Source organism: Wenzhouxiangella sp. XN201, assembly GCF_011008905.1.
Taxonomy (GTDB): Bacteria; Pseudomonadota; Gammaproteobacteria; order Xanthomonadales; family Wenzhouxiangellaceae; genus Wenzhouxiangella.
On sequence record NZ_JAAIVI010000015.1, the window covers coordinates 1 to 53,576 of the forward strand.

Annotated in this window: 64 protein-coding genes (1 of these 64 running past the window's edge); 43 read left to right on the forward strand and 21 right to left on the reverse strand. The window is 61.8% G+C overall.

Features of this window, described 5'->3' with window-relative positions:
- Nucleotides 1-197: 197 nt before the first annotated feature.
- The 9 genes from G4Y73_RS00060 to G4Y73_RS00100 all read left to right on the forward strand — a co-directional run bounded on the left by G4Y73_RS00060 (nt 198) and on the right by G4Y73_RS00100 (nt 6,739).
- The gene (locus tag G4Y73_RS00060; protein WP_164228183.1) at nt 198-629 is read left to right on the forward strand and encodes a hypothetical protein; all 432 of its coding nucleotides are present in this window, start codon (nt 198-200) and stop codon (nt 627-629) included.
- Between the two features lie 27 nt (nt 630-656).
- The gene (locus G4Y73_RS00065) at nt 657-1,289 is read left to right on the forward strand and encodes a hypothetical protein (RefSeq protein ID WP_164228184.1); all 633 of its coding nucleotides are present in this window, start codon (nt 657-659) and stop codon (nt 1,287-1,289) included.
- Nucleotides 1,290-1,889: 600 nt separating this feature from the next.
- A complete protein-coding gene (locus G4Y73_RS00070) occupies nt 1,890-2,282 on the forward strand; it encodes a hypothetical protein (protein WP_164228186.1) in 393 nt (130 codons plus the stop codon).
- A gap of 130 nt (nt 2,283-2,412) precedes the next feature.
- Nucleotides 2,413-2,712, forward strand: coding sequence for a hypothetical protein (locus tag G4Y73_RS00075; protein ID WP_164228189.1), 300 nt, complete (start codon nt 2,413-2,415; stop codon nt 2,710-2,712).
- 190 nt (nt 2,713-2,902) lie between these two features.
- Nucleotides 2,903-3,562 carry a glutathione S-transferase family protein gene (locus tag G4Y73_RS00080; protein ID WP_164228192.1) on the forward strand — a complete coding sequence of 220 codons (660 nt, stop codon included), beginning with the start codon at nt 2,903-2,905 and terminating at the stop codon, nt 3,560-3,562.
- 131 nt (nt 3,563-3,693) lie between these two features.
- A complete protein-coding gene (locus tag G4Y73_RS00085; protein ID WP_164228193.1) occupies nt 3,694-3,882 on the forward strand; it encodes a type II toxin-antitoxin system HicA family toxin in 189 nt (62 codons plus the stop codon).
- Nucleotides 3,883-3,890: 8 nt separating this feature from the next.
- On the forward strand, nt 3,891-4,106 hold the full coding sequence (locus tag G4Y73_RS00090) for a type II toxin-antitoxin system HicB family antitoxin (RefSeq protein WP_164228194.1): 216 nt from the start codon (nt 3,891-3,893) through the stop codon (nt 4,104-4,106).
- 1,634 nt (nt 4,107-5,740) lie between these two features.
- Nucleotides 5,741-5,905: a hypothetical protein gene (locus tag G4Y73_RS00095; protein WP_164228195.1), complete on the forward strand. Its 165-nt coding sequence runs from the start codon at nt 5,741-5,743 to the stop codon at nt 5,903-5,905.
- A 198-nt stretch (nt 5,906-6,103) separates the two neighbouring features.
- Nucleotides 6,104-6,739 (forward strand): hypothetical protein, encoded by a 636-nt coding sequence (locus G4Y73_RS00100; protein ID WP_164228196.1) that lies wholly within the window; start codon nt 6,104-6,106, stop codon nt 6,737-6,739.
- Nucleotides 6,740-6,796: 57 nt separating this feature from the next.
- Here the strand turns inward: G4Y73_RS00100 and G4Y73_RS00105 are convergent, their stop codons facing one another.
- The gene (locus G4Y73_RS00105; protein ID WP_164228197.1) at nt 6,797-7,624 is read right to left on the reverse strand and encodes a MipA/OmpV family protein; all 828 of its coding nucleotides are present in this window, start codon (nt 7,622-7,624) and stop codon (nt 6,797-6,799) included.
- Nucleotides 7,625-7,834: 210 nt separating this feature from the next.
- Here G4Y73_RS00105 and G4Y73_RS00110 point away from each other — a divergent pair, with 210 nt between their 5' ends.
- From G4Y73_RS00110 to G4Y73_RS00190, 17 genes are all read left to right on the forward strand, one after another.
- A complete protein-coding gene (locus G4Y73_RS00110; RefSeq protein ID WP_164228198.1) occupies nt 7,835-8,518 on the forward strand; it encodes a DUF998 domain-containing protein in 684 nt (227 codons plus the stop codon).
- A gap of 57 nt (nt 8,519-8,575) precedes the next feature.
- Entirely contained in the window at nt 8,576-8,947 is a 372-nt protein-coding gene (locus G4Y73_RS00115; protein ID WP_164228200.1) for a VOC family protein, read from the forward strand.
- A gap of 123 nt (nt 8,948-9,070) precedes the next feature.
- Nucleotides 9,071-9,454 (forward strand): DUF4440 domain-containing protein, encoded by a 384-nt coding sequence (locus tag G4Y73_RS00120; protein ID WP_164228201.1) that lies wholly within the window; start codon nt 9,071-9,073, stop codon nt 9,452-9,454.
- 121 nt (nt 9,455-9,575) lie between these two features.
- Nucleotides 9,576-10,214: a cold shock and DUF1294 domain-containing protein gene (locus G4Y73_RS00125; protein WP_164228203.1), complete on the forward strand. Its 639-nt coding sequence runs from the start codon at nt 9,576-9,578 to the stop codon at nt 10,212-10,214.
- 300 nt (nt 10,215-10,514) lie between these two features.
- On the forward strand, nt 10,515-10,916 hold the full coding sequence (locus G4Y73_RS00130) for a hypothetical protein (RefSeq protein ID WP_164228205.1): 402 nt from the start codon (nt 10,515-10,517) through the stop codon (nt 10,914-10,916).
- 92 nt (nt 10,917-11,008) lie between these two features.
- A complete protein-coding gene (locus G4Y73_RS00135) occupies nt 11,009-11,449 on the forward strand; it encodes a hypothetical protein (RefSeq protein WP_164228207.1) in 441 nt (146 codons plus the stop codon).
- 81 nt (nt 11,450-11,530) lie between these two features.
- Nucleotides 11,531-12,052 (forward strand): hypothetical protein, encoded by a 522-nt coding sequence (locus G4Y73_RS00140; protein ID WP_164228209.1) that lies wholly within the window; start codon nt 11,531-11,533, stop codon nt 12,050-12,052.
- 160 nt (nt 12,053-12,212) lie between these two features.
- Nucleotides 12,213-12,686, forward strand: a complete 474-nt coding sequence (locus tag G4Y73_RS00145) for a nuclear transport factor 2 family protein (RefSeq protein WP_164228211.1) — start codon at nt 12,213-12,215, stop codon at nt 12,684-12,686.
- A 57-nt stretch (nt 12,687-12,743) separates the two neighbouring features.
- Nucleotides 12,744-13,124: a fluoride efflux transporter CrcB gene (gene crcB / locus G4Y73_RS00150; protein WP_164228213.1), complete on the forward strand. Its 381-nt coding sequence runs from the start codon at nt 12,744-12,746 to the stop codon at nt 13,122-13,124.
- A gap of 311 nt (nt 13,125-13,435) precedes the next feature.
- Entirely contained in the window at nt 13,436-14,383 is a 948-nt protein-coding gene (locus tag G4Y73_RS00155; protein ID WP_205596423.1) for an amidohydrolase family protein, read from the forward strand.
- A 72-nt stretch (nt 14,384-14,455) separates the two neighbouring features.
- The gene (locus tag G4Y73_RS13965) at nt 14,456-14,677 is read left to right on the forward strand and encodes a GDCCVxC domain-containing (seleno)protein (protein WP_164228217.1); all 222 of its coding nucleotides are present in this window, start codon (nt 14,456-14,458) and stop codon (nt 14,675-14,677) included.
- Between the two features lie 44 nt (nt 14,678-14,721).
- Nucleotides 14,722-14,952: a hypothetical protein gene (locus G4Y73_RS00165; protein WP_164228219.1), complete on the forward strand. Its 231-nt coding sequence runs from the start codon at nt 14,722-14,724 to the stop codon at nt 14,950-14,952.
- Between the two features lie 3 nt (nt 14,953-14,955).
- The gene (locus G4Y73_RS00170) at nt 14,956-15,852 is read left to right on the forward strand and encodes a serine hydrolase domain-containing protein (RefSeq protein WP_276207513.1); all 897 of its coding nucleotides are present in this window, start codon (nt 14,956-14,958) and stop codon (nt 15,850-15,852) included.
- A gap of 43 nt (nt 15,853-15,895) precedes the next feature.
- Nucleotides 15,896-16,579: a hypothetical protein gene (locus G4Y73_RS00175; RefSeq protein WP_164228222.1), complete on the forward strand. Its 684-nt coding sequence runs from the start codon at nt 15,896-15,898 to the stop codon at nt 16,577-16,579.
- A gap of 30 nt (nt 16,580-16,609) precedes the next feature.
- Entirely contained in the window at nt 16,610-16,900 is a 291-nt protein-coding gene (locus G4Y73_RS00180; RefSeq protein ID WP_164228224.1) for a hypothetical protein, read from the forward strand.
- Between the two features lie 118 nt (nt 16,901-17,018).
- Nucleotides 17,019-17,852 (forward strand): ion transporter, encoded by an 834-nt coding sequence (locus G4Y73_RS00185; RefSeq protein ID WP_164228226.1) that lies wholly within the window; start codon nt 17,019-17,021, stop codon nt 17,850-17,852.
- Between the two features lie 157 nt (nt 17,853-18,009).
- Complete coding sequence (locus G4Y73_RS00190) at nt 18,010-18,606, forward strand: GNAT family N-acetyltransferase (RefSeq protein WP_164228228.1); 597 nt, start codon at nt 18,010-18,012, stop codon at nt 18,604-18,606.
- Between the two features lie 84 nt (nt 18,607-18,690).
- Here G4Y73_RS00190 and G4Y73_RS00195 read toward each other — a convergent pair whose 3' ends face one another.
- The 3 genes from G4Y73_RS00195 to G4Y73_RS00205 all read right to left on the reverse strand — a co-directional run bounded on the left by G4Y73_RS00195 (nt 18,691) and on the right by G4Y73_RS00205 (nt 20,949).
- Nucleotides 18,691-19,068 (reverse strand): hypothetical protein, encoded by a 378-nt coding sequence (locus G4Y73_RS00195; protein WP_164228230.1) that lies wholly within the window; start codon nt 19,066-19,068, stop codon nt 18,691-18,693.
- 150 nt (nt 19,069-19,218) lie between these two features.
- Nucleotides 19,219-20,586 carry a permease prefix domain 1-containing protein gene (locus tag G4Y73_RS00200; RefSeq protein ID WP_164228232.1) on the reverse strand — a complete coding sequence of 456 codons (1,368 nt, stop codon included), beginning with the start codon at nt 20,584-20,586 and terminating at the stop codon, nt 19,219-19,221.
- 3 nt (nt 20,587-20,589) lie between these two features.
- Complete coding sequence (locus G4Y73_RS00205) at nt 20,590-20,949, reverse strand: PadR family transcriptional regulator (protein WP_164228234.1); 360 nt, start codon at nt 20,947-20,949, stop codon at nt 20,590-20,592.
- 185 nt (nt 20,950-21,134) lie between these two features.
- Between G4Y73_RS00205 and G4Y73_RS00210 the strand changes: the two genes are divergently transcribed.
- From G4Y73_RS00210 to G4Y73_RS00220, 3 genes are all read left to right on the forward strand, one after another.
- Nucleotides 21,135-21,554: a hypothetical protein gene (locus G4Y73_RS00210; RefSeq protein ID WP_164228235.1), complete on the forward strand. Its 420-nt coding sequence runs from the start codon at nt 21,135-21,137 to the stop codon at nt 21,552-21,554.
- A gap of 133 nt (nt 21,555-21,687) precedes the next feature.
- Nucleotides 21,688-22,545: a cyclase family protein gene (locus G4Y73_RS00215; protein ID WP_205596424.1), complete on the forward strand. Its 858-nt coding sequence runs from the start codon at nt 21,688-21,690 to the stop codon at nt 22,543-22,545.
- Nucleotides 22,546-22,605: 60 nt separating this feature from the next.
- Nucleotides 22,606-23,271 carry a VIT family protein gene (locus tag G4Y73_RS00220; protein ID WP_164228345.1) on the forward strand — a complete coding sequence of 222 codons (666 nt, stop codon included), beginning with the start codon at nt 22,606-22,608 and terminating at the stop codon, nt 23,269-23,271.
- Between the two features lie 5 nt (nt 23,272-23,276).
- Here the strand turns inward: G4Y73_RS00220 and G4Y73_RS00225 are convergent, their stop codons facing one another.
- Nucleotides 23,277-24,422: a putative manganese transporter gene (locus G4Y73_RS00225; protein WP_205596425.1), complete on the reverse strand. Its 1,146-nt coding sequence runs from the start codon at nt 24,420-24,422 to the stop codon at nt 23,277-23,279.
- Between the two features lie 228 nt (nt 24,423-24,650).
- Between G4Y73_RS00225 and G4Y73_RS00230 the strand changes: the two genes are divergently transcribed.
- Together G4Y73_RS00230 and G4Y73_RS00235 are read left to right on the forward strand one after the other, a co-directional pair.
- Nucleotides 24,651-26,075: an amidohydrolase family protein gene (locus tag G4Y73_RS00230; protein ID WP_164228239.1), complete on the forward strand. Its 1,425-nt coding sequence runs from the start codon at nt 24,651-24,653 to the stop codon at nt 26,073-26,075.
- An 80-nt stretch (nt 26,076-26,155) separates the two neighbouring features.
- On the forward strand, nt 26,156-27,319 hold the full coding sequence (locus tag G4Y73_RS00235; RefSeq protein ID WP_164228241.1) for an MFS transporter: 1,164 nt from the start codon (nt 26,156-26,158) through the stop codon (nt 27,317-27,319).
- A gap of 10 nt (nt 27,320-27,329) precedes the next feature.
- Here G4Y73_RS00235 and G4Y73_RS00240 read toward each other — a convergent pair whose 3' ends face one another.
- Both G4Y73_RS00240 and G4Y73_RS00245 read right to left on the reverse strand, forming a co-directional pair.
- On the reverse strand, nt 27,330-28,073 hold the full coding sequence (locus tag G4Y73_RS00240; protein WP_205596426.1) for a hypothetical protein: 744 nt from the start codon (nt 28,071-28,073) through the stop codon (nt 27,330-27,332).
- On the reverse strand, nt 28,060-28,932 hold the full coding sequence (locus tag G4Y73_RS00245) for an aminotransferase class IV (protein ID WP_164228242.1): 873 nt from the start codon (nt 28,930-28,932) through the stop codon (nt 28,060-28,062). The genes G4Y73_RS00240 and G4Y73_RS00245 overlap by 14 nt, the downstream gene beginning before the upstream one ends.
- A gap of 111 nt (nt 28,933-29,043) precedes the next feature.
- On the opposite strand from G4Y73_RS00245, the gene G4Y73_RS00250 reads away from it, so the two are divergent.
- The 8 genes from G4Y73_RS00250 to G4Y73_RS00285 all read left to right on the forward strand — a co-directional run bounded on the left by G4Y73_RS00250 (nt 29,044) and on the right by G4Y73_RS00285 (nt 35,189).
- Nucleotides 29,044-30,294, forward strand: a complete 1,251-nt coding sequence (locus G4Y73_RS00250) for a penicillin-binding transpeptidase domain-containing protein (RefSeq protein ID WP_164228244.1) — start codon at nt 29,044-29,046, stop codon at nt 30,292-30,294.
- Nucleotides 30,291-30,539 (forward strand): hypothetical protein, encoded by a 249-nt coding sequence (locus tag G4Y73_RS00255; RefSeq protein WP_164228246.1) that lies wholly within the window; start codon nt 30,291-30,293, stop codon nt 30,537-30,539. Before G4Y73_RS00250 ends, G4Y73_RS00255 begins: the two co-directional genes overlap by 4 nt.
- A 13-nt stretch (nt 30,540-30,552) precedes the next feature.
- Nucleotides 30,553-31,476 carry an alpha/beta hydrolase gene (locus tag G4Y73_RS00260; RefSeq protein ID WP_164228247.1) on the forward strand — a complete coding sequence of 308 codons (924 nt, stop codon included), beginning with the start codon at nt 30,553-30,555 and terminating at the stop codon, nt 31,474-31,476.
- A 4-nt stretch (nt 31,477-31,480) separates the two neighbouring features.
- Nucleotides 31,481-31,888, forward strand: a complete 408-nt coding sequence (locus G4Y73_RS00265) for a nuclear transport factor 2 family protein (RefSeq protein ID WP_164228249.1) — start codon at nt 31,481-31,483, stop codon at nt 31,886-31,888.
- A gap of 87 nt (nt 31,889-31,975) precedes the next feature.
- A complete protein-coding gene (locus G4Y73_RS00270; RefSeq protein WP_164228251.1) occupies nt 31,976-32,689 on the forward strand; it encodes an aspartate/glutamate racemase family protein in 714 nt (237 codons plus the stop codon).
- On the forward strand, nt 32,686-32,970 hold the full coding sequence (locus tag G4Y73_RS00275) for a hypothetical protein (protein WP_164228252.1): 285 nt from the start codon (nt 32,686-32,688) through the stop codon (nt 32,968-32,970). The genes G4Y73_RS00270 and G4Y73_RS00275 overlap by 4 nt, the downstream gene beginning before the upstream one ends.
- Before the next feature lie 44 nt (nt 32,971-33,014).
- Nucleotides 33,015-33,548, forward strand: coding sequence for a hypothetical protein (locus G4Y73_RS00280; protein ID WP_164228253.1), 534 nt, complete (start codon nt 33,015-33,017; stop codon nt 33,546-33,548).
- 3 nt (nt 33,549-33,551) lie between these two features.
- The gene (locus tag G4Y73_RS00285; protein WP_240451103.1) at nt 33,552-35,189 is read left to right on the forward strand and encodes a BCCT family transporter; all 1,638 of its coding nucleotides are present in this window, start codon (nt 33,552-33,554) and stop codon (nt 35,187-35,189) included.
- A 118-nt stretch (nt 35,190-35,307) separates the two neighbouring features.
- On the opposite strand, the gene G4Y73_RS00290 is transcribed toward G4Y73_RS00285, so the two are convergent.
- A complete protein-coding gene (locus tag G4Y73_RS00290; protein WP_164228254.1) occupies nt 35,308-36,831 on the reverse strand; it encodes an ectonucleotide pyrophosphatase/phosphodiesterase in 1,524 nt (507 codons plus the stop codon).
- A gap of 138 nt (nt 36,832-36,969) precedes the next feature.
- Here G4Y73_RS00290 and G4Y73_RS00295 point away from each other — a divergent pair, with 138 nt between their 5' ends.
- Nucleotides 36,970-37,587, forward strand: coding sequence for a hypothetical protein (locus tag G4Y73_RS00295; RefSeq protein ID WP_164228255.1), 618 nt, complete (start codon nt 36,970-36,972; stop codon nt 37,585-37,587).
- A 118-nt stretch (nt 37,588-37,705) separates the two neighbouring features.
- Complete coding sequence (locus G4Y73_RS00300) at nt 37,706-39,832, forward strand: AsmA family protein (RefSeq protein WP_164228256.1); 2,127 nt, start codon at nt 37,706-37,708, stop codon at nt 39,830-39,832.
- A 9-nt stretch (nt 39,833-39,841) separates the two neighbouring features.
- On the opposite strand, the gene fabG is transcribed toward G4Y73_RS00300, so the two are convergent.
- Genes fabG through G4Y73_RS00345 form a run of 9 tightly spaced genes read right to left on the reverse strand, consistent with a single transcriptional unit; the run spans nt 39,842 to nt 47,267 of the window.
- Nucleotides 39,842-40,597 (reverse strand): 3-oxoacyl-ACP reductase FabG, encoded by a 756-nt coding sequence (gene fabG, locus G4Y73_RS00305; RefSeq protein WP_164228257.1) that lies wholly within the window; start codon nt 40,595-40,597, stop codon nt 39,842-39,844.
- Nucleotides 40,594-41,025 carry a hypothetical protein gene (locus G4Y73_RS00310; protein ID WP_164228258.1) on the reverse strand — a complete coding sequence of 144 codons (432 nt, stop codon included), beginning with the start codon at nt 41,023-41,025 and terminating at the stop codon, nt 40,594-40,596. The genes fabG and G4Y73_RS00310 overlap by 4 nt, the downstream gene beginning before the upstream one ends.
- The gene (locus tag G4Y73_RS00315) at nt 41,022-43,280 is read right to left on the reverse strand and encodes an MMPL family transporter (protein ID WP_164228260.1); all 2,259 of its coding nucleotides are present in this window, start codon (nt 43,278-43,280) and stop codon (nt 41,022-41,024) included. The genes G4Y73_RS00310 and G4Y73_RS00315 overlap by 4 nt, the downstream gene beginning before the upstream one ends.
- On the reverse strand, nt 43,277-43,843 hold the full coding sequence (locus G4Y73_RS00320; protein WP_164228262.1) for a LolA-related protein: 567 nt from the start codon (nt 43,841-43,843) through the stop codon (nt 43,277-43,279). Before G4Y73_RS00320 ends, G4Y73_RS00315 begins: the two co-directional genes overlap by 4 nt.
- Nucleotides 43,791-44,729: a lipid A biosynthesis acyltransferase gene (locus G4Y73_RS00325; protein ID WP_205596427.1), complete on the reverse strand. Its 939-nt coding sequence runs from the start codon at nt 44,727-44,729 to the stop codon at nt 43,791-43,793. The genes G4Y73_RS00320 and G4Y73_RS00325 overlap by 53 nt, the downstream gene beginning before the upstream one ends.
- Nucleotides 44,713-45,018 (reverse strand): hypothetical protein, encoded by a 306-nt coding sequence (locus tag G4Y73_RS00330; protein WP_205596428.1) that lies wholly within the window; start codon nt 45,016-45,018, stop codon nt 44,713-44,715. Before G4Y73_RS00330 ends, G4Y73_RS00325 begins: the two co-directional genes overlap by 17 nt.
- A gap of 13 nt (nt 45,019-45,031) precedes the next feature.
- A complete protein-coding gene (locus G4Y73_RS00335; protein ID WP_164228265.1) occupies nt 45,032-46,363 on the reverse strand; it encodes an AMP-binding protein in 1,332 nt (443 codons plus the stop codon).
- On the reverse strand, nt 46,360-46,998 hold the full coding sequence (locus G4Y73_RS00340) for a hypothetical protein (protein ID WP_164228267.1): 639 nt from the start codon (nt 46,996-46,998) through the stop codon (nt 46,360-46,362). The genes G4Y73_RS00335 and G4Y73_RS00340 overlap by 4 nt, the downstream gene beginning before the upstream one ends.
- On the reverse strand, nt 46,995-47,267 hold the full coding sequence (locus G4Y73_RS00345; RefSeq protein ID WP_164228269.1) for a phosphopantetheine-binding protein: 273 nt from the start codon (nt 47,265-47,267) through the stop codon (nt 46,995-46,997). The genes G4Y73_RS00340 and G4Y73_RS00345 overlap by 4 nt, the downstream gene beginning before the upstream one ends.
- Before the next feature lie 197 nt (nt 47,268-47,464).
- Between G4Y73_RS00345 and G4Y73_RS00350 the strand changes: the two genes are divergently transcribed.
- Together G4Y73_RS00350 and G4Y73_RS00355 are read left to right on the forward strand one after the other, a co-directional pair.
- A complete protein-coding gene (locus G4Y73_RS00350; protein ID WP_205596429.1) occupies nt 47,465-48,769 on the forward strand; it encodes an NAD(P)/FAD-dependent oxidoreductase in 1,305 nt (434 codons plus the stop codon).
- Nucleotides 48,759-49,736: a hypothetical protein gene (locus G4Y73_RS00355; RefSeq protein ID WP_164228272.1), complete on the forward strand. Its 978-nt coding sequence runs from the start codon at nt 48,759-48,761 to the stop codon at nt 49,734-49,736. Before G4Y73_RS00350 ends, G4Y73_RS00355 begins: the two co-directional genes overlap by 11 nt.
- Here G4Y73_RS00355 and G4Y73_RS00360 read toward each other — a convergent pair.
- The 4 genes in view from G4Y73_RS00360 to G4Y73_RS00375 are tightly spaced (at most 7 nt apart) and all read right to left on the reverse strand, a layout consistent with a single transcriptional unit that may run on beyond the window.
- Nucleotides 49,723-51,396 (reverse strand): tryptophan 7-halogenase, encoded by a 1,674-nt coding sequence (locus tag G4Y73_RS00360; RefSeq protein ID WP_164228274.1) that lies wholly within the window; start codon nt 51,394-51,396, stop codon nt 49,723-49,725. The two genes, G4Y73_RS00355 and G4Y73_RS00360, sit on opposite strands and share 14 nt — an antisense overlap.
- Nucleotides 51,397-51,403: 7 nt before the next feature.
- On the reverse strand, nt 51,404-52,159 hold the full coding sequence (locus tag G4Y73_RS00365) for a glycosyltransferase family 2 protein (RefSeq protein WP_164228276.1): 756 nt from the start codon (nt 52,157-52,159) through the stop codon (nt 51,404-51,406).
- Complete coding sequence (locus G4Y73_RS00370; protein ID WP_164228277.1) at nt 52,156-52,944, reverse strand: beta-ketoacyl synthase chain length factor; 789 nt, start codon at nt 52,942-52,944, stop codon at nt 52,156-52,158. Before G4Y73_RS00370 ends, G4Y73_RS00365 begins: the two co-directional genes overlap by 4 nt.
- Nucleotides 52,941-53,576, reverse strand: partial view of a beta-ketoacyl-ACP synthase gene (locus tag G4Y73_RS00375; RefSeq protein ID WP_164228279.1) — the 3' portion only. It continues 543 nt past the right edge of the window; 636 of the gene's 1,179 nt are visible here — the last part of the coding sequence; its start codon lies beyond the right edge, outside the window; the stop codon is at nt 52,941-52,943. Before G4Y73_RS00375 ends, G4Y73_RS00370 begins: the two co-directional genes overlap by 4 nt.

The window sequence follows — 53,576 nt, forward strand, 5'->3', positions numbered from 1 at the left end:
TTGAGCCCAGCGGCCATACCAACTTTGTTTGCATTGACCTTTGTCTTTACCTACGGGGGATACACGGCCGCCCAAAGGATGAAAAGGAGCAATAGTGATGCTGTCACTTAACAAGTCGCTCAAGTACGTTCCGGCCCCATCGGGCCTCCACCGGACGCGGCTAACGCCGCGCCGCTTAGCTAAACGTTAGCCACACAATGAAGCATTTGGTATTTCTATTTCTGCTCGCTCTGGCGCTCTATCCAGTGCAAGTCGCTCTTGAGCTTGCTTGGCACTTCGCCGTTCTAGAGGGGGTGACCTTTACCATTTCGCCTAGCTGGTTACCGCTCGGCACGTTACTGGTGCTACCGCCGCTTCTCTTCCTCTATTTCACTGCTGGCTGGGGCTACCGGCGCTTTAGTAGCCGCGCTACTACCACGCACTGCCTCGTTCTGGCGCTAGCCATTTTTGCCGTCGGCGTTGCGCTAGGTGAAAGAGAGGTTTATTTTCAGCCCTCTGTTGCAGATGTGTTGTGGTTTCTGTTGGAAGATATTGCACCCTCGGTCTTTCTATTAACGGGTACGTTCATAGCGAGCCGTGTGGCTAACAAGTCGCTCAACTCGGACGCCGGCAAAGCCGGCGCCGGTTAGCTCAGACGTTAGGATCTCAGTGAAGTAATGGAGCGTAGACCTATACAAATTGGAGAAAGCATTCTAGAGGCGTATTTTAGTAATGAGCCGATTGACGGATTCCCTCTTACAGTTGAAACTCATTCCAATCACGCTCGAAAAGTTGGTCAGAAGTTTTATCCCCGCCAGCTGCAGGGTCTTCGAGGTGAGCAATTCCCCGAGGGGGTAGATTTAGCTATATACGAGGCAAAAAGGGGGTTTCGATATGTCAATGCCATCTGGGTAAAGAAACTGGCCGGACAGTGCGAGATCTCTAATTCCATTTCGCTAGACTTCCATTCATGGGATCTGCCCGAGTCACTCGGAAGTTTCATTGATCGCTACGTTGACGCGCTTCAGAGTTCGGAATTAGCAATTAGGGTCTCTAGCAGTAAGACCGAGTACGGCTTTGACCTGATCTCGACTATCGATGTCCCGGGAACCAGCGACATCTATTCTAGGTTAGAGCAGCTTGAATCAACCCAAGAATCACTCTATAGGAAGGAACTCATTCCTCCTACAGGCGGCCCCATCCAAAAATACGGGGAAGAACGGAGGCACTGGTGGATCAGGTATGTAATAGTGCCTCTTGTGGGAAGTGGTGCTGTAGCCGCTGTTTTAGCTAACTACCTGCTCCGTTGAATCCTAACAAGTCGCTCAAGTACGTTCCGGTCCTATCGGACCTCCACCGGACGCGCCAGCGGCGCGCCGCTTAGCTCAGACGTTATGCATCGATGATGGATCTTCTATATGCGAAGTGAAGGCGTCCTCCTTTTATGTGCTGTTCTCGCATTGGGGCTTCTTCTCAGCATCCGCATTTGCCGCGAGAGCGAGCGGGTTGCTGTGAACTCACCACAAAAATTTATAAAGCTCGTTGGTCCGGGGCTCTTCCTCAGGTGGCCTTGGCAGGGGCCGTACAAGTACACACGGATTCGAATAGGCGATCGCGGCCGCCATATTGCAAATGGTTGGGGCAAACTGCATGGAGAAAACCTTCCAGTGCAGACCGCGGGTTCCCTGGAGGTCGATCAGAGCTTTCGCGTAAAGGACTTCATCAACCAGCAAATCGTAGTGGAGCCTGCCCCAATCAGTGAGGACAGCTAGTGGCTACGTTGAACGAGATGCATAACAAGTCGCTCAAGTACGTTCCGGCCCTGTCGGGCCTCCACCGGACGCGCTTACGCGCGCCGCTTAGCTCAGACGTTAGGGAATACTCTGTTTGTGGAAAAAAGTATAGCCAGAATGTTTGCCACAGTACTCCTTGCCACCTTAACTATCGGCCCGCTGTCCTTTCTTCTATTTGGCGGAATCAACGGCCTTGCGAGCGATGTAGGAATGTCCGGTGCCTGGTTTCTTACACTCTTTTTCCACCTGCTATATGGAGCGCTTTCGGTGGTAGGCCTAACTTTTGCCTTGCTAGCCATAAAAGCGGCGCGTAAACCATTTCCTTCAGTTCCCTGCATAGCGACGATCGGCTCAATTATTGCAATCACTCCCAATCTACTTAGCGCATTTCGGCCGTGGGGTCCGTTTGATTTTTACCTCTTTATACTGCTATTCATTGCTTTTTCCAGCATTCTCTACCTTGCCGGTAGCATGATTGGCCGGAGACTGTCGTCCAATGATGCGCTTTAACCCTAGAATAGAAACAGGTTTCGTCTCGCCGATATTCCCTAACAAGCCGCTTAAGTGCGCTCCAGCCCTATCGGGCTTCCACCGGACGCGCGCACGCGCGCCGCTTAGCTAAACGTTATGTGATTTCAGAATGAGATTTGCCAAGTGGGCTTCTATTTTCGGGATTGTAGTTACGCTGGTGGCAATCGCGCTTTCCTGGGGTTTCGGAGTAGCCTACTACTACACGCTCTTAGGATTTCTCGGTTGGCTGGTTGCTGGTCACTTGCTAACCCTCGATGACGAAGAACCCGGTGGATTCTCCAATCCTGATGGCTCTAGAGGGATTTGGAGGAGCTCTCTCCTGGAGTTAGCCGCAAAGGCTTCAGTGCTTGCTGCTGCAGTGCTTCTGCTCGTACTCTTCCCGTCTCTCCACAAATTCGGGGCGAGCTGATGGCCAATCACATAACAAGTCGCTCAAGTACGTTCCGGCCTGTCAGCCTCCACCGGACGCGCCTACGCGCGCCGCTTAGCCAAACGTTAGACGCATAGCTGGCTATAGGTGAAGTATCTGGAGGGTGTCGATTTTGCGTTGCGCCGTTCGACTAACGGAAGCAATGGCATAATCTACGCTGGAGTTTTCTATGATCCCGACTATCACCGCTTTCGAACAGTCCCCTGATCGCGGCCAAGGACTGGCGCGTGACATGCCCGTGCGCTGGGCGCTTGAAGAAGTAAGCCAGCCCTATGACGTTCGCCTTGTTTCCTTCAGCACGCTGAGGGAGGGCGCCCATCGCGACCTCCAGCCTTTTGGACAGATTCCTACGTATGAAGAAGGCGATCTGGTGTTGTTCGAGTCGGGTGCCATTGTGTTCCATATCGCGGAGCGCCATGCGGGCCTGCTGCCGAGCGATGCGAGCGCCCGGGCACGCGCGATCACATGGATGTTTGCCGCGCTATCCACCGTGGAGCCCGTGATCGTTCAACGTGAAGTCTCTCTGTATCTGGAGAGCGACAAGGCCTGGCAGGAGGAACGCCTGCCCATCGTCGAGGACCGCATCCGGAGCCGCCTGGTCGAACTTGGCGCTCGGCTTGGCGATCAAGAGTGGCTCGATGGCACATTCAGCGCCGGCGATTTGCTGATGGTGCAGGTTCTGCGCAGGCTGAGCGGATCGAACATCCTGAATGACTATCCGAACCTTGGAGCCTATGTCGCCCGCGGAGAAGCGCGGCCGGCCTTTAAACGTGCTTTCGAGGCTCAGTTGGCGGTTTTCACTGGCAAGGCGTCCGACCGGCAGGAATGAATGCGCCTAACAAATCGTTGCAGCGGACGTTTGATCCACCGCCCATTTTTGCTGCCGCAAAAACAGGCGTCGCCTCAAAAACCGCTGAACTCAGGCGTTATGCGGCCCGTGAGATCTAGGTCATAACCAACATGAAGGTGAAAGAGCTCACCAAGCTTCTGGAGGAGGATGGCTGGTATCAGGCCCGTCAACGGGGCAGTCACCGCCAATTCAGGCATCCTGTAAAATTGGGAACTGTAACCGTTGCCGGGAAGCCTAATGTAGATTTGCCCCCGGGCACGCTCAACAACGCCCTGAAGCAAGCTGGATTGAAGAAATAGGTGAAATTATGAAGTATGTAGTCATTCTCGAAGAGGGCTCTGAGAGCTGGGGTGCCTATGTTCCCGACCTTCCAGGATGCGTGGCGGCCGGGGAAACCCGTCAAGAGGCGCTACAGCTAATCCGCGAGGCCATCGAGTTTCACTTGGACGGAATGCGTGAGGATGGAGATCCTATCCCGGAGCCTCATTCATACAGCGAAGTCATCCAGGTAAGCGCCGCATAACAAGTCGCTCAAGTTTGTTCCGGCCCTGTCGGGCCTCCACCGGACGCGCTTACGCGCGCCGCTTAGCTAATCGTTATGCTGCAAATGAGGATTAAGAAATTTGCCTGAATCAAAACTATTTTTAGTTGTTGCTGGAGCCTTGTTCTCTGTTGGATTCTCTCTTGCAGTCGGTAACTATCTCCACCTTGGCTATGTTGAGAAAAACGCAAATCTTCTCCACGCCCCAAATGTACCATTGACGTCACAGACTGGCTCAGATAGCGTCAGTCAGACAGCCCAGCTACTGCGTCAGGAGCTTCAGCTGCAGCGAGATCAGTCGGCCAGTTTGCATGCCACTCTAATGGCTCGGATCCAGGCGGAACGAGAAGGTGCGAGAGACAATGCTCTTCTTTGGTTTGCGGCACTACTAATTTTTGCCGTCATGGCTGCTGGGCCCACCCGGAAGAAAATTCCCACGTCCAGGCGCCATGCAGCATAATTACCAGTTAGGCTTACCACTCCAGGCGTATGACTGAAATATCCGCTGACCTCCTTTCCCAGGCCCGACAGATCAAGTGGCTCCTGACTGTCTTGTTGATCTTGGTTGCCCTATTTGTACTGGCTATACTGTCAGCCCTGAGACGTCTACCGATTTTCCATCCGGACACAAGGCGCGCCCTTGAGAGACGTGCATTCGAGAAGAGGGTTGACGATCTAGTTTCGAGGTGTGAGTACCAACGAGCAAAGAACCTATCAAAAGGCGAGGTAGTCGCGCGGCCCGGAGATCCGCTGCCCCAGTGGTATTTAGGAAAGTGCCATTATCACTTGGGCTCGTTTGCGTCTGCTAGGGCGTGCTTCTTAGAGGTCGAGCGGTTGGACCCATCCTGGAACACCCGAACAAAAGCGTGGCTTGAGTCGGTAGAGCGCGCTCTGTCCGAGCATCGGCCTTCTCCAGTAGATTAGTGAAACCCTAGCCTCCTGAGCACACAGCCTAACAAGCCGCTCAAGTACGCTCCGGCCCTGTCGGGCCTCCACCGGACGCGCTTACGCGCGCGCTTAGCTAAACGTTGGGCTCATGAATAGAAGCCGTGCCAATCTTACGAAGCAGATTACGCAGCGGCTTCTTCCGGAACTGCGCAAGCTCGGGTTTGAGGGGCCGACGAGTATCGGTGGAAACAAGCTTCTACACGAGTTTAGGAGGTCAAGGACAGGCGGCACGGACGTTCTCACTATTCAACTAGAGAAGCGTGGCTTGCCCCGCTTTCTTGTAACCCTCCACGTCGAGCCGTCGGAAGGTATGGACGCAGTTAGTGCCAGAGGAAGCACAGTGATTGTGGGATCCGTAAAGCCTCGAAGAGGATCCTCTACCCGGAGTTGGTTTCGTGCGGACCCGACGTTGTGGCAGAGACTTTTGGGCCCGGGGCACACGTGGGAAATAGTTGCAACAGAAGCATGTATTGCGCTTCTACCGGAGATCGAGTCGTGGTGGGCCGTGCAGCAATCGACTAATCACATAACGGCCTGGTCTGTAACCTACGCGGGCAGCAATAGCAAGAATAGCGCCCAACAAGGCGCTCCAGTCGACGCGGCAAAGCCGCGGGACTGAGCTTGAGCGTTATGCGATTTAGCCCACTATTCAGTAGGAGTCTATTTACATGGAGTTCAACTTAGCAACCCTGCTTGGCCAGATTATCGGCTTTCTTTTCATCGGCTTGGTAGTCTACTTTGTCGCTCTGATCCCAATCTCGCTGAAACGCATTGCCAACGAGTTGACGGAACTAAAGCTAGAGCTTCGAAAGAGAAGCAAACAGGGACAATAGGCAAGATGCTGTCGTGCTGCCAGTCGCATGTATCATCCGCGGAGGCAGCGTGCCTCTAGTGATACGACAAAGCGCGCTTAGCGTGTTGCTTAACCCATCGCATAACAAGTCGCTCAAGTGCTTTCCGGGCCTGTCGGCCGTCCACCGGATCCGCCAGAGGCGCGCCGCTTAGCTCAGACGTTAGCGAGCGACTCGACTATGCCATCACCCGAGGAAATACTGGTTGGCCTCAGAGCGATTGCCAACGACTGGCGTTTGCTTGCCGCCTTGTGGCATGGCTACTTTGCAGTCCTTGCTTTGGTGATTGTCCTCGGTGTGCGCCCATCAAGACGCATCGTCGGTGTTCTGTTGGCGTTGCCGTTTCTCTCGGTGAGCATTCTCGCATGGGCCCACACCAATCCATTCAATGGAGCCTCCTTCGCGCTGACGGCTATCGTTCTACTCGCCATTGCCGGACGTTTGTCACGCGAGAGTGTAAAAATTGCACCTGCTTGGCTGGCTGTTCCAGGAGCGTTAATGATTGGGTTTGGCTGGATGTACCCTCATTTTCTCAATAATGCGACTCCTATGGAATACCTATACGCCGCACCAACTGGGCTCATACCATGCCCAACGTTGTCAATCGTAATCGGATTCACGATGATAATGAGTGGGTTGAGATCGCGGCCGTGGTGTCTAGTCCTGACGATTGTGGGTCTTTTCTATGGCGCGTTCGGCGCTAGCCGGCTCGACGTCCAAATTGACTGGGTACTGTTACTCGGAGCATTGGCTACAGCGTACGCTGCATTTTCTCCGCAGGTGATGAGAGATAGTGATGGTGCAACGGCCCGCTAGCAAGTCGCATCAGTCGGGCCGGTTTGTTCGGCGCCCGCTCCACAAACCGGCCGCTGCCTAGAATACGTAAATGAATCCGACGCCTACTTCGCCTTCATAATTGTTGCGCGCGATTGGGCTATCCTCAATGTCGCTGCCATAGCGCTCATAGAGCGCCTCGCCGAAAACCTGCCAATTCTCGTTGATATATTTACGATAATTGTAATGGAGCCCGATCGAGCGAAATCCTCCGCTCAGGTCGGTCTCATTCAGTCCCGATGCAGCTGACTGCACCGCGTCTACGCCAAAATCTTTATTGGCATATTCGCTATCGTGAAAGACTGTAACGATGGAAAGTTCAGAACCGGTTCCGTCGTATTGTTCGCCGAAGCGGCGCCCCACCCCAAAAATACCAAGATTCCCGTTTTCACCGGTTACGACTCGGCCATCCAACCAATAGCGCCAATCGGCATCGAAGGCACGTCGCGCTTGCAGTACGAGTTCGAGACCCTCATCTGAATTACCGAGTCCGTCCAATCGACCGTCATCGGAATCACTTTCTTCGCGACCCTCATCGAAGCTCACGGCGGCCTCGAATAGCCACGTGTCAGCACGAAGACCACGCCACCCCAGCGCCTCACCCGCCCAGAAGAAAATGTCATCACCTCTGCGCCATTGCACCGCACCAGCAGGCTGGACTTCGAAGCCGAATTCATCCGATCCTTCGTAAGCAGATTCGTATTCAACACCCAGGCCCAACCCGAAGGCCCAGCCGTCATCACCCTTGGTGAAATCAACGACCGAGGGTAAGGGCACCAAGGCTGTTTCTCCGTCCTGTGCTAATGCTGGTTGAGAGAGGAGCGAAAGTATGAACACTGCCAAAAGTGAACCTGTAAGCGTTTTCATTTTAATGTGGCACCAGATTATGTTGGGATATAAGATCTCTCCGAGTCTGTGAATTGTGCGTGAAGCTTCGGTGGGCAGATCAGAAACAATTGCATGCGGTCGGACCAAACCACTCGCTACGCTCCTGGTTTGGCCGCTGATGCGAAGCATTAGGCGACCGAGGAATAATTCTGGAGCGCGTTGGCGCAATGGAGGGCTAGATTGCTAAACATGTCCGTTACCTGGTATGCGCGAGTTGCGATCGCAGGAACCGTCTTCTTCTTTGTGGTCGTTTACATCGCCTTTCTGATCATTCAGCCCGAACTGAATCCCCTCTATCGGTTCGGCAGTGAATATGCCGTAGGCCGAATGGGCTGGCTCATGAAGACGGCCTTCTTCTGCTGGGGCTTCGGACTTCTCGCGCTGGCCCTCGCGATGTCCAAGGGGTTGGGCTCGGAAGCGAAATCACGGGCGGCGATCGTGTTCTTCGTCGTAGCAGCTACGGGTATTTTTCTGAGCGGGATCTTTGACAGCGACTTGCAGATCCGAAATGAAAATCCGCCGCCGCTCTGGATCGAGCCGCCGCCGTCCGACGAACAGATCTGGCATGCCGTATCCGGTATCGTCGGCCTATCGAGCCTCATGATCGGTGCGGGTCTTGCCTCGCGCCGATTGAGAGTTGCCGGGAGACTACATGGTCGATACCGCTGGCTTCGGCTTCTGTCCTGGCTGTCTCCGATGGCTTTTGTCGGTTTTGCAACGGTATTCGTACCCTATGGGCTGGCCGGGTTAGGCCAACGTCTTTTCTTGCTGTTTATTTTTCTTTGGGTCATTCTCGCCGCCCACGGGCTGGCTAAATCCGCATTCTCCTCAGACACTTCGTCGGTAAAGCAGTCCCGAGACCCGGACTTGTAGCACCCAGTCGCGCCCCTGTACTGAAAATCCGTTATGCACTATACATAGAACATTGATATGAAAAAACTATCCACTATTGGTCAGATTGCGATTACGGTAAGTGATGTTGAGCAAGCCCTGGGCTTTTACCGCGATGCGTTGGGATTGGATTTCCTTTTCAGCGCTGGTCCTGAGCTTGCATTCCTGAATGCGGATGGGGTGCGAATTATGCTCAGCACTCCACAAGGTGCAGGAACAGTCGGCGCCAACTCTGTTCTCTACTTCAAAGTCTCTGACATAGAAGCGGTTCACTCTTCTATCGTTGCGCGCGGCGCCCAGAATGAGCGTGATCCGCAACTCGCTGCCAAAATGCCTGACCATGAGCTGTGGACAGGGTTTCTCCGGGACCCGGATGGGAACTTGGTGGGGCTTATGGAGGAAAAGCGATAATTTTCGGCATCGCGCTTAACCAAGAGAAGCAATGCGCGCCCGGCGCCGCCGGACGCCCACCGCGTTCGCGTCGCTGTGAGTTCCGCCTCGCCATTGGTTTTTCATGAAGACGCGCATAATGCCATGACCACAGAACAAGCAATTGACGCTCTCCGACGTACATTTGTGGATGCATTCAACCGAGGAGACGCGGCAACAATCGCATCCCTTCATACTAATCAAAGCATCTTAATGCCAGCTGGACTGCCATCTGTAATCGGACAAGATTCCATACTAGAGCTCATTCAGTCGACTTTGGCAGCAGCCCCACCAGATATGAAGTTCGAGTTCGAATCTTCAGAGCTGCGCATCGCAGATGGATGGGCAGTGGAACGTGGAATCACGAAGGCTTCGGGATCCATTCCAGCTGGAAAGTACGTCATGCTTTACCAGAAGGAAGAAGATGGCCATTGGCGAATTGCGTGGTCAATCACAAACAGCGATGCACCGCCTCCTCCCCCTGAGTGAGTCGAGGAATATAATACGGAGCCCCGATTCATCACAAGCGGTTTCGCTAACATGGCGGTCCACCCGACCGCTCTCGGTGGCGGGAGGCTCCCACTGTTAGGCCGCACTAGGCAATTGTTGCATGCGATTACAGGGAAGAATCACGCGCTGGGACGATGGCCGGGGTTTTGGCTTCATCGCTTGGCATGGGGACGGCAGTTCCGTCTTTGTTCACATCAAGGAATTCTCTGGCGCGTCACGCCGACCGCAAGTCGGAGATATTGTTTTCTACGAACTTTCCGAGGGCGACAACGGTAAATCCAGAGCCGTAAACGTCCTCTTTTCAGGCCAACAGAAACCCCAAAAGCAATCAGGGGGGAGACGTCAAATCGGCCCATGGCCAATAGTGTTTACCGGGCTATTCGTGGGTTTCCTCATCGTTTATGCTAGCTTTCAGCGAGTATCGTGGTTCTTGCTGGCTTTTTACATTCTGGCGAGTGTAATTACATTTTTCGCCTATAGCTGGGACAAACGTGCGGCTCGGCAGGGCAACTGGCGCACCCCTGAATCTAGCCTGCATTTAATGGGGTTAGTTGGTGGTTGGCCCGGTGCACTGGCAGCACAGCGCCTTTTGCGGCATAAGTCCAGTAAGCGAGAGTTCTTGACCACGTTCTGGGTTACCGTATCTCTGAACGTGCTGGCTATTGGCTATCTTGTTTGGACCGGTAAAGCGGGTTTCTTCAATCAACTGATAAATGACGTTTGGCGTAATGTGACCTGACAAATTGCTGCAGATGATGTTTGACCCCTCCCCATTTGTGCTGCTGCAGAAACGCACATGAGATTAATCGCAGCTAAACTCAGCCGTTAGGCAGTCCAAAAACGCGGACATCAGGTAAATTCAAAAACGAACTGCCATCAATAAAGCAGAATGACAAAGGTACTCTGTAACTGGAGGCTCCGGATGCTGCTGGACGCTGTCGTTAGCCTGGCCTATCCTTTAATAGATTTCTGGCTAGCGTGTCGGCGTCCAGCCTCCGATAATTCGCAGCCGCAGTTCATGGCTCGAGTTGGATAAGATATGGCTGTGCGAACCATTGTTGCGCTAACTTTCCTTTGCGGACCGTCGCTGTACCTTCTGCTGATGTACTTCCGCGAGTACGGATTCAGAATTGGAAGAGACTCCGGGTGGGGCGTCTTTCCAGCACTCGCCATCATTCTGCTATTGGGGCATGTGTTCGACACTGTCAGCGGCCGATTGGGAGAGATCCTAGCTGCCGATTTCTTCCCAGTCAGGGGCTATCTATTCTTCGCGGTTTCAGGTGCGGCCTACGGCGCGGCAATTTTCCCGCACTTGCTCGCAGAAGACGGGGCCGTATTTGGGAAGTGGAACGGTTTCAAACATACTCAACTGATCGCAATTCCGGCGTGGATCTGGCTATCGGTACTTATCATTTTGGCAGTATTTCAGTATGCCAGCTAACAAGCCCCTGAAATATGCCCCGGCGCTGACGGCTTTCAACCGGGCGCAAGCCGCTTTTCTGAATCGTTATGCGTCCATAGGACGAACGTGCCGTGCTTGAACGCGTACTGGCATTTCTGAGAGGCGGAACGATTGGTTTCAATAAGCCTGAGTTGCTCCTATTGGACTCAGTGATTGGTGCTTTGCCCGAGGAGGAGTCTGATGTCTTGAGGAAACAAGTACAGTCCGTTTCCCTTGTGCAAAGGCATGATTCAGGCAGGTTAGTAGCTGCGTACTACCCGAAACGATCATCCGTGCCATTGTTGCCTTATCCAGGATACGAATATTGCTTAGCTAAAGTAAGTTACAGATTAAACGAGACGACCAGAACAACAAATGTTGTGCTGCATGATGGCAAGCTCATGACCCTAGAGAGGAATGTGCCGCGAAGGAATGAGCGTATAGATGAAATTGTTAACGTTTCTCCGCACCCAGGTGATTACAAGCCAGTAGCTCAGGAAATAGACGCCGAGGCGCATGGTGGCAATGCTTAAGAAACGCAGGCACCGGGGAATTGTGTCCTCCGCGCTTAAATCTTGCCCGTGCTGTGGGCCCTTATTGATCAGGGGGCGTTCATGCTGCCCGTAATTGCGTTGCTCCTGGAGCTCATGGCGATCGGCGCAATCATCTACATCGTGCGAGGAAAACGCAACCCGGTCCGCAGGGTTGAGCATGAATACTTCAATCGATTATGGCTTTGGCCGCCTGGGTCACACACTCGGTGGGAGGCAGAACTAGACCAATCAACCCCTGAAGCGGATTCCAGAGTGGGGTTCCACGCCGAGACAACTCATGATGAAGTCGATCTAGAATCCCCAACGGATAATGAAGTGGTCTTCTGCGAAAGTTGGATGTCGAATCTTGACGACCTCTTCCTGCTAACCAAGCCTGCTATCGAGAAGGCCTGGAAAGACTGGATTGAGGAGGAAATGCCGAGCAACTGGAGGCATGTCTTCTCACTTGATGGATTTTCGGTGCCCAAAGATGGCGATCCTATGAATGTGTGGAGCGTCACGTACTTCTGCAAGCCTGCAGGGCGCTATTTCAATATCGAGATTCGAGGAGGGAAGCCTACTCTGGAGTCTGTGGATGGATAAGATTCTTTATGACCGACGTAGTAGCTAAGTTTCGCAGCAAAAGGGTGATAATCTCGTGGCGCGGCCCAGCTATGCATTCAAACGGACCGCGGATTCCCCGTTTCCTGGTACATTAAGGAAGGATCGTATTATCAAGCTTACTTCTTCGTTTGGAGAACCCATGACTAGCAAAACGTTTGTAGTTATCACCGGACTGGCGCTCCTCAGTGGTTGTGGTTCGCCGGACGTCGACGTCGAAGCAGAAGAGAAGCATCTAATGGATCTCAGTCGGGAATGGTCCGCTGTGGCTGCTGGCGATGACGTGGAGGATCTCATGAGTTACTGGTCTGATGATGCGGTCATGATGGCGCCGGGGCAGCCTCCGCTCCGAGGTAAAGAGGCGATCCGAGAGTTCGTGACCTCCACGGGTGAGATTCCTGGATTTAGCATCAGCTGGGAGCCGCTCGAGGCTCACGTTGCTGAGTCTGGAGATATGGGCTACATGATCGAGCAAAATCAGATCACCATTCCGGACTCAACGGGTGATTTAGTGACTCAGTACAACAAAGTAATAACCGTATGGGAGAAGCGTGAGGACGGATCCTGGAAGAATGTGGTGGACATGTGGAATAGCGACCCGTCACGAGAAAAGTGAGCATTTTCCCGAGCTGAGTGGATCAAGCGTGGTTACTAGGTAACGGTTGGAGATAAAGTGAAATCAGCCCTGATCGTTGCTTTTGGCGGCGCCATAGGATCTATCCTTCGCTACCTTCTGTCGGCCTGGTCGCTTCACCATGCGGCGAGCTGGCGATTTCCCATTGGGACGTTCGCAGTCAATATCCTTGGTTGCCTCACGGTCGGGATACTGTCGGGCCTTATCGTAAAACACCATTACTTCTCGCCGGATGTTCGCCTGTTTTTGTTCACCGGAATTGCCGGAGGATTCACCACCTTCTCCGCGTTTGGAATGGAAACGTTTCATCTACTCCGCCGCGACGAAATATATATCGCTGGGGCCTATGTGATTTCCAGCGTAGTGATTGGCCTTGTTGCGGTTTGGCTTGGTTTCTTGCTGATTTCCGCACGTAGCTAATGGCAGGCCCAAAAGGATCTGATCGCGAATCCGGCTCAATGCTGTGGCCGGCATTCTTCTTTGTGTGAGCGCACCCGCGATACTTTCGAGCCTGCCGATTAACGACAATCTGTCGGGTACGGACCGTACAGCGCACATCCTGGCACATAAAGTCACTGTCTTCGTTACGCCCTTCGGTCTTAAGCTAGGCGCGAGCTAATAGGAATGGGAGGTTAAATATGAATTGGAAATTAACGTCACTATCACTGAGCATGCTGCTATTGGTCTCAGCGGCTGCCGCAGAAGAGCGGCTTCCGATTATTGATATGCACATGCATGCCTTTCCCGTCGACATGATGGGTGAACCGCCGCTTGCCATCTGTGCACCGTTCGATGAGTGGCCGACCTGGGATCAGCGTCAGCCTTACGGAGCGCAGTACATGCATATCTCCAAGAACCCGGAGTGTGCCAACCCGGTCTGGTCCGCGGAGACCGATTTGGCGTTGATGCAACAGACGCTCGAGATCATGGAAAAGCGCAACATCATCGCCGTGGTAAGTGGCCCGTCGAACCTGGTGGCGAAGTGGCGAGATGCGGCACCCGAGCGATTTATCCCCGGGTTGGCGTTCAGCGCGGCCGACGACACACCGTTCGGTGCCGGGACCGACGGGTCGATGTCCCCGGATACACTCCGACAAATGATCGAAAGCGACAGCGTCGAAGTCCTGGGTGAAGTCATCAACCAGTATGCGGGTCTTGCACCGGACGACGAACGCATGGCGCCCTACTGGGCGCTCGCGGAAGAACTCGAAATTCCCGTCGGAATCCATATAGGCCCCGGAGCGCCCGGCGTGCGCTACCTGAACTCACCCGGCTATCGCGCCCACCTCCACAATCCCCTGGCACTCGAGGAAGTGCTGGTGAAGCACCCCAAACTGCGCATTTACATCATGCATGCCGGCTTTCCGATGATCGACGAATTGCTCGCGATGCTCTACACCCATCCACAGCTTCATGTAGACATCTCCGTACTCACTTACACGCAACCCCCTGAGGAATTTCACCGCTTCCTGCGACGAATCGTGGAGGCCGGGTTCGTCAAGCGTGTCATGTGGGGCTCCGATCAGATGGTGTGGCCCGGTGTCATCGAACCGAGCCTGGCTGCAATCGAAGCCGCAGATTACCTGAGCGAGGGGGACAAGCGTGACATTCTCTACAACAACGCTGCCCGCTTCCTTCGCTTGACCGAAGAAGAAATCGCACGGCATCATCGTGAGTAGTCTGACTACCGGATACTGTGCAACGTTCACCATGCATGTGTGTGGGCAAGCCTGTTTGAGCGTTTTCTCGTCATGACCGAGACAGTCTTGCAGTCCACAATCAGATGTCCGAACTGTGGCCATCTAAAGACGGAAATCATGCCTACCGATGCCTGTCAGTACTTTTATGAGTGTGAGGCTTGCCATGATCTGCTCAAGCCCAGGCCGGGTGATTGCTGTGTCTTCTGTTCTTTTGGCACGGTGCCGTGTCCGCCCGTTCAACAGGGCGTGGGCGGTTGTGGTCCCGCCCAGTAGCCGATCGCAGCAAGGGCGCTACGCATAAAGACTGAGGAACCCAGATGAATACTCCGACATGGTTTTTCGCACTGTTTGTATTTCTGCTGGTGCTTGCCGGCACCGACCCCGTTTCTGGGCAGCCGGCTAGCGCGTCAGATACAGACCCTGAGCTACAGCAACTGGTTCGAAAGCTCTACGCGCAGGGGGACTTCCACGGCGGCATCCTGATCGCTGAAGGTGAAGAGATCATCCTGAAGGAAGCCTGGGGAATCGCCGATCATGAGGAAGGCTAGGCCCTGACCCCCGAGCACCGGTTCAACATCAACAGCATGGGCAAGATGTTCACCGCGATCCTGATCATGCAGCTGGTGGAGGAAGGCAAGCTCGCATTGGATGATCCACTCAGTCGCCACCTGCCGCAGTTTGAGCATCCCCGTGCAGGCGAGGTAAGCATTCATATGCTGCTCTCGCACCGCTCCGGGATACCGGACTATTTCATGATTCAACTTCGGGGTGCGATCCCCATGGAGGCAGATCGGGCGTCGATCCTTCGCACCATTGCGGGCATGAAACTCGACTTCGAGCCGGGCACCATGTTTCACTATTCCAATACCGGCTACGTACTGCTGGGCATGCTCATAGAGAGCAAGTACGGGAAGCCCTTCGGCGAGGTCCTGGACGAAAAGATATTCCATCCGCTAGGAATGGAAGACACCGTCTTCGACTTCGACGTGTTCGGGGATCGGGTACCGAAGTACTACACCCAGGACGGCCAGGTTCGTGACACTCCGCTCCCCTTCTTCATCGGTGATGGCGGTCAGACGTCCAGCCTCCGGGACATGCACCGGTTCATGCTGTCCCTTGGCTCCGAGCAATTGCTGAGCGCGAAAAGCTGGGAACGCATGTTTACGCCGCACTCGCTACCTTCAGAGGCCCCGGAGGGTGCCTGGCCCCCGGCCCATCAGGATCCGTACGGCTACGGCTTCAGTCTGCCGCGGTTGCCGTTCTCCGAAGAAGCTACCGAATTGGCCGCAGGGCACGGAGGAGCGGGGCTCGGCAGTAACTACGCTGTCCGGTTTCTCAACAGTGGTCGTATCGTCATCGTCTGGAACAACATCATGAAAAAGCCCAAGCTGCCGGAGGTCTTCGAGTATCTGGCCCGTCGGGATTCAGGCGATCGCGGCCACGAGTAGGTCACTCTTGGAAGGACGCACCTCAACGGAAGGTTAGCTGTTGATGACCATAGAACCCACGCGCGAAGTTAAAAGCGGATGCACACGATCATCCGCTCCGCGGCACTCAGCTGATTGGAATGGCGTCCAGCGTATTGTGCCTCTTACGCCCTTGAGCTGGAGAAGGTACGCTCTTGCCCTGGCGGTTTTGCTGGCGATCGCTCCGTTTGGATGGAGTGAAACGCCCATTGCTGAAGTCGTGCAAGGGGCCCGAGAGTTACCGCAGACAGTCGGTCCAGTCACGGCCCGCGAAGCGCTGGATCTTGTGAATCCCGCAGCTCTGGAGGTCTCGAAGGAGCCGGTTTTACTGCTTATCTCCAGCGGAACAGATATCAACGCCGAAGGCCGCGCTGGGACCTGGCATTTTGTCTTCCATTTCCCGGCTCGTCTTGCTCAAGGGGCCTATAGCCTCGAACAGCGCGACGCGGAGGTGGATGATAGCGGCCTTCGCATGACGTGGCGGGTTTCACCTCGAATCGATGCCAAAGGTAAGGATGCGGCTTTGCCACTCGATTTCATTGATTCTCCGAAAGCCGTACGGGATCTAGGCCATGCGGGAGCCGATTGGGTCGCCGGGGATCCAGACATGACCCTTGCTACCAAGCGGCTTCCATCTGGTGAGGTTGTGTGGGCGACCGAGTCCTATGGGAAGGAGTTCGTAACGCCCTTCCTGATGTCGCGTCGTTAGAAGCCGTGTGAACGCGAGCACAACCTGGTCATGAACAAGCAATTGATGTCATCAACAATCTGTCTGGTGATATCAGGTATTAGTTGGTTCATTTTGGCTTTTGTGGCTCTGATGTTGCCCGGTGGACATCCACCGCTGGTGGCGTATTTGGCTGTGCCAATTATGGTGATATTGGTGCTGTCGAGTAGCGCAGGCATTGCTTTGGCTTTCTTTGGGGCCAAGTCTCCAAAGGTATCGAGTCACCAATTTTCCTGGCTATTGACGGGTCACGCAACGGCATTAGCACTCGTTGCTGCCGCGCTATCGTGGCAATTGATTTAAGCATGTGGGAAGTGCTTGGAACCAGGCCGCTATTTTATCTTTGACAAGACGATGCAATTTAGTGGCCCTGTTCCCCAATAGTAGTGCTATTGGCATGAGCTGAACGCGAGGGTGGCCGATGAGCGAAAAAAACATGAGCGATCATTCTGACGAAAAAGGCGCGGATGCGGAGGTGCTGAAGCGGGAGCGGTACGAGCTGCTCCATCGCTTGGAAGAGTGGATGGAAACGCCGATGGTGATCCTGGCGTTCGCGTGGCTGGTGTTGCTGGTAATGGAGCTGATTCAGGGAGAAAGTCAGCTCTTCTTCTCCCTCGGTATGATTATCTGGGTCGTATTCATTATCGATTTCGCTGTGAAGTTGGTCCTGGCCCCGGACAAGGCCGTTTACTTCAAGCGCAACTGGCTGACCGTTATTTCGCTGCTGATTCCCGCTCTGCGGGTCTTTCGAATTTTCCGAGCGTTTCGGCTGCTCCGCCTGGCCAGGGCGGGGAGAGGGTTGCGCCTGGTCCGTGTCGTCAGTTCGCTGAATCGCGGCATGAAGGCGCTGGCCGCCAGCTTGAACCGACGGGGCTTCGGGTATGTGATCACCCTGACGGTGCTGGTCACGTTCGCCGGCGCGGCCGGCATGTACACCTTTGAGAACGAGGCGCCCGGGGGCCCGAAGAGCTATGGGGAGTCGCTCTGGTGGACCGCGATGATCATGACGACAATGGGCTCCCAGTATTGGCCGCAGACGGGCGAGGGTCGCGTTTTGTGCGTCTTTCTGGCGCTGTACGCCTTCGGCATCTTCGGCTACGTGACAGCAGCGCTCGCCACATTCTTCGTGGGCCGTGACGCCGATAGCAGCGACGCTGAAGTTGCAGGGGCCAAAGGGCTGGCCGCGGTCCGGGATGAGGTCAGCGCCTTACGCGATGAGATCCGCGCGCTATCGCGACAACCGCCTCAGCTATGAAATTGGGACAATACGAGTTGCTCCAATGAGGCGGCTTCGATCTTCCCGGCTACCGTAGCTGGCTTCCTGGGCTCGGATCCACCCGAAGCCTCGGCGAGCAGTAGGCCAATGCGGCCCATCATATCGGGGTGTCGCGCCACAAAAGGAGAGACCCATCATGGAAATTGTTGATCTGAGTCCGGACCAGATCCCGGCCGCAGGCACGGTACTTACGCGTGCGCTTTTCGAAGATGGATTGGCCCAGTACATGTACCCGGACGAGGAAGAGCGTCAGGCGCGCATACCGTGGCACTTCAGTGCCATGGTTCGATACGGCGTATTGTTCGGTCGTGTCCTCACCACTGTTGGTGAGCCGCGCGGTGTCGCCGTGTGGCTTCCTCCAGATGCAAGCGAGATGACAGACAACCGGATCGCAGCCGCTGGCATGGATGCATCGCCCGCGGTGCTTGGCGAGGAAGCCTTCGGGCGCTTCATGAACGCCATGGCGGAAATCGAGCCGTTCCGGGAACAGGATGTCGCGCCTCGGCACTGGTACCTGGCGCTAGTTGGTGTCGATCCGGATTACAGTGGCCAGGGTATCGGCAGCTCACTCTTGAGGCCGATATTCGCAGAAGCGGACGCGGAGGGTCTGCCCTGTTACCTGGAAACTGCCGAGGAACGCAACGTGGCTTTCTACCAGAAGCATGGATTCGAAACCGTCCGGCACGGCACGGTGGCGAATTCACCGGTTGAATACTGGACCATGCGACGGTGACCTGAGCGATCGTGGGTCAAACCCACGCCGATGCCTGTTCGATCCTCAGCTGATCGAACAGGCATCGATAGTTTTGGGCAGTGATTACTGAACGGCCGACTTCACTTCCACGGCGACGACGTGCGCGTGGCCGCTGAGCAGCTCCCAGGAATGCTGGGCGCCCTCGCCCATCCAGTGGACATCACCAGGCAGCAGGTCAAAGATGACCTTCTCGCCGTCGGCCAGGGTCAGTTGCATACGGGCTTCGCCCAGGCTCACGAGCACGAACGGCGGATGACTGTGCATCGGGCTGGTTTCACCGGCCGAGCCGATGGCTCTGAAGACACGCACGTGCTCGTTGTCGAACAGCACGTGATGGACTTCAGGATGGATTGCCACCGAGTCCGGAGCACGCTCCTGTGCGGTGGCCGGAAGGCCGAGGGCCAGACCAATCAGTAGAACGAACAGGAAATGATATTTCACTTGAGTCTCCTCTCCGCCGCAACGGCGGATCAAGCGCTGCCTCCCTTGGCAGCGCACTCAAGAATGCGCCTGTCCCGACGAAAGATCAATCCTTGTTCCTGAACTCAAGCGGTTACCGCTGGCTGGCCTGAAATGCCGTGGGCTGATGGCTTACTGAAAGCCGAAGAGCAACGGGAAGAGGCACACGACCAAGGCGGCCCAGGCGGCGTAGACCGGCAGGTAGTTGGTCTGCCAGCGTTCGAGGACGGCAAAGTTTGCCCGTCCCCGCAGGAAGCGCAGATAGAGCAGAGCCGACCCGGCCAGGTTGACCAGCAAGAGCAGGTTGATGCCCAGCCCGGCGACGCGGTTGGGGCTGAGACCGAACTCGGAGATGCGTGCGCTGATTGCCCAAAGCGCCACGGCATCGGCCAGCAAGGCGCTGATCACCAGCACGATCTGGGCAATGTCGAACGCGCCGGGCGGCGCGTGCGGGTCGCGCGCCGAGATCGAGTAGAGCAGCAGGCCGAGTACGACGAGCAGCAGCAAGTCAAAGCCGATCAGCACGTCGCGTTCGATATCGATGCCGCGGCCGGTGAAGGCCAGCGCCGCCAGGAAGGCGATCAGCGCTGCGGCGAACAGCGGCGTGAACAGGCGCGTGAGTACCGGTGCCATGTTCTCGACCACGTTCTGCTTAGCCTCGACCAGCCAGGCGGCGACCAGTACGGCGCCCATTGCGCCGCAGGGCAGCAGCCAGGATTCGAAGAATGGTTCGATGTCGATGCCGATGGCCTGGAAGGTCATGGCCGTGAAACCGCTGAGCACACCGCCGCCGAGCGCAATCAGCACGTAGTAGATGAACAGCTCGCCGGAGAAGCGGATGAAGTCCATACGTCCGGCCACTTCACGCCAGCGGCCGCCGGCATAGGCAATGCCGACGACCAGCCACAGCGCAATCGGAAGATGCAGGGCGGCGAGGATTTCCGTACTGCCGCCCGGGCTGAAGGGCTGAACATTGATGATGACCGCCGCGGCCACCAGGGCGCCGGCCAGCCAGCGCGTGGTGGAAGATTCAATCTCTCGCTTCCAGATGAAATAGGCCGTCAGCAGGGGCAGCACGAAAAGCGACATGTTGCGCGCGTAGAAACCGGCGTTGTCATCGTCCAGGCCCAGGCCGAACAGAGCCGGCAGCTTGATGGCCACCGCCGCCGCTACGGCCAGGGCAAAGGCGACGATCGCATCGATCCAGAGATCGGCCGGCTGCGCGGCCGGGGACGCGGGCAGGATCACGAGTTGCTTCCACAGCCGCTCGGAATGCTCGCGGGCGAACTCGCGCGAGAGCGAATCGAGATTGCCCAGGCGCTTGACCGCCACCAGGAACGCTTCGTCGTCGTCCAGGCCAGACTCGCTCAGGCCCGCGATCTGCTCGCGCAGGTGGTCCTCGAGTTCCTCGACATCGACCGTGTGGATGGCCTGGCGGCGGTGCAGGTAACTGCGCCATTGCTGGATCTGGTCTTCGAGCGAAATACCGGAACTGGTCATGATTCAATGGCCCTCGGGCTGGAGTTGGACAAGTTCGATCCTGCCCCAGATGTCGCGTAGCGTGTCGTTGACTGCCTGCCACTGCCGTTTCTCTTCACGGAGTCGACCGCGGCCATTGCGCGTGATGCCGTAGTACTTGCGCCGCCGGCCGCTGTCCGCGACCTGCCAGCGCGATTCGATCAGGCCCTGCCGCTCGAGCCGGTGCAGCACCGGATAAAGCATGCCGTCGGTCCATGCCATTCGCCCGTCCGAGAGTTCGCGTACGCGCTTGAGAATGGCGTAGCCGTAGCTGTCGGCCTCGGCCAGAATGGCCAGCACGATCGGTGTCGAGGAGGCGGCGATCAGGTCCTTGTTGATGTCCATTTTGCGGCCTTTCGAGGGGCAGTTTTCAAATACCTGGCAGAACTATACATTGAAGCTCAATGTATAGCAATGGGTTTCGGTAATTCCGTCCCACGGGTTGCTTGATCGACGCGGTCGCTGTTGAATCGTTGGCGGCACGAAGGGTGCAATTCCGTATCTCCCAATAGACGGCACGCGCGATCGCCATGTTGATGATCGACTACAACAAGCTCAGCTGGTGGTACTGGCTCGTCACCGCCTGCCTGCTGACCCTGGGGGTGGGCGGCTACCCCCTCGCCTTTCCGCTTGCCATTGCGCTCACGCTTATCCAGCTGGTCCATTATCTGGCGCGGGAGAAGAACTTCTCGGCCTTTCCCATCCAGGTTCGGGCGTGGTATCTGGGCCTGTTGCTTGTGGCGCTTCCCGCCCCGCTTCAACCCGTCTACTGGATACCCACGATCGGCACCTGGGCGCTGGTGCTCTTCGGTTATTGCGGCATGGCGCGAATCATCTCGTTGTTGCCATGGAACCGGCGCCAGCCCCTGTCGATGAGCCTGGTCAAGAAGACTTTCCTGTCCCGACCCGTTCGTGGCAGTTTCCAGGACGTTTCATCGCGCGCCAGTTGACCGCCTGTCACTGCCGCTTCTCTTTAAGGAGTTGATTGCGGCCACAGGTCCGTGTAATCGAGCGTGTAGCGTTTCTGCGGACCGTGGACGCTGATGTGCTAGATTCGGATTCCGGCCACGAGCGAGAGCCCACATGATGAAAGCCATTCAACGGCAATCCATTCGATCCTTCCTGGGCAGTGCGCTGTTTGCAGTCGGCCTGACTGCCGGCGCAGTCAGTGCCGCGGATAAGCCATCGCACGACGAACTGGCTGTGATTGCCTCCGTGTTCGACGGCAGTGGCGGTGAATGGATCGATCTGACCCATGCCTTTTCGGAAGACTCGATCTACTGGCCCACCGACACCCGCGGCTTCGAACTGGAGGAACTGGCCCACGGCCATACCGAGGGCGGCTGGTTCTATTCCTCATATCGTTTCTCCAGCGCCGAGCATGGCGGCACTCACCTGGATGCGCCGATTCATTTTGCCGAGGGCCGGCACACCACCGACGAGGTGCCGCTGACCAGTCTGATCGGACCGGCGGCCGTGGTCGACGTCTCCGACCGCGCCCATTCCGACTACCGCATCTCGGTGGAAGACTTCGAGCGTTGGGAAGCCGAGCACGGGCGAGTGCCCGAGGGTGCCATCGTGCTGGGCCGAACCGGCTGGGAAGATCGCTATGACGATCGCGCGGCCTATCTCGGGACCGAGATGACCGGCGCCGAAGCGGTACCCGAGCTGCATTTCCCCGGTCTCCATCCCGACGCGGCCCGCTGGCTGGTGGAAGAACGCGACATCGCCGCATTCGGCCTGGACACGCCCAGTATCGATTACGGCCAGTCGCAGGATTTCCGCGCCCACGTGATTCTCTACCAGCAAAACATTCCCGGCTTCGAGAATGTGACCAACCTGGCCGAACTGCCGGCCGTGGGTAGCTTCGTAGTCGCCCTTCCGATGAAGATCGCCGGCGGCAGCGGTGGTCCATTGCGAATCGTCGCGTTTCGTCCCTGAACCGTGATCGAACGCGAACGCCACGCCCAGGACGGCACCCCCGCTCACGAACCGCACCGCATGCACCGGACGGTGTGGTTACGCGCTGCCGTAATGGGCGCCAATGACGGGATCGTGTCGACTGCGAGCCTCATTATCGGTGTGGCGGCGGCAAGCACCACGCACGAGAATATCCTGCTCGCCGGTGCGGCCGGACTGATGGCCGGGGCCATGTCGATGGCTGCGGCCGAGTACGTCTCCGTCAGCACACAGGCCGATACCGAAAAGGCCGATCTGGCCATCGAGCAGCGCTCGCTGGATGAGAATCCCGAGGCCGAGCACGAGGAACTGGCCCTGATCTACCGCCAGCGAGGTCTCGATCCGGAACTCGCCCGGCAAGTCGCCGAGCAGCTGATGGAACACGACGCACTCGGCGCACATGCCCGCGACGAAATCGGCATTTCGGAAGAAACCAGCGCACGTCCGATCCTGGCAGCCCTGTCCTCGGCCGCAACCTTTTCCATCGGCGCCGGCTTGCCTCTGGCGGTGGCCTGGCTGTCGCCGCTCCCACTCGTTATTCCGACGGTCGCCGGCGCCTGCCTGCCGCTGCTGGCCGGGCTGGGTGCGGTTGCCGCACATACCGGCGGCGCTTCGATGTGGATCGGTGCCGGCCGGGTTGCCTTCTGGGGCTCCCTGGCGATGGTGGTCACCGCCGGGGTCGGACGTCTGTTCGGCGTCGCCGCCTGAGGCGCTCAGGGAAGCAGGAAGTAGGCGCCGTAACCGACAATCAGCGCCGGGATGCCGGTGTAGAGCGTAGCCACGATGGCCGCTTTCGGGGCCAGGGCAATGGCGGGGAACAGCGCGTCGCCGTCGTTGCTGATGGCGTTGGCGAACAGTGCCGACATCGGAATGGCGCCGCTCAAGTAGAGCGTGGTGACGATAATCTGCGGTCCGCAGCCGGGCAGGAAGCCGACCAAGGCGGCAATCAGCGGCGTCAGCGGCGCCCACACGGCAAACCAGCTGGCCAGGTCGGCACCGGAAAAGTGCACCCCGAGCTCGAACAGCAGGAAGGCGGCAATCACCCAGACTGTGACGAAGTTAGTGTCGCTGATCACGCGCGATCCGGTGGTTGGGCGCGTTGCGGTCAGGTCGTTGGGATTGGCGGCGGTGTATTGGTGATGCGGGTCCGAAGACAGGTAGGTTGCCCACATCAGCAGGGCGAGCACGCCACCGACAAAGCCCAGCAGGGTGACCGGCCGGTAGACGGCCAGCTCGCCGAACCAGGTGTTTGGATCGAGCTGCATGGCGATCGGAATGGCGAAAATCACGCCCGGCAGCATCAGGGCGATCCAGACCGGGTGTAGTGCCCGGATGGAAACCGGCCGACGACGGCTCACCACCCGTCGTTTGGCCTCCTCGGCCGAGGTCAGGGATTGCTGGCGCATGAAATCACGACCGTGAATGGCCTCGAGTACGTAGCCGCCGAGCGTGCCAACGACCATGCCCAGGCCGAAAACGATCAGTGCGGTGACCGGCTCGCGCGCCAGCAGCAGGAAGGCGGCATCCCCCATGGTGGCGGTGAGTACGGCAATGAGTGCCCCGAAACCGACGTGTCCATTGACGTACTGGGTGACCACCACGATCGCGCCGCCGCAGCCCGGCAGGGCGCCGAGGAAGGCTGCGATCGGCACCTGCAAGCGCGGGTGTCCGGCCAGGAAACCCGCCATGTCGAACTTGAAAATACGCTCGGCGCCGTAGATCAGGGTCAGGGTGGCCGCGACGAAGACGCTGACCTGCAGGTAGGCTTCACTGATCGTCTCGACCATGATGGCGCCCGCTTCCGGGAAAAGCAGGCCCAGCGTGAGCAGGCCGATCGGAATGGTGATCCGCCGGAACAATGCCCGTCGGCTCCACTGCTGAATTTCATTTAGCCCGCGCCTGGCGGCTATGATTAACGTGGTCATGCGGTGCGGTCGGGTCGGTTCATTAGAGTCTAATGAATACGGATCAAGAATGGGTCTTTGTTGTTGCCAATGCAATTGATCAGGGCGATATGGATCACACCACAATGAAATGAAGGTGAACCGCCTTCATCCTGAGCCTGGCACTCAAACTGGAGTAGAACCATGAAAAGATTCTGGATTCCGCTGTTGGTCGTGTTTGCCACGACTCCGGTCGCAGCCGCAGAGCTTGCGCTGGTCGGGGCAACCGTCCACGACGGGCGGGGCGGGCCGGTGCTCGCCGATGCGGTCATTCATGTTGAAGGTGACCGGATTGTCTGCGTGGGCTCGCGTACCGACTGTCCGCTCACTGAGCAGGTGGATACCGTCGATCTGGGGGGCCGCCACATCACACCTGGTTTGGTCGATGGTCATGTTCACTATGCCCAGACCGGCTGGCTGGACGGTCGGCCCGACAGCGGGATCGGCACTGACCACTACGACTACGAGGCCCTGCAGCAATCCCTACGCGACGATCCTGGTCGCTGGCACCGGGCCTACCTGTGTTCTGGCGTGACCGCCGTCTATGATGTGGGCGGTTTGCCGTGGACGCTGGATGTGGGCGAATCATCCGGGGACGCCGCGAACCGGCCGCACTACCAGGCGGCAGGTCCGCTGATCACCCACTACGAACCCGTTTTCGGTGTCATCAGCGCACTGGGGACCGACAGCTTCCTGTCGATGGCCAGCGATGATGCCGCCCTCGAGAGCGTGTCGAAACTGGTCGAAATGGGTGCGCGGGCGATCAAGGTCTGGTACCTCGACCTAGACCCGCCGAAGGATCAGCGGGATGCTCTGGACAAGCGGCTGAAACTGATCGGCGAAGCCGCCCGCGAGGCCGGCTTGCCACTGATCGTTCACGCCACCGAACTGCGCAACGCCAAGGCCGCCTTGCGCGCCGGTGCCTCCATGCTGGTTCATAGCGTGGAAGACCGCCTGGTCGATGAAGAATTCATCGAGTTACTGCGTGAAACCGGTGCCGACTATGCGCCCACCCTGACCGTCGGGGCGAACTGGCGGCGCGCCGTCAGCAGCGTGGTCCTGGGTTTGACCCCGCCGCCGGTCGATGATCCCAACAATTGCGTGGACGAACGAACGCGGGAAGTGATTGCCGAGGCCGACACGCTGGGATCATCCGAGCGCGTGTCTTCGAGCGCCCTGGGGCGCGTGTTCGCCGGGCTTGAATCGGCCGGAGCAAGCCAGGCCATTGCCAGGCTCAACCTGGCGCGGGTGTTTCAATCCGGCGCTTCGATCGTGACCAGCACGGACGCCGGCAATCCGCTGACCGTGCACGGGCCGTCGATCTATGCCGAGATCGAGGCCATGGAATCGGCCGGCATTCCGCCGTCGGAGATTCTCGTGATGTCCACGCGTAACGGCGCCGCCGCGATGGGGCGCCTGGATGATTTCGGCACGCTGGAGGCCGGCAAGCTGGCCGACCTCATCGTGCTCGAAGACGACCCGAGCCAGTCGGCCAGGGCCTACCGGAGTATCACGCATGTGATGCGCGTGGGTGAGCTTTCACCGGTGTCAGAATTCTCCGCAAGGTGATGCCCGTGCCCGATAGTCCGCGTGATTCAGGGCTGCCCAGCCGGCCTTGATAAACAATGCCGATGCCCGGCGATCAGTCGATGCAATCCGTCAGCGCCACGACCTACGCCGTGGCCGGCGCCGGTCTGATTGCCATGAGCTACGGCCTGGCCCGATTTGCCTTTGGACTCTACGTGCCTTCGATCCGAGGCGAGTTGGACCTCACGGCCGGCGTTACCGGCGTCGTGGGCGCCATGGCTTACGTCAGCTTCTCGCTGGCCAGTCTGCTCGCCGCCCCCGTAGCCGGGTATCTGGGCGCGCGCGGTGCGGCCATCCTGGCCAGCCTGTTCGGCTTGTTCGGCCTGCTGACGATCAGTGGGGCTGCTGGTGCCTGGACGCTGGGTATTGGCGTGTTTGCCTGCGGCATCTGCACGGGTCTGATGATGCCCGCACTCACGGCGGGAATGCAGTCGGCTGTGCCGGCATTTGTCCATGGCCGCGTCAGCGCGGTCATGAACTCCGGTACCAGCATCGGCGTGATCGTCTCGGTACCGACCGTCGTTCTTCTAACCGATCTCTGGCGCGAGGCTTATTTCGGATTCGCCCTGATCGCGTTCCTGTGCGCGCTTGTGGCCTGGCGCCTGGTACCGCACGCCTCGCGTGCGCGCCGCGCGCAGGAAGGGATCGCCCGGCTCGCGCGCTCCCGGCGCTCGCCCTTGCTGCGCCTGGTGGTTTTCGGGCTGGGGATGGGTGTGGTGAGTTCGACGTACTGGGTATTCGCGCCCGACATGGCGGTTGCCGCCGGTGGCCTCGATTCGAGCGCGACAGGATGGATGTGGCTGGCACTCGGCCTGGCCGGCCTGGGTGGCGCGGCAGCTGGTGATCTGGCCGACCGATGCGGCGTTGCGCGGACGCAAGGGCTGGCATTCGCCGTCATGTCGCTTTCGCTTGTCGTACTTGCGCTCGCGCCGGGATCAATCGGCCTGGCTGTTTTCTCGGCCGCCTTGTTCGGGCTGGTCTACATGATCCTCACCGGCATCCACCTGGTCGCCGGGGTGCGCTTGCTGCCCGAGCGCCAGTCGCTTGGTGCGGCCGTTCCGTTCCTGGCCATAGCGGTCGGGCAGGCCGCCGGTTCGCCGGTCACCGGCGCACTCGTCGATCGGATGGGGCATATCGAGGCCTTCGTGGTCATGTCGATCGTCGGTGCCCTGTTCGTGCTGGGCTTCCGGTGGTTTCCGGAAACCAGGCCGCTTCAGGGGCCCTGACCAGGGCCTACTAGGGTCTCAAGCGCCGCGCGTAGAGCTGCCGGTAGAGTGGCTGACAGGACTCGGCCACCGCGCGGGCCCGGCCTTCGAATTCGGGGAGATCGTTAGGTGGCGGACCAAATCCGGTCGACTCCCATACTTTCTGGTACCAGTGTGGTGCCCATACACCGTCGGTTTCGCGCGGCCCACTGGGCCAGCTCATCATTTCCGGACGGAACTCGATACCGATTCGTTGGCACAGGGCGCGCAGGTGGCCTTCCGGTTCGGCCAGGAATTCCGTGCTGTCGATGATCGGCGGTTGCTGGCCGACGCGGCCGACGATGAAATCGTAGATGGCCTGTTGCTGCGGCACACCGATGTCCTCGGGCGAGACGGTGTCGCGCTTGTCGAGGTAGGAAGCCACCACGTGGCGCGGGTCGCGGATGAGGAAGACGTGGGTCAGCTTCGAAAGCCAACCGGTTTCCATCATCTCGGGCAGGATGTGGTGGGTCATGTGCTTCTGGTACCACACCCTTGCTTCATCGGGTGTCGGTCCGGTCAGGGTTTCGACCACTGAACGCCAGTCGGTGTCCATCGATGCGATGACCTGCTCACGCATCGGATGCGGCTCGCCGCTCATCTTCAGCCAGGCACCATAGAGGGGTTCGTCGCTGACGGTGCAGTCCGGTCGGTTTTCGAATGCGCGCATCATCGCCGTGGAGATGTTGCGCGGCCCCGACCACATGGCGATGCGAAGCGGTTCAGTCCCGGCCATCAGCTTCGCTTCGCAGCAACTCTGCATAGGCCTGCTGCAGCCGTTCGGTCACCGGGCCGCGTTGACCCGTGCCGATCGTACGCCCATCGACCTCGCCGACCGGCCGCAGGCCCGCAAGCGTACCGGTGGTAAAGGCTTCGTCGGCGGCGTAGACGTCGGTCAGGCTGAAGGTTTTCTCCGCACAGGGAATGCCGTGCTCGCGGCACAGTGACAGGACGTGGCCGCGTGTGATCCCGCCCAGGCAGTAGCGGCCGTCGGAAGTCATGATGGTGCCTTGCCGCACGATAAAGAAATGCGTGGAATTGCAGGTGGCGACGAAGCCGTCGGGGTCGAGCATCAGCGCCTCGTCGGCGCCGGCCACGCTCGCCTGGATGCAGGCCATGATGCAGTTGAGCTTGCTGTGGCTGTTCAGGCGCGGGTCCTGCACGTCTGGCGCGCCGCGGTGGACGTGGACGGTGAACAGGCGTTGCGGCGTCGTCAGGATTTCATCACTAACCGGGTGATGGCCGGGGATGATCACCAGGGTGGGGCCGCCGTGAATCAAACGCGGATCCTGGTAGGGTTCGCGACGCACGCCGCGTGTGAGCATGATGCGCAGGTGGGCGTCGTCGACCAGTTGGTTGCCTTCGATCACGGCCCCGACCGCCTTTTCCAATTCTTCGCGATCGGGCGTGCCCCGGATCATCAGGGCTTTCGCGCCTTCCTCCAGCCGCGCCAGGTGGGCCGCCAGAAAAGCAGGCTTGCCGCCAACCACACGTACGCCTTCCCACACGCCGTCGCCGAGCACGAAGCCGGAGTCGAACACCGAGACCGTTGCCTCGGATTCGGGGACCAGGCGCTCGTTGATCCAGATCTGCATCGTAAGGAGTGACTCTGAGTGGGGACGAAATGAGTCTAGCAGACGTCCTTCCCCTTTCCAGGCGGGTGCATTGGATCGATAATGGCAAGCCGTGATTCTGGAGATCGAGCCATGGCGGGCCGATGGACCGACGCCTGTACGCAAGTGCTTTTGCTTTGCGCATTCGCACCATTCCACCTGGCAGCGGCTTCATCCGAGCCACTGACGATTGCCCCGGATGGCGAGTTCGAGCGCCTGGTCGGTGAGCGCGAAGTTGTTTTCCTGGCACGGGAACTCGATGGTGATCAACTGCACGCCTTCTCTCGAGAGCGCCTGGAAGAGCGCCACCCACCGTTTTCCACCTTCAAGATTCCCAACCTCCTGATTGCTTTGGAGACGGGTACGATTGTCGATCCCGGAGCTTTCCGCGATTGGAATCCGGCCCTGCGTCCGGCTGATGACTTCTGGCCGGTTTCGTGGAAGCAGTCGCAAAGCCTGGAGACTGCTTTTCGTCGCTCGGCGGTATGGTTGTTTCGCGACATTGCGTTGGAAGTCGGCGGAGCGCAATACCGGCGGGACCTGGCTCGCTTCGACTACGGCAACCAGGCCGCACCCGACGGCAATGACGGTTTCTGGCTGGACGGCACGCTGCAGATTTCCACGCTCGAGCAGGTGGACTTCCTGACCAGCCTGTTGCAGGGCGAATTCGGCACCGCGCCCGAGCACATGGCCACCCTGCGCACATTCAGCCTGCTGGAGGAGGTCGATGGATGCCGGCTTCACGGCAAGACCGGGGCGGGCCCCGTCGGAGAGCACTTCGACGGCCCGTTCGAAGGCTGGCTGGTGGGCTGGTCGCAGTGTGGCGAAGCAGTACCCACGGTATTCGCGCTATGGACCCGAGGTTCGAGCTTCGCCGCGATCCGGGATTTCCGGCAGCAAGCCGCAATCGGGATGCTGCAGCATATCGGCGCGCTCCATGACGAGACACAGGAGGATGAAGACATGACGACGAACAGCCATATCCATCACGCCATCGATTACATCGAGATTCCAGTGACCGACCTGGCACGCGCCAAGCGCTTCTACGGCGAGGCCTTCGGCTGGACCTTCAACGACTACGGCGATCAGTATGTCGGCATTCGCAAGCCCGGCGCTGCCGCCGACAAAGAAGCAGGCGGATTCCGGCCGGTTGATTCCGTCACGCCCGGGGGCGTTCTGGTCATTCTCTACTCCGAGGATCTCGAGGCCAGCCTCGCCGGCGTGAAGCAGGCCGGCGGACGAATCACGCAGGAGCCGTTCGATTTTCCCGGTGGGCGGCGCTTTCAGTTTGCCGACCCGGATGGTCACGAACTGGCCGTGTGGAGCGCCCCGGCTGGCCAATGATGAGCTGGCGGGAGGGTCTGCTGTACGTGATGAGCGCGGTCACCGGTATCATCGGGCTGCTGCTGATCGGCACCTACGCCTGGTCGGTCTGGTCGGTGGTCGGCGAGCCGGACCAGTCCATCATTTTCTGGTATTCCGCTTTTCTGCTCTTCGGCCTGTTCCTGGTGGCCGTGGCGATTGTCTTTGTCGTGCTCGCCCGGATCATGCGGCGCGAGAATCGCGCAAACAGCGAACAGAAGCAATGAATGGAGAACGAACATGCGGATTGATGCGGGTTTCCGAGTCGTTGCGATCGGCTGGTTGCTGGCCGGGCTGATCCTGAGCACAATCGCGGTGGCCAGGAGCCCGGTCGAGTGGCGCGAGATCGTCGAACAAGCGCAGCCCGAGCCGGGGCTGCGTGTCAGCTATGGTGAGTCGCCGTCTCAGTTCGGTGAACTCTACCTGCCCGAAGGCGAGGGCCCGTTTCCGCTGCTTGTAATGATTCACGGCGGCTGCTGGCGGGTCGAGTACGGCCTCGATCACGTCGCGCCACTCGCCGATGATCTGCGTCAGGCGGGCGTGGCCGTGTGGTCGCTCGAGTACCGCCGCCTGGGCGAGGCCGGCGGCGGTTGGCCCGGGACCTTCGACGACATGGCGGCAGGGTTTGATCGGATCGAGGAACTGGCCGAATCGCATCCGCTGGATCTCGATCGGGTGGTCCTGGCCGGGCATTCGGCCGGCGGACACCTGGCGCTGTGGCTGGCGGCTCGCCAGCAATTGCCGGGCGACCATCGCTGGCATGCCGAAGCGCCGTCCGGACTGCGCGGCGTGGTGGGCCTGGCCGCCATCAGCAATCTGGAGCGCTACGCCGAAGGCGAGGGCGCGTGCAACCGCTCCGCGGCGGAGATCCTCGGCGAGGACGATTCGGGCCGGGAAGACCGGCTCGCGCTGATCAGCCCGGATCGGCTCTTGCCTCCGGCGGTTCCGGTGCATCTGGTTCATGGCCGCGAGGACAGTATTGTGCCGTTGGAGCAGAGCGTGATTCATGCCGCCCGCATTCGCGCGGCAGGCGGCGAAGCAAAGCGACATATTATCGAGAGCGCCGGACACTTCGACCTGATCGCGCCGTTCGCGGAGGCCTGGGTCGAGGTTCGATCGGTCATTCTGGCCGTGCTCGAGATCGATCCTGTTGAGGAGGAATAGCAGCATGAGACTCGCGGTTCTTCTGCTGGGCCTTGCGCTGGCTTCGGGCACCTGGGCGAAGTCACCTGACGAGGTGGTCGAGCGCTACATGGCGGCCTACAACGACCACGACATCGAATCCATGCTCGAGCTGGTTCACCCCGACATCCAGTGGTTAAGCATCGAAGGCGACCGGATCCGAGTCGAGACCGAGGGCGCCGAGGCATTGGCCGACGCCATGCGGGGGTATTTCGAGGCCGTGCCCTCGACCCGCTCCAGCATCGAGATGATGATGGTGTCGGGCAAACAGGTGAGTGTGCGCGAGCGAGCGCATTGGGAGTCGGCCGGTGAGCCACGGTCGCAGGCGGCGCTGTCGGTCTACGAAATTGCCGACGGCCGTATCGTTCGCGTATGGTACTTGCCGGCCGAATGAGTGGCCGTTGGCCGAGCGATTCGTAGACAACGACCGCGACGACTGCCGGGGCACCCGGTGTTGGGTCTGACCAAAGTGAATGAGCGCATGAAATGTCTGGGTCTGATCGGGGGCATGAGTTGGACCTCGACGATCAGCTACTACCGTCGGCTCAACCAACTCATCGCCGAGCGCCTCGGCGGACGCCACTCCGCCCGATTGCTGCTCTACAGCGTGGACTTCGACGCCGTCGAACGCTTGCAGCATGCCGGTCGCTGGGACGAGGCGGGCGAGTTGCTGGCCGATGCGGCGCGTCGCCTGGCTGCCGGAGGCGCGGAAGGGATCGTGCTGTGCACCAACACCATGCACAAGGTCGCCGGTCATATCGAGGCGGCCGTCGATTTGCCCCTGCTGCACATCGCTGATGCGACGGGTGAGGCCATCTGTGCCGCCGGCCATCGGCGCGTGGGCCTGCTGGGGACATCCTTCACCATGGAGCAGCCCTTCTATCGCCAGCGCCTGGTTGACCGTTTCGCGCTGGATGTGCTGGTGCCCGGTGAGAAGGATCGCGAGATGATCCATCGCGTGATTTTCGACGAGCTCTGCCGCGAGCGCATCGAGCCCGCGTCACGTCGCGCCTACCAGCGCATCGTCGCGGGTTTGGCCGAGAACGGCGCCGAGGCCGTGATCCTGGGCTGCACGGAGATCGCCTTGCTGATCGGACCGGATGATGTGTCCGTTCCGGTGTTCGACACCACAGAACTGCACGTACGCGCCGCAGTCGATTTCGCCCTCGGCAGAACGGAGCCGTCGCGGGCATGAGTTGGTGCCGGCTCGACCTCGGTGATGCCTTGCTGGCCGAGGGCGAACTCGATGACATTCGCGACCGATGCCGGACGGCCTTCGAACGGGCCGGCGCGCCAGCGGGCTGGGCGGTCTACCAGGCGCACGTTTCCGGAGGCCTGCACTGCAAGTTGCAGCTCTTCTTTTCGCCGGCGGCCGCAGCGCTGGCTCGCGGCTTGGGGGCACGGCGCTGCGATGAGCTGCCGCAGGGGATGAGTCTTCTGGCAGGCGATGGGGCCGGTCTGTTCGAACGCTCATGAGTAGAATGGCGGCATCGCCAGCCGGCTATCCGGAGTTTTGGTCCATGCATGCATTCCTGGCGCTTTGCTTGTTGCTGTTTTGCGCAACCGATGCCCCGGCGCAATCACCCTACGCCGGTGAGGAGCAGCGCCGCATCAAGTCCCTGTCTCCCGAGCGGATCGAAGCGCTGGAGGCCGGACACGGCCTCGGTTACGCCAAGGCGGCCGAGCTCAACGGCTACCCGGGACCCAGACACGTGCTCGACTTGGCCGATGAACTCTCGCTGAGCGAGCGGCAACGGGCCCGGACGCAGGCGTTGTTCGAGTCGATGCAGGCACGCGCTTCCGAACTGGGCCGCGAACTGATTGCGGCCGAGGCCGAACTGGATCGGGCTTTTGCGGAAAGAAAGATCACGTCCAAGAGGCTGGGTGAACTGCTCGCCGACAGCGCCCGGATCGAGGGCGAGTTGCGTCGCGTCCACCTGCAGGCTCATCTCGACCAGGTCGAAATGCTCGATGAAGCTCAGGTCGCCGAGTACCTGCGGCTGCGCGGCTACGGAAAGCAGGCGGGCGCCCACAGTCATCAGCACCAGCATTGATCCATGGGACGCTGGCGCGCGATGACCGGGTCTGCCTTCAAGCACCGCCTGGGCCATGCCCCCTGGACGCTGATCGTGTCGCTGACCGTCATGGCAGCCTTCCTGATCCTGGGTGTGCGCATGCCCGACCAGCTGGCTGCGGGTGCCGAGCAAGTGCTGGAATTCACCACCTCGCACTTCGGCTGGCTCTACCTGTTCGCCACCACCGGGTTCTTGATTTTCTGCATCGGGGTGGGCTTCAGTGTCTATGGCTCGATTCGCCTGGGCGCGGACGGCGAGGCGCCGGAATTTCCCTATCTCACCTGGCTGGGCATGATCTTCTCCGCCGGTATGGGGGTTGGACTGGTGTTCTGGGGTGTGGCCGAGCCGATGAGCCATTTCGTCGAATCGCCGCTGGGCAGGGCCGAACCGCGCAGTGCCGAGGCCGCCGGTCTGGCCATGCAGTACTCGTTCTTTCACTGGGGCTTTCACCAGTGGGCCAATTTCGGCGTCGTCGGTCTGGCCATTGCCTACGCCAGATTCCGCCAGGACCGGCCCGGCCTGATCAGCGAGACCTTCCGCGCCAGCCTGGGTGATCGCGTCGACGGACCGGCCGGCTACGGCATCAATACCCTGGCAGTGCTCTCGACGGTGTTCGGCGTGGCCACCACGCTGGGTCTTGGCATCATCCAGATCAATAGCGGTCTCGACCGGGTTGCGGGCATCTCCTTCGGGCTGGACAACCAGCTGGCCATCCTCGCCGGCATCGCAGTGATCTTCCTGCTCGCCTCGCTGACGCCACTGGAGTCGGGCATCCGCTGGGTCAGCGATGCCAACATGTTGCTCGCCGCCCTGGTGCTGGTGTTCGTGTTCTTTGCCGGGCCCACCGACTTCATCACGGCGGTGCTGACCAACGCCATCGGCGACTACTTTTCCAACCTCATCGGCATGAGCCTGGTGATGGAGCCCTACACCGGTGACGACTGGGTCGAGCGCTGGACCATCTTCTACTGGGCCTGGGGCCTTTCATGGGCGCCGTTCGTGGGCAGCTTCATTGCCCGTATCTCGCGCGGACGAACAGTGCGCGAGTTCGTGCTCGGTGTCATCGGTGTGCCGGTGTTGCTGAGCATGGTCTGGTTTGCCACCTTCGGGGGTTCCGCGCTGTACTTCGAACTGTTCGAGAACGCCGGGCTGGGGGATGCGGTGCTCGGGGAAATGAGCTCGGGGCTGTTCGCCATGCTCGACCTGCTGCCGGCCCCTGCCGTGCTCGGGCCGGCCGTGCTGGCGCTGATCGTGCTGTTCGTGATTACCTCGGCCAACTCGGCCACTTTCGTGCTGGGCATGTTCACCAGCCGTGGAAAGCTCAACCCGGGGCGGCCGATCCGGCTGATTTGGGGCGTGGTGACCGTCCTGGTTACCGGCACTCTGCTGGTCAGTGGCGGCCTGGGCGCGTTGCAGACGGTCTCCATCATCGCCGCCTTTCCGTTCATGCTGCTGATGATTTTCATGGCCGCTTCCCTGCTGCGCGCCTTCCGCGACGAGCAGCGCCAGAAGGAACTGCACGAAGCGCTCCTGCAGGAGCGAATCCAGCGTCTGCTCGAAGAGCACGATGCCGAACGCCAGGACGCCGAAGCACCGGAAGCCGACAACGACCCCATCTAGCTTTTCCTCAGCTAGCCGATCGTCGTGCCGGGATCAGTCCTCGCTCATCCCCGGACCTTCAACTTCAATCCAGTCATCGGGCCCCTTCTCGAGTCAGCTCGGGACGATTGCACGGATATCAATGCGAAGGGGTTTGGTCCGTTCCAGGTCGGCGGATCCGGCCAGCATCGGCCCTGACGCACTCGCCCAGTTCGGTACCATCCACTCGGCCGCTGGCACGCTGATCGTCGATCTCGAAGCTCAGGTCGGTGGCCTCGAATCGATCGACCGCATCCTCGACGCGGTCGAGCACGAAGATGTGCTCGCCGAAATGCAGGCTCATGTGGGCCGGCCCGATGCGGGCCTCGACGGCTCCGGCTTCGCATTCGAAGCGGGCGACCTGGTAGGCCGGGGCCCGGTCGGACTCGAGATAGGGCAGGAAGGTCTGAAGCCGGCCCTCGTGGTCGGCCGGGTCGAGATCGAGCAGGTGGGTCATGAGCGCGTAGACGTCGATGCTGCGCATGGCCGGACTGCGCGCGCCGGGCACGAAACCCGGGCCGCGGGCGATGAATATGCCGTGCATTTCGGCCAGGGCCGGGTCCCAGCCGTGCATGCCCCTGGGTGGATTGGGGTTGGCCATGTAGGGCTTGCTCGAGATCAGCCAGCCCGGGTCGGCTTCGACCAGCACGTCGGGCACGCGATAGTGACTGTCGAAGTGATAGCGATCCGGGATGTCCTCGCGCTGCCAGGCGCGCAGGTGCGGGGCGTCGGCCAGGGCGGCGACGATTTCCGCGGGTTCCATCTCTCCGGCCCAGATCTGGGCGGCGGGGCCCCAATCGGAGACATGAACCTTCGACAGGTCGATGTATTCATCCAGCGCGATCGTTCGTTCGGGGCTGACTTCGGACATGCCGTGGTCGGAGACCAGCAGGATGTTGATCTTGCCGAGCATGTCCATCGCCTCGAGTTCTTCGAGTAATCGGCCAAGCTGTGTATCGATCTCCTCGGCCGCGGCCAGGGTCGCGGGTGCGGCCGGGCCCGACCCGTGGCCGCGCGAATCGACGCTGCTGAAATACAGGGTCAGGAAGTCGGGCCGCTCGGCGTCCGGAAGCGCGAGCCAGTCGACGATCTGATCGATGCGTTCCTCGTGCGGAACGCGGCCGTCGTAGGGCTTGAAGTGGGTTGGCCGGGTGCGGTCGATGATGGCTTCGGAACCGGGCCAGAAATACGTCGCCGCAGTCAGGCCCTGCTGTTCGGCGGTCACCCAGATCGGCTCGCCGCCGCTGTACCAGAAACCGTCGTTGACGGCCTCGCGGTCGCCGAGCGAGAAGCGAGACTTGCGACGCGGGTCCCAGATGTTGTTGGCGACCACGCCGTGCGTACCGGGGTGGCGGCCGGTGACCAGCGTGTAGTGGGTGGCGAAAGTCTTGGTGGGAAAGGCGTGATGCAGGCTGTCGGCGTACAAGCCTTCCTCGATCAGGCGGTCGACGGTCGGGCTGTCGAACTGCTCGATGTAGTCGTGTCGGAAGCCGTCGATTGAAATCAGCAGCAGGGGCGCCGGAGCTTGTCCTTCGCGGCTGTCGGAAGCGGTTTGACAGGCAGACAGCAGGATCGCCAGGCCGATGACGGTAGCGAGAACAAGGCGCGGATATTGGACAGACATGGCGTGGACCGAAGCGATGAGGTCAAGCCGCTTATCATACGGGCCGATCGCTGGGCGGCGTGACGGAATTGCATTCCGGTGACGGAATCGCGCCGGATTTTGCGTTTCTTAGGTCACTCGATAACAAAGGAATGAAAAATGCCGAAGTTTCTGGTTGGATGTCTGGTCGTCATCGTCGTCCTGGTCGGTGTCGGCGGCACCGCAGGTTACTTCCTGGTCATCAAACCGGGCTGGGAGTTCGCCACCGGCGTGCAGGAGTTCGTGCAGGAGTATGCCGAGCTCAACGAGCAGATCGAGCGTCAGGACGACTTCGAGCTGCCCGAGGACGGCGGCATCACGAGTGAGCAGTTCCAGCGCTTTCTCGTGGCCCAGCGTGACATGCGCGAAGCCATGGAGGGTGAACTCGGCACTCTCAAGGAGCGTTTCGAGTCCATGCAGCAGGAGATCGACGACGAGGAGCGCGACGCCAACATCGGCGAGTTGTTCACCGCCTACCAGGGCCTCGGTGAACTGTTGATCGAAGCCAAGCGTGTACAGGTGGAAGCGCTCAACCGCTACAACTTCTCCTTGCAGGAATACCTCTACGTGCGCAACCAGACCTACCGGGCCCTGGGCCAGGAAGTGGCCGTGGCGTCTTTCGGCGACCAGGCGCCGCAGGTGCGCAGCTACACCGTGCCCGACGAGGTGGTCGAAATGGTCTCGCCCCACCGCGAAGAGCTGATGGAGGGGTACGCTTTCGCGTGGTTTGGAATCTGAATAGGGACCAGGGACCAGGGTTCAGGGTTCAGGCAGGCTCGGAGCGGTGGCAGTAAGGGCGCGGATGTGGAGCATTTGGTAAGCTTCCGGGCAATCGATTCGTTTGGAGGCTTGGCCGATGCTGCGCAAGATCGTTCTGGTGCTGTTCATCCTGATCGGGCTGCTCGTGCTGGCGATCGTCAGTGCGGCGCTGCTGGTCGATCCGGACGACTATCGCGAGGAACTGGCGGCCAAGGCGAGTGAGCAACTCGGCCGTGAAGTCCGGCTCGAGGGACCGATCGATCTGAAGTACTTCCCCTGGCTGGCTCTGGATATCCGCGACGTTTCGGTGGGTAATCCGCCGGGCCTCGAGGACGCACCCGACCTGGCCGAGATTCGTCGTGCCACCGCGTCGATTCGCGTCTGGCCGCTGCTGCGTGGCGAGCTGGAAGTCGGAGCGATCGGTATTGAGGAGGCGGCCATCAACCTGGTCAGCTCGCGCGGGGGGCGGTCCAACCTGGAGGGCCTTTTCGAAGCATCACAAACCGACCGGGCCGCGGACGAGCCGACCGACCTGAGCGGACTGCAGACCGGGGCGGTGAGTTTCGACAATGTCGTGCTCAGCCTGATCGACCTGGCCGAGGATTCGCGCACCGATATCCGGCTCGATTCGATGCGGCTCGACCCCTTCGCCGCCGGCCGCGAAGTCGGCGTGTCGTTTTCCGGTGCGATCAGCAGCGGTGACGGCGAGACGCAGCTGGTGCTGTCGCTCGACGGCGATCTGCGCGTTGCCGCCGACTTGAGCGAAATTGCCCTGTCGAACTGGCACCTGGACTATGAACTGCCGGCGGGCGAGGCCACGGGCCAGGCCAGCGGCAGTCTCCGACTGCGCCCCGAAGCGACGCCGGTCAGCCTTGAGTTGACTGACTTCGAGGGCGCGCTGGCCATGGCCGGCCTGGAGTTGACGCTGAGCGCCGACGAAACCATCCGTGCCGTGCTGGGTGAGTCGACGCGCGTCGAGTTGCCCGCGGCCCGGCTTGGACTCGATGGGCAGGAGCTGGAGCTCGACGGCGAGGCCGAGTTGGGTGAGCGCCTGATCGCCCGACTGTCGGTTTCCGGCGATCGGCTGGACCTGACCCGGCTGACGGCCGGCGGACCGGGCGATGGCGGGGAGACCGATGCGGAATCGGCCGGTGGGCCGAAGGATTCTGCGTTTGAGTTCCTCGAGTTGTCGTTTGCGCTCGAGCTCGGTGAGCTGGTGCTGGCCGAGGGCATGACGCTGACCGAAGTGAGCGCACGCAGCCGGCTCAGCAATGGGCTGCTGACCCTGGATCCGCTCACTGCCCGGCTGTTCGGCGGCCGTTTCGAGGGCAGTGCCCGGGTCGATTTCACTCAGCAACCACCTGAAGTGATCCTCACGCCCAGCCTGTCGGGCATCCGCGTCGGGCAACTGGCCGCGCTGTTGACCGGGCAGTCGCCGGTCGACGGTGAGGGCGAGATGAGCCTCGATGTCCGTTTCCGCGGATTCGAACCGCAGCAAATGCTCGGCTCGCTCAACGGCAACGGCGATTTCGCCATCGCCGAGGGCGTGCTGCAGGGCATCGACCTCGAGGCCCTGATCGAACAGGAATTGACCACCGACAACCTCGCCAGCATCTCGCGGGCTTTCGGCGGCGAGACCCGCTTCAACACCCTCAGCGGTGGACTGAGCATCGAGGGCGGCGTGGTCGAGCTGCCCGATCTGAACATGGCGGCGGCCGGCTACGCGGCCAGCGGTAGCGGTCGCATCGACCTGGCCGCCGGTGAGGTCGATTACCGCCTCGATCTCGATCTCGGCGAAGAATTGACCGCGCGTTTGCCGCGCGCTCTGCGCCGGGCCACCGAAGGCCGTATTCCCTTGGCGATCAGCGGTGAGCTCATGCGGCCGACGGTGACGGTTGATTTGGCCTCGATCGCCGAGAAGGCGGTGCGTGACGAAGTCGGCAGGCGGCTGCTCGAAGCGCTCGAATCCGATGACGATGATGATCCGGAACCTGAAGCGGACTCCGCGGGCGAGGCGGAGGTGGATGAGATCGACGGCGAGGCAGCCGAAGACGAAGCGGATGACAGCAGCACCGAGCGGCGCGAGGCTCGCCGGAACCTGCTGCGGGACCTGATGGGCTCCGATCGGGACGAGGACGAAGAAAGCGAGGATGCCTCAACCGGTGAGGAAGAACAGTCCGAAGAAGTCGAACCCGACGAGCCACCGCTGGTTCTGATCAGATAGGCGCCTGTCCTATCCTGGCGCCATACCGCCATCGACGCCAATGACCTGCCCGTTGATGTAGGCGGCCGCGTCCGAGCACAGGAAAGCTGCCAGCGCCGCCACGTCTTCAGGCCGGCCGAATCGCCCGGCCGGAATGGCGGCCAGCAGCGCGTCGCGGTCGAGTTCGCCGAGCATGCCGGTGTCGATCACCCCGGGGGCGATCACGTTGGCGGCCACACCCCGGTTGGCCATCTCGCGCGCGAGCGATGCGACGGCGCCATGCAGGCCGGCCTTGGCGGCGGCATAGTTGACCTGGCCGCGGTTGCCGAGACGCGCTGCCACGCTCGAGATCGCGATCACCCGGCCCCAGCGCAGACGCGCCATGCCCAGCAACGCCGGCTGCACCACGCTGTAGAAGCCACCGAGATTGATGTCGACCACGCGCTGCCACTGTTCCGGCGACATCCCCGCCATGGGCGCATCATCGTGGATCCCGGCATTGTGCACGATGACGCCCAGCGGTCCGGCTTCGACCAGGTCGGCCACGGTCGCCCGCGCCTGTTCGCCATCGGCGAGATCGAAACAGACGGTTTCGGCGCTGCCGCCGGCGGCAGTGATGGTCTCGACGACCCGCTCGGCGCGTTCGATGCCACGGGCGGCGTGTACGAGAACGTGCAGTCCGTCGGCGGCCAGGGCGTGGCAGATGGCCGCGCCGATTTCCCCGGAACCACCGGTGACCAGGGCGCGGCAATCCGCCGGGCGTTGGGCCGGGCGACGCCGGCTCATGGCGCGGATCCGGTTTCGGGGAACATGATGGTGGCCCGCCCGCGCGCGAGCATGCGCTCCTTGCTGGATACGCTGAAGCGATAGGATTCGCCGACTGCCGTGCCGCCCAGGCGCTCGGCGTGGATCGTCAGTTCGGTCGCCTCGTCCAGGGTCGCGCAGGCCAGGTTGAGTTCGGGCAGGGCCACCAGCCGGCCCGGTCGCAGCGGTGCATCGCCGCCGAGCAGACTGCCGTGCACGGCCGTGGCCTGGGCACCGTACTCGGCCAGCGCCGTGGCCGGTAGACGCCCGTTCCGGGCCAGAGGATGCTCGTCGATCGGGCCGGTGTTTGCCCGGCAGATGATGTGCGACTCGCCGTGTTCGAGCACCGATTCGATCAGCACCATGGCACCGGCATGCGGCAGGCGTTCGGCAATGGGCGTTTCGCTCACTTGGGCTGGCCGATGCGTGAAAAAAGCCAAGATAGCAGAATGCCCAGCGACACGGTCAAGCCCAGCATCTCGAGCATGCCGATGCTCGACTGACCCAGGATCAGGAACACGCCACCGGTCGACACGGCACAGATGTTGATGGCGCGGCGCGATCGTGCGCGCGCCTGGTCGTCGAGGTGAAAGGCTCGGCGGAACAGCGAATAATCCAGGCTGATACCGGCCACAAGCAGCAGCCCGATCAGGTGGACGATGGTCAGTCCCTGGTCGATCAGGCTCATGCCGGCGGCGGTGACCAGGACGGCCGCTGCCGGCGGCAGCACCACCGCCGCGGTATCGCGCAGGCTACGCAACGCCAGTGCAATCAGGCCGATGATGATCAACGCGGCGATACCCAGGTTGCGTCCCGCCTCCTTGCGATAGGCCGCCACCATGGCTTCCGATCCCGCCGCCAGATCGAGCAGTTCGATCGGTGCTTCCCGTTCGGCAAGCAACTCGGCCAGTGCCTGCGGTTGCTCCAGCCCGACCGGCACGATCAGCGAGCGCCAGCCTGTGTCAGTCCGGGTTAATTGATTTCTGATGCTTTCGGCCAGCGGCGTGTCGCGCCAGAATTCAGGCGAAATCGGGCCGGCGGCGCGGGCCGCCTCGAGGTCGTCGAAGAAGGCCTCGAAGGCGCCGGTGCGGAAGCCGGCATCGGCGGCCTCGAAGCCTTCGGCCAGACGCTCACGCGAGGGCCAGGCAGCCAGTCGTTCGCGCTGCGTGGCCGGTGCCGGTACCAGCGTGGTCACCGCCTGCCAGCGATCGACAAGGCCTTGATCGCGCGCTGCCTGCAGGTGTTCGACCGCCAGTTCGGTGCGCTCGAGCACGGCGTCGCGGGATTCGGCCCGGGCCAGCAGCAGATAGCGAATGTCGCCCCCGCCCAGCGCGGTACGCAGCTCGCGGTCGAGCTCGATCTGACCGCGATCGACCGGGCTCAGGCGGGTGAGGTCGTTCGACCACCGCTCCTCGCCCTGCCAGGCCAGCCAGGCCAGCGCGCCCAGGCCGAGCAAGACGGGGACGAAAGGCCAGTGGAGGTTGGCTGTTCGCTGCGGTGCCGGCCGCTTCGGCTTGGCCGGATTCAGGGCCGGCAGAAACTGGGTGGCCAGGGCTGCGCCGGCCAGGCCGGCTGCCGAGAATGCGCCAAGCTGGGCGAGTCCGGGGCTGGCCGACAGCCAGATCGCGCCATAGGCAATAAGGGTGCTGGCCACGCCCAGCAGCAGGGGGCTGCGAATATTGCGCACCGTGGCGAACAGGGGGCGGCGGTCGGCGTGACCGAACAGGTGGACCGGATAATCGAGCGCCACACCCAGCAGCGTGAAGCCGAAGGCCAGGGTCAGGCCGTGTACCTGACCGAAAGCCAGGCTGGTCACGGCCAGTCCGCACACCACGCCGAAGGCCAGCGGCACCGTACCGGCCAGCAGCGTGCTCAGCGAGCGCCAGGCAAAGGCCAGGACCAGCACGATCAGCGCGCTGCCCCACAAGCTGAGCCGAACCGCGTCCTCGCGTGAGGAATCGGCGCTGCCGACGGCAATGACCGGGGCGCCGGCCAGGCTCAAGCCGGCGCCTGAATCGTCGGCCACGGACTCGAATCGGCCACGCAGGACATCGAGCAGTTGCGCCTGCTCCTCGATGGCGAAGGCAGGGTGTGCGCTGACGACGACCAGCAGGGCACGCTCGCGCTCCGCGTCGAACCAGACCCCGTCGATCTTCGGCAAGCGGGCGCCGGCCGAGAGTTTTTCGGCGGCGGCTTCGAGCAGGCCGAGCGGATCGCGCCGGACCAGCTCCTCTGCGCGCGCGCCGGCCAGCGCGAGATCGGCCAGACGATCGTTCAGTGCCTCGGCAATCGCCTCGGGCCGGCTGCGTTCGGCGATCTCGTCGACCAGCACGAAACGTGCGTGCATCAGGGCTTCCAGCAGCGCCGGGTCTTCCGACCAGTCACCGTTGTCGACGCGGGTGACGCTATCGAGCTCGCGCCAGGCCGCGGCAGTTCGCCGGCTCAGCTCGGCCAGATCGGCGGGGGAGGCGCCCTCGATGGCCGCCAGAATGCTGCGGTTCGAGGCGCCGGTCTCGAGCTGGTCGATGACGACTTGTTGCTGGGCGGTCTTTGGCGCCGGCAGGAAGGCGTCGAGCCGGTGGTCGAGTTCGAGGCGTTCGACGGCCAGGTAGCCAACGCTGATCAGCAGCGCCAGAACCAGCGCCGAGCGCCACAGGTTTCTCATGACGGCGGCTGGATCTCGGTGACGATCCGCTTGCCGTCGGCGAGTTCGAGCACCATTCGCGTGATGATTGCACCCTGGCCGTCGAGCTCGAGTGCGCTGACCGACTCGGCCAGGTCCGGATTGCGGGGATCAAGCCGCAGCCGCCACGCTTCCCCGTCGCGTTCGAGTTGAGTCCGGAAGTGCTCGCGCAATGACTCGGGATTGCCGTCGAGCAGGGCCGTCAGCGCCTGGCGCAGTACCGCCAGCTCGGGCGCCCGGCCCAGGCTGAATTGGCGGTCATGCTGACCGGGCCGGCGGATCGTGAGTACGCGCTCACCCAGAATCTGGATTTCCTGCCGCGGCGCTTCGGTTTCGCGGATCAGGCGGCCACGCTCGTCCCGCCATAACCGGCCGCGGACTGTCATGGGCTCCTCGAGCAGTTCGGACTCGCGCTGCTCGGTGAAGTCCAGTCGGTTCTGGCCGGCCTCCAGCGCGATCTGTGCGACCAGCTCATCCAGCGAGCCGGGCGCCTCAGCGCTCGCGCACGTCGTCAGAAGCAGCAGTGTCAGGAAGCCAGAAATCATAAAAGTTGAACCAATTGTAGGGGTATTGGCGGGCGTAGTATTCCAGTCGGTCAGCATAGGCCTGGATCCATTGTTTGAGCTGGCGGCGTCGCTCGCGGCGGTTGTCGCTGCGCGCGGCGGGCCGCGGCAAGGGTTCGAATATCAGGCGATAACGGCCCCGGCCCTCGTACAGGCCGAACACCAGCGTCACCGGTACGTCGAGCATGTCGGCAATGGCTAGCGGCGCGGCGGGCAGCCTGGCCGGACGACCCAGGAACTCGACGTCCATGCTCGTCTCCGAGCCCCGGCAACGGTCGGCCAGCATGGCCACCATACCGCCCTCTTCCATCACCCCGCCGGCTTCGAGCACGATTGCCGGCCCGGGTTGGCGTGCATCGATGACAGTCTGGCGAATCTCGGGGGAGAGCTCCTCCATCGCCTGCGTCATCAGCGAATTCTGATCGCGGTCCATGACCACCTTGAGGGTGCGGTATTGCGACGGCGCGCGACGGTTGAACACGCGGATGGCTTCGAAGCTGCCCAGGTGTGACCCCAGCAGCATGCAGCCCTTGCCCTGATCGAGTGCCCGGTGCAGGACCTCGACGCCTTCGGCGCGCACGTCCAGTTCGTCCTCGCGTCCGGCCAGCAGCAGGACGCGGTCAACGATGGTGATGGCAAAGGTGTAGATGTGGACCAAAACGCCCAACCAACCCTGCCGCGGCGCGTCGACCTGCCGAAGCCACTCGCGCGAGGCGCGCCGTTCGGGTCCCCGGACTAGGAAGAAGTACAGCGTGGTCGGAAACATCCCGCATCGGGCGAAGCCGCGCCCGACATTCAGGATAATCCAGCGGATCAGGGCCAGCCAGAAGCGGCTGCCGCCCTCGGGCCGCTCACGCCAGTGCGTCACGCCGGCACTGTCCCCGGGCGATGGGCTGCCCATCTTCGGTCTCGATACGAAACGCAAAGCCATCGGCGCCGCCATCGATCTTCAGGCGTACGGGTTGTTCCGGCCGTACCGGTCGTTGGAACTTGATCCGCTGCCAGCGCGTCGGCCCGTTGCGAAATCCGGCCAGGGCACCGGCCTGGCGCTGAACGAGTTCGAGCAGGACCACGCCGGGCACGACCGGATCGCCGGGAAAGTGCCCGGGCAGTGCCGGATGATCGGCGGGAATGCGGCAGACGATATCGATATCCATGGGCTGTAGCAGTCTATCCCGCCTGCCGGCAGGTCTGGTCGAAGAAATGCAGCAGGGACTGCCGCGGCAGCTTGCCGGTTTCGGCACGCGGCAAACGATCGACGATGCGCAGCGGCCGCGGCATGAAGGCGGCATCGATGCGGTGGCTGAGGGCGCGGCGGATGTCGGCCGCTTCCAGCCCCGGAGAAACCACCAGCGCAGCCAGGCGACCGGCCGGCCCCGACTCGGTCTCAGGCGGCTGGAAAATGACACCGTCGACCACGCCCGGAATGTCGAGCAGGATGCTGGTCAATTCCGCCAGCGAGGCCCGCTTGCCGGCGATATTGACCAGGTCGCTGCGCCGGCCCAGCAGGCGGAATCGCCTGCTCGAGCGCAGCTCGAGATGGTCCATCAGTGCCACTGGTTCCGGCAGATGCGGGGCCCGGGCGATGATCTCCTTGCCCTGCCGGTCGAGGTGAAAGGAATCGAAAAGCTGCCAGTCGTAGACCCGGGCGGTGCGCCTGCGTGCCAGGCAGCCGGTTTCCGAGCAGCCGTAAATCTCGACGACGCGGGCACCGGTTGCCCGCTCGATGCGCCGCGCCAGGTCCCGGCTCAGCGGCGCGGTCGCCGAGTAGACCCGCTCGATCACGGGCAGATTTGCACCCGATTCGACCAGCGCGCGCAGGTGGACCGGGGTCGAGACCAGTACGCGTGGATGATCGATCCGTTCCAGTTCGCGGCAGATATCGGCAACGAAGAACGGGTGCGACGAGGCCACGCTTACCGGTCCGAACCACGGCATCAATACCGAGGTCTCCAGGCCCCACATGTGCTGCGGGGGGACCGTCGCGACCACGCGTGATCGAGCCGGTGGATCGAGCTGGGAAACATTGATCTGCGAACTGTCGTGCAGGGTGCGCCACGGCTTGTCGATGCGAGAGGACCGGCCGGTGCTGCCCGAGGTAAATACCACCGCCGCCAGCTGCTCGGCGTTGATTTCAGGTATGTGATCGAGAGGGGTTTGCGTCGACAGTGACGGTGCCGGATCGAGCACGGCGCCGGTGAAGCCGGCGAGTGGCACCTCGGACACGACCAGCGCGTCGGGAAAGGTCTCAAGCAGGCCGTCGACGGTGGCCCTGAGGCGATTGGCGGGCAGCAGGTTGCAGCCGCCGGCCATGATCGCCGCGGCAAAGGTGGTGGCAAAGGCCTGGCGGTTCTCGCACAGGTTGATCACCTTCGATCCCTGCGGCAATTGCTCGGCCAGGGCGCGGGCGCATCCGAGAAAGCGCGCGGCGCTGACTGGCTCGCCACAATCGAATGCGACGATCTCGTCGAGTGCTCGCGTGATCAGGGGCAGCGTCGTCATCGGGCAACGTGTCGGGGCTGGATTCGGACCACGTCGATCAGGAAGCGGAACAGCCCGGGGTGGGTTTCGTCCGGAAACCGGCGCCGGCGCAGCAGCAGTTCCGACCACAAGGTGGCGAGCATGATCGCCGGGGCGGCAATCACGACCCAGGCCAGCCAGGCCGCGGACAGGTCGTACCAGGCCAGGTAGAGGGCGATTGCACCGATCGTGGCCAGCACTACCGCCCAGGCCAGGGTCCAGTGCCACAGCCAGCCGGTTGCGCCGCTTGGCGCGACCGTACCGTTACGGGCATGCACCAGCACGGCGAAGCGTTCGATCACCGGCGTCTGACCCGGACGCAGCGTGGTGGCGAACCAGACGGCCAGGCCGACAAAGATCAGCCCCGGCGGCCAAAGGGCCAGGCCCGGCAGGAACAACGCCACCGCGGCCAGTGCGAGGGCGATGGTCATCACCAGCGCGCGGGCCGGCCAGCTCGGGAACAGTCCCAGCAAGAGCAGGGCCAGTAGCGGCAGGCAGGCCGATCGCAGCGCTGGCTGTTGAAAATGCAGCGACAGGTAGATCAGCACCGGGTACAGCGCCAGGGCGACGAGCCGCCAGGGCGGGATGTTCGGCTGCCTTGCCGGCTGTGCAGTCATTCCCCACGCAGCGACTGGACATGCGCGCTGAGGGCGCGCAGATTGGCGAAGGCGTCGCGATTGCGCTCGTCGTCGGCCTTGAGCTGGACGCCGTAGTGTCTGGATATGGCCACGGCCAGCTCCAGGGCGTCGATCGAGTCGAGACCGTATTCGCCACCAAACAGGCGTTTCTCGGGCTCGATCTCCTCGGCGTTGAGATCTTCCAGGTTCAAGGAGGTGACGATCAGCTCGGCCAGTTCGCGTTCCTGCGGCGACTGCTGTGTGCTCATTTCTGCTCCTCCCGGATGCGGTCCGCGATTGCGGCGAGTCCGTCCGGGTCAGTGGGTTTCTCGTTCGAATATTGCGACGCGCCGCGTTTCGTCGACAGCGGCGCTCGGGTGCCATGACTAACGACATTATAATACCGAAGATGCCACATCCGTCCGCCGCCGCACCATCTCCCGGACCTGCCGGAATCCGTCGAAGCATGCCTTCGCGGGCGGATGTCGTCGTGGTCGGCGGCGGCCCGGCCGGGGCCACGATGGCGGCCCTGCTGGCGCGCGACGGCCACGACGTGGTTTTGCTCGAGAAGGACCGTCATCCGCGCTTCCACATCGGCGAGTCCCTGTTGCCGCACAACATGAAGATCATCCGGCGGCTGGGTCTGGACGAGCGGCTGGCCACGATCGGGGTCTACAAGCCCGGGGCGGATTTCACCGCCGACTCGGTGCCGGAACAGCGCCATGAAATTCGATTCGACGAGGCCCTGGATGTGCCGGAAGGCTGCGGCCATGCCTGGCAGGTGCGGCGCTCCGAGTTCGATCGCATGCTGTTCGAGCATGCCGGAGATTGCGGCGCGCAGACCTTTGTCGAGACGCACGTGAAGGCGATCGATTTCGACGGCAAGGCGCCGCTCCTGACCGTCCAGCAGGGCGACTCGACGCACCGCCTGGCGGCCAAGTTCGTGGTCGATGCCAGCGGTCGCGACGCCCTGCTGGCGCGTCGGTTCAGCCTGCAGGAACGCAACCGTGAGCACGCCACCGCCGCCCTGTATGGACACTTCCGCAACGTACCGCGGCGTGCCGGAGCCGCGTCCGGAAACATCAGCATCTACTGGTTCCGCCACGGCTGGATCTGGATGATTCCCCTCTCCGGCGAGATCATGAGCGTCGGCGCGGTCTGCAATCCCGACTACCTGCGCGGCCGCGACCGCGATGTGGAAGATTTCTTTTTCGATACGCTCGCGCTCAATCCGCACGCGGCCGAGCGTATGCAATCCGCCGAGCGGGTCTCGCCGATTACCGCAACCGGCAACTACTCCTATTTCACGCGCGAATTGATGGGGCCGAACTGGTTGCTGATCGGTGATGCCGGGATGTTCGTCGACCCGGTGTTTTCCTCCGGCGTGTTCTTCGCCATGTACAGCGCCGAGCAGGGTGCCGAGATCGTGCGTGCCGAACTGGCTGGCGAGCGCCGGGCCGCCCGGCGTGCCCGACGGAACTATCGCCGGCGGGTGCATTGCGGCGTCCGTGAACTGTGCTGGTTCATCTATCGCTTTCCCGCACCGGCCATGCGCCACCTGTTCCTGAATCCGAGCAACGTCTTCCAGCTTCGTCAGGCCGTGATTTCAGTGCTGGCCGGTGACCTGCACGACAATCCCCGGGTGCGCCGCCGACTGCGGCTTTTTCGGTTCATCTATATGTTGCTGAGCCTGCGTTACCTGCGCGAGGCCCTGCGCGCCCGCCGGCAACGCCTGCGCAATGCCGATCTGGAGTTCGATCGTGCAACATAGGGCGATGTCCGAGCAGATTCCGACCGGTGTTCGAATGGTTCAGGCCGGCAACACAGCCGACGGCAACCGACTGCTGCGCTTTGACCTGACCGGGCGCGACACCGATGCGGCCGGCTGCGGCCTGCCCTGGCTCGGCGGCGAGCTGGAATTCGAGACCTGGCTGGGCGAGGAGAGCGTCACCTGCGGCGAAACCGACGGCGTCGTGTGGCGGCGAGCGGGCAACCTGCTCTTTCTCGCCGTTGAGCAGCACGACGATCCGGCCTCGGATCCGGCCGAGGCGGTCCAGGCGGCCTACGCACGTCTGCTCGAAGTGGCCCGCGCGAGCGGCTGTGCCTGCCTGCTCAGGGCCTGGAACTACCTGCCGGCGATCAATGCCGGCGACGGCGATGCCGAGCGCTATCGGCGTTTCTGCCTGGGTCGTGCAGCGGCGCTCGAGGCGGCCGGTTACGGCGAGCGCGAGCTGTGCGCCGGCACCGCCATCGGTAGTGAGGAGCCGCGGCTTCGCATCTACCTGCTGTCCGGATCGTCACCGGGCATCAACATCGAGAATCCGCGTCAGGTCAGCGCCTATCGCTATCCACGCCGCTACGGACCACGCAGCCCGTCCTTCGCCCGCGCCACGGCCATTGCCGGCGCGAACGACTCGCGCCTGCTGATGATTTCCGGCACCGCCAGTGTGGTCGGCCACCGAACTGTTCATGTGGGTGATGTGGAGGCCCAGGCCATGGAAATCGTGCGTAACCTCGACAGCCTGCTGGTCGAGGCCGCCACCACCCTGGGACGACCGGGGCTGCGCGAATTCGATGAAGAGAGCCTGATGCGCGTCTACGTTCGCCGCGAAGCGGACTGGCCCGCCATCGAAGCGCGCCTGCAAAGCTGCTGGCCGCAAGTGCGCCTGGCGGGGCTGCGCGGCGACATCTGCCGCTCGGATCTGCTGGTCGAGATCGAGGCGGTTACGCGCGGCTGAGCTCGACCCCGGACTCGACCCCGGTCGGCCTGATCAGTGCCGGCGGCAGGCCGGCAAGCAGGTCTTCGTCGCCGAGCAGCGCCGGGTCGATCGAGCTCAGGACATCGCGCACGGTTTCGGGCGCGATCGATGCCAGTTGTGTGGCGAGTGCATGAAGCATGGCGGCATTGGCGCTCAGGCGTCGGCTCTGGGCCGCTTCGGACTCGGCGCCCACCTCGGTCAACTCACGGTTGAGACGCACCAGAAGCGGCGAGGCCGACTGATCGACCAGCACGCCACCGGGATGCGATCCGGGTTCGGTTTCCGCCCAGCGCCGGAACATCGTCTGAATCTCGCCGTTGATCCGGCGCAAGCGCTCCAGCGCTTCGCCGTGCTTCGCGATGAAAGCCATGTCGGTGGTCCGGCCGGCGAAGAACAGCAGGGCCAGCACCCCCCAGTAGTAGGCGTAGTCCCAGATCGTCTTGCTGCTCATCGCGCGGAAATGCCCGAACAGCGGATACTGGCCGCGGTAGAGCGCGAGCGAGGACTCATAGAAGGACAGATAACTGCGCTCGTAGAGCCTGGCCCGGCGCGCGATCGACTCGCCGGCGAGATCGCGCACGATCAGGTCGGTGACGTAGCTGTTGGAAATGGCGATGAAGTCGCTGCCGGGCGAGTAGAACGGGTCGAGGAAGACCCCGGCTTCGCCGGTCAGCGCCCAGCGCGCGCCGGAATACACGGACCGGCAGCCGTGCGAGAACTGCCTCAGGTAGCGAAAGTCCTGCAATTCACCGCCGGCCTCGAGGGTGGCGCGATGGCAGCGCGGCTGGTGTTCGGCCAGCCAGGCCATGCTGCCGTCGAAGGACTTGAGTGCGTCGAAGTCGTGCAGGGCGCTGTCGAAGACAATGCCGACGCTGGTCGAGCCGGAGGCCAGCCGAATCAGCCACACCCAGTAGCCCGGCCCCATCAGGTGATTGGTCGACAGCCAGCGCGGCAGGTCGCTGCAGCGCGCCTGCCATGTGGCGTCGTCGCTCCAGTCGTCGACGTCAATGCGGCGATCGATGCGGAACCATACTGCCGAGCAATCGTGGCCGTTGTCCTCGGCCAGATCGAGGCGGCGCTTGAGCAGCGAGGTCCGGCTCATGGCATCGACCACCCAGGCCGCCTCCAGCTCAAAGGATTGCCCGTCGCGCTCTCCGCGGATGTGATGAGCCGACGAGGCGTCCTCGGCCAGGTCCACGCCGGTCACGCGCGCAGCGTCGATGAAGTCGATGCCGCGCTGCCGGGCCAGCTGCCCGAGGTGGTTTTCGAAGATGCCGCGATCGAGCTGGTAACTGGGCACTTCCAGCAGGTGGGCGGCACCGAGCTCGGCGGCCTTTGCCAGGTCGTCGTTCTCCCCGGCGCGGAAGAAGAAGCGCAGGCCGTACTTGCGCAGCTGCTCGTTCTCCAGGTGGTCGCGCAGGCCCAGTACCTCGCCGAAATAATGCGCCGCGATCTCGACGGTCGATTCGCCGACCTTGTGGGCGGCCTCGGGCACGGGATGGCGATTGCGCTCAAGCACGACGATGCGGGTGTCCGGGCGCGCTTGCTCGAGCTGCAACGCCAGGGTCAGTCCGGCCAGGCCGCCGCCGAGAATGGCGACGTCGGTTCGGTCGGGAAGCGTTGGGTTGTAATCGGACATTGCGTGATTATCCATCGTCGCCGTCAACGCCGCCCCAGCGCACCGGCCGGGTGAGCATACGCCACAGGCCCTGCGGGTAGAAGCCGGCGAGCACGATGCGCCAGCACACGAACCAGAAAATCTCCCAGACATCGCGCCCCGGGCGGAAATAGCTGGCCCGGGCGTCGTCGCGGTAAATACTGTCGATGGGAACCGCCACGGCAGGAAAACCGGCGCGGGCACCGTCGATCAGCATGGCCGTTTCGAACACGAAGCCGTGGCGCCGGGCGGTCGAGGGCCGGACTGTATCGATCAGGGCACGCGGGTAAACGCGAAAGCCGCTCTGGCTGTCGGGCAGTCGCTGACCGCTGGCCCAGGATATCCAGAAGTCGGCGAAGCGATTGGCGAAGCGCCGGATGCCTGGCTGGCGGTGGCGCTGGCGCAGTCGCACGCCGACCACGAGATGACCCGGGTGAGCGCGCGCGGCGGGCAGCAGGCGATCGAGCTCGGCCGGGTCGTGCTGGCCGTCGCCGTCAAGCGTCGCGATCAGTTCGGCATCCGTTTCCAGGGCGCGCCCGAATCCGCTGGCCAGGGCGGCTGCCTTGCCGCCGGCTTGCGCGTGTCGGATCAGGTCAATGTCGAGACCGGCCAGGGCCTCGCCCGTACCGTCGGTTGAACCATCATCGACGACGATCACCCGGTCGACCCGAGTTGCGACGGCCTCGACCAGCGGACGGATCGTGCGCAGCTCGTTGTGAGCTGGCATGACGGCAACTGTCTTCATGCCCGCTCGATCAGCAGGCTGGGGCCCTGGCGGGCGGCCAGCCGGATCGGTCCCGGTATCCTTTCGAGCGCGGCGACCAGCAGGTAGAGCACGCGGGCGGCCGGATTGTCGGCAACACGTTCGGCCAGCACGCTCGGCAGGGCCGGTGCCTCGTCGGCTTCCAGCCCCGCGATCGGGGAGAGATCCAGATTCAGCCCGCCGGATTTCTCCGGGCCGAGCAGCAGCGCGCCGGCAAAAGGCTGGCGTGCCGGCCAGACCGCCTCCATCGGACCGTCTGCATGCAGGTCGTAGACCACCAGCAAGACCGGCCGGCCGCTGGTCTCGACCCGGCAGGCGGCTTCGATCAGGCCGGCGACCAGGCTGTCGGTCGCGCCGCTGAGCGCGGTAATGTCGCCGCGAGCGCCGGTGCCGATCGACCAGTAGCCGGCGGCAGCATTGTGCACCGAGTTGTGAAAGCGCATCGGCGAGAGCAAGTCCGGCGACTCGGCCAGGGTGCGGCACATGTAATCGCTGATGGCCACATCGCCCATGCCGGAAGTGAACACGGCGTCGGGATCGCCCGGCGCGATGCCGGCATCGGTACAGGCCTGTTCGGCCGCCGCCATCGACAGGCGCACGGTTTCGGGACAGCGGCGGCGCTCGCGCGGCGACAGCAGCGAGATGCCGGCGCCGGCTTTCGCTGTTTCGTCCAGTTCGCCACCGTCGAGGACTCGTGCCAGCGCAGCCATGTCGGGCAGCCCGGGTGCGCTGATACCGCAGCCGAGGATATGAAGCCGCTGCTTCATGCGGCCCCCAGGATCAGCGTGCAATTGGAACCGCCGAAGCCGAAGGAATTGCTCATCACCGTCGAGACGGCCTGGTGGCGCCCTTCGGTCAGAATGAACTCTGCCGACTCGGCTTCCGGCGACGTACAGTTGAGGCTGGCCGGCAGGTAGCCGTCCTTGAGCGCGAGCAGGCTGAAAACGGCTTCGGTGATGCCGGCCGCCCCCAGTGTGTGGCCGGTCCAGGCCTTGGTCGAGCCGGCCGGTGGCGGCGCGCCGAAGACGGTCCTGAGCGCGGCGGCCTCGATCCGATCGTTCATCGGCGTGGCGGTGCCGTGACAGTTGATGTAATCGATTGCGCCGGGCTCCAGTCCGGCCCCATCGAGCGCGGCGCGCATGGCCGCGATCGCGCCGGCCCCCTCCGGATGCGGCGAGGCCATGTGATGGGCGTCCGAGGTTTCGCCCCAACCCAGCAGTCGGCCGAAGCTCTGATCGGGGTCGTGCTCGACAATGGCGAAGCCGGCCGCCTCGCCCAGGTTCAGTCCGCGGCGCTCACGGTCGAAGGGGCGGCAGGGCTGGGGCGAGACCAGTTCGAGGGAATGAAAACCGTAGAGCACGGACAGGCACAGGCTGTCGACCCCGCCCACCACGGCCGC

Bases quoted from the DNA above. Each gene is read 5' to 3' on its own strand.
- G4Y73_RS00060 (WP_164228183.1), top strand. From the start codon at position 198: ATGAAGCATTTGGTATTTCTATTTCTGCTCGCTCTGGCGCTCTATCCA.
- G4Y73_RS00065 (WP_164228184.1), top strand. From the start codon at position 657: ATGGAGCGTAGACCTATACAAATTGGAGAAAGCATTCTAGAGGCGTAT.
- G4Y73_RS00070 (WP_164228186.1), top strand. From the start codon at position 1,890: ATGTTTGCCACAGTACTCCTTGCCACCTTAACTATCGGCCCGCTGTCC.
- G4Y73_RS00075 (WP_164228189.1), top strand. From the start codon at position 2,413: ATGAGATTTGCCAAGTGGGCTTCTATTTTCGGGATTGTAGTTACGCTG.
- G4Y73_RS00080 (WP_164228192.1), top strand. From the start codon at position 2,903: ATGATCCCGACTATCACCGCTTTCGAACAGTCCCCTGATCGCGGCCAA.
- G4Y73_RS00085 (WP_164228193.1), top strand. From the start codon at position 3,694: ATGAAGGTGAAAGAGCTCACCAAGCTTCTGGAGGAGGATGGCTGGTAT.
- G4Y73_RS00090 (WP_164228194.1), top strand. From the start codon at position 3,891: ATGAAGTATGTAGTCATTCTCGAAGAGGGCTCTGAGAGCTGGGGTGCC.
- G4Y73_RS00095 (WP_164228195.1), top strand. From the start codon at position 5,741: ATGGAGTTCAACTTAGCAACCCTGCTTGGCCAGATTATCGGCTTTCTT.
- G4Y73_RS00100 (WP_164228196.1), top strand. From the start codon at position 6,104: ATGCCATCACCCGAGGAAATACTGGTTGGCCTCAGAGCGATTGCCAAC.
- G4Y73_RS00105 (WP_164228197.1), bottom strand. From the start codon at position 7,624: ATGAAAACGCTTACAGGTTCACTTTTGGCAGTGTTCATACTTTCGCTC.
- G4Y73_RS00110 (WP_164228198.1), top strand. From the start codon at position 7,835: ATGTCCGTTACCTGGTATGCGCGAGTTGCGATCGCAGGAACCGTCTTC.
- G4Y73_RS00115 (WP_164228200.1), top strand. From the start codon at position 8,576: ATGAAAAAACTATCCACTATTGGTCAGATTGCGATTACGGTAAGTGAT.
- G4Y73_RS00120 (WP_164228201.1), top strand. From the start codon at position 9,071: ATGACCACAGAACAAGCAATTGACGCTCTCCGACGTACATTTGTGGAT.
- G4Y73_RS00125 (WP_164228203.1), top strand. From the start codon at position 9,576: ATGCGATTACAGGGAAGAATCACGCGCTGGGACGATGGCCGGGGTTTT.
- G4Y73_RS00130 (WP_164228205.1), top strand. From the start codon at position 10,515: ATGGCTGTGCGAACCATTGTTGCGCTAACTTTCCTTTGCGGACCGTCG.
- G4Y73_RS00140 (WP_164228209.1), top strand. From the start codon at position 11,531: ATGCTGCCCGTAATTGCGTTGCTCCTGGAGCTCATGGCGATCGGCGCA.
- G4Y73_RS00145 (WP_164228211.1), top strand. From the start codon at position 12,213: ATGACTAGCAAAACGTTTGTAGTTATCACCGGACTGGCGCTCCTCAGT.
- G4Y73_RS00155 (WP_205596423.1), top strand. From the start codon at position 13,436: ATGCATGCCTTTCCCGTCGACATGATGGGTGAACCGCCGCTTGCCATC.
- G4Y73_RS13965 (WP_164228217.1), top strand. From the start codon at position 14,456: ATGACCGAGACAGTCTTGCAGTCCACAATCAGATGTCCGAACTGTGGC.
- G4Y73_RS00165 (WP_164228219.1), top strand. From the start codon at position 14,722: ATGAATACTCCGACATGGTTTTTCGCACTGTTTGTATTTCTGCTGGTG.
- G4Y73_RS00175 (WP_164228222.1), top strand. From the start codon at position 15,896: ATGACCATAGAACCCACGCGCGAAGTTAAAAGCGGATGCACACGATCA.
- G4Y73_RS00180 (WP_164228224.1), top strand. From the start codon at position 16,610: ATGAACAAGCAATTGATGTCATCAACAATCTGTCTGGTGATATCAGGT.
- G4Y73_RS00185 (WP_164228226.1), top strand. From the start codon at position 17,019: ATGAGCGAAAAAAACATGAGCGATCATTCTGACGAAAAAGGCGCGGAT.
- G4Y73_RS00190 (WP_164228228.1), top strand. From the start codon at position 18,010: ATGGAAATTGTTGATCTGAGTCCGGACCAGATCCCGGCCGCAGGCACG.
- G4Y73_RS00200 (WP_164228232.1), bottom strand. From the start codon at position 20,586: ATGACCAGTTCCGGTATTTCGCTCGAAGACCAGATCCAGCAATGGCGC.
- G4Y73_RS00205 (WP_164228234.1), bottom strand. From the start codon at position 20,949: ATGGACATCAACAAGGACCTGATCGCCGCCTCCTCGACACCGATCGTG.
- G4Y73_RS00210 (WP_164228235.1), top strand. From the start codon at position 21,135: ATGTTGATGATCGACTACAACAAGCTCAGCTGGTGGTACTGGCTCGTC.
- G4Y73_RS00215 (WP_205596424.1), top strand. From the start codon at position 21,688: ATGATGAAAGCCATTCAACGGCAATCCATTCGATCCTTCCTGGGCAGT.
- G4Y73_RS00220 (WP_164228345.1), top strand. From the start codon at position 22,606: ATGCACCGGACGGTGTGGTTACGCGCTGCCGTAATGGGCGCCAATGAC.
- G4Y73_RS00230 (WP_164228239.1), top strand. From the start codon at position 24,651: ATGAAAAGATTCTGGATTCCGCTGTTGGTCGTGTTTGCCACGACTCCG.
- G4Y73_RS00235 (WP_164228241.1), top strand. From the start codon at position 26,156: ATGCAATCCGTCAGCGCCACGACCTACGCCGTGGCCGGCGCCGGTCTG.
- G4Y73_RS00240 (WP_205596426.1), bottom strand. From the start codon at position 28,073: ATGGCCGGGACTGAACCGCTTCGCATCGCCATGTGGTCGGGGCCGCGC.
- G4Y73_RS00245 (WP_164228242.1), bottom strand. From the start codon at position 28,932: ATGCAGATCTGGATCAACGAGCGCCTGGTCCCCGAATCCGAGGCAACG.
- G4Y73_RS00250 (WP_164228244.1), top strand. From the start codon at position 29,044: ATGGCGGGCCGATGGACCGACGCCTGTACGCAAGTGCTTTTGCTTTGC.
- G4Y73_RS00255 (WP_164228246.1), top strand. From the start codon at position 30,291: ATGATGAGCTGGCGGGAGGGTCTGCTGTACGTGATGAGCGCGGTCACC.
- G4Y73_RS00260 (WP_164228247.1), top strand. From the start codon at position 30,553: ATGCGGATTGATGCGGGTTTCCGAGTCGTTGCGATCGGCTGGTTGCTG.
- G4Y73_RS00265 (WP_164228249.1), top strand. From the start codon at position 31,481: ATGAGACTCGCGGTTCTTCTGCTGGGCCTTGCGCTGGCTTCGGGCACC.
- G4Y73_RS00270 (WP_164228251.1), top strand. From the start codon at position 31,976: ATGAAATGTCTGGGTCTGATCGGGGGCATGAGTTGGACCTCGACGATC.
- G4Y73_RS00275 (WP_164228252.1), top strand. From the start codon at position 32,686: ATGAGTTGGTGCCGGCTCGACCTCGGTGATGCCTTGCTGGCCGAGGGC.
- G4Y73_RS00280 (WP_164228253.1), top strand. From the start codon at position 33,015: ATGCATGCATTCCTGGCGCTTTGCTTGTTGCTGTTTTGCGCAACCGAT.
- G4Y73_RS00285 (WP_240451103.1), top strand. From the start codon at position 33,552: ATGGGACGCTGGCGCGCGATGACCGGGTCTGCCTTCAAGCACCGCCTG.
- G4Y73_RS00290 (WP_164228254.1), bottom strand. From the start codon at position 36,831: ATGTCTGTCCAATATCCGCGCCTTGTTCTCGCTACCGTCATCGGCCTG.
- G4Y73_RS00295 (WP_164228255.1), top strand. From the start codon at position 36,970: ATGCCGAAGTTTCTGGTTGGATGTCTGGTCGTCATCGTCGTCCTGGTC.
- G4Y73_RS00300 (WP_164228256.1), top strand. From the start codon at position 37,706: ATGCTGCGCAAGATCGTTCTGGTGCTGTTCATCCTGATCGGGCTGCTC.
- fabG (WP_164228257.1), bottom strand. From the start codon at position 40,597: ATGAGCCGGCGTCGCCCGGCCCAACGCCCGGCGGATTGCCGCGCCCTG.
- G4Y73_RS00315 (WP_164228260.1), bottom strand. From the start codon at position 43,280: ATGAGAAACCTGTGGCGCTCGGCGCTGGTTCTGGCGCTGCTGATCAGC.
- G4Y73_RS00320 (WP_164228262.1), bottom strand. From the start codon at position 43,843: ATGATTTCTGGCTTCCTGACACTGCTGCTTCTGACGACGTGCGCGAGC.
- G4Y73_RS00330 (WP_205596428.1), bottom strand. From the start codon at position 45,018: ATGGATATCGATATCGTCTGCCGCATTCCCGCCGATCATCCGGCACTG.
- G4Y73_RS00335 (WP_164228265.1), bottom strand. From the start codon at position 46,363: ATGACGACGCTGCCCCTGATCACGCGAGCACTCGACGAGATCGTCGCA.
- G4Y73_RS00340 (WP_164228267.1), bottom strand. From the start codon at position 46,998: ATGACTGCACAGCCGGCAAGGCAGCCGAACATCCCGCCCTGGCGGCTC.
- G4Y73_RS00345 (WP_164228269.1), bottom strand. From the start codon at position 47,267: ATGAGCACACAGCAGTCGCCGCAGGAACGCGAACTGGCCGAGCTGATC.
- G4Y73_RS00350 (WP_205596429.1), top strand. From the start codon at position 47,465: ATGCCTTCGCGGGCGGATGTCGTCGTGGTCGGCGGCGGCCCGGCCGGG.
- G4Y73_RS00360 (WP_164228274.1), bottom strand. From the start codon at position 51,396: ATGTCCGATTACAACCCAACGCTTCCCGACCGAACCGACGTCGCCATT.
- G4Y73_RS00365 (WP_164228276.1), bottom strand. From the start codon at position 52,159: ATGAAGACAGTTGCCGTCATGCCAGCTCACAACGAGCTGCGCACGATC.
- G4Y73_RS00370 (WP_164228277.1), bottom strand. From the start codon at position 52,944: ATGAAGCAGCGGCTTCATATCCTCGGCTGCGGTATCAGCGCACCCGGG.